This is a genomic window from Streptomyces sudanensis, from assembly GCF_023614315.1.
Classification (GTDB): Bacteria; Actinomycetota; Actinomycetes; order Streptomycetales; family Streptomycetaceae; genus Streptomyces; species Streptomyces sudanensis.
This window is the reverse complement of sequence record NZ_CP095474.1, coordinates 2,587,491-2,632,300: the sequence shown is the minus strand read 5'-3', so window position 1 is coordinate 2,632,300 and position 44,810 is coordinate 2,587,491. Positions and strand designations below refer to the sequence as shown.

The following is a 44,810-nucleotide window of genomic DNA, read 5'->3' as shown; positions in this document are numbered from 1 at the left end:
CNGGTGCCCGGGGGCCGGGCTCGGCGGCGGCGGGGACGGCGCCCGCGAGGACGGTCAGGGCCGCCGCCGCGAGGGCGGACGGCAGGGGGGTTCCGAGACGCACTGCGTGCCTCCTGGTCTGTGCGGCTGCGTCGGCTGTACCCCACCGATGCTGCGCGAGACCGCGATCACCCGCGCGCCGGATGGTCCATCAGGAGTGCGCCGCGCCGCCTTCCGGGCGCCCCGGCTCCGCCGACGGGCCGTCACCCCGCCCCGCCCGCGCCTCCGCGACCCTCGCCTCGAAGCCCCGCACCAGGCACCGCAGCCCGAATCCGAAGTGGTCGAACCCCGGCGAGAACGTGTCCTCGGACAATTGCGCCATCAGCGGGAACTCCCCGCTCCGCATGACCCGGGTGAGGATCGGTTCCTGGCTGCGCCAGAACTCCTCGTCGCTGACGCCGGTCTCCTTCGCCGCCTCCGCCGCCTCGATCTCCATCCGGGCGATGCCGAGGGTGAAGCTCTGCACGGCGATGATCACCGACAGGGTCTCGGGGTCGCTCAGCCCCATGCCCCGCAGCCCGGCCAGCGCCACCTCCAGCGCGCGCAGGGAACCCGGCCCGAGGACGCTGCGGCTCTGGTTGACCTTCAGCAGCCAGGGGTGGCGCCGGTACAGGGCGAGGTGGCCGCGCGCGAGTGCCTCGACGCCGTCGCGCCAGTCCTCCGGGGTCTCGGGCGTGGTGCCGGGCGGGAGGCCCTGGACCCGGTCGAGCATCAGGTCCAGCAGCTCGGCCTTGCCGGGGACGTACCGATACAGCGACATCGTGCCGACGCCCAGCTCGGTCGACAGGCGCCGCATCGACACGGCGCCGAGCCCCTCGGCGTCGGCCAGTTCGACGGCCACGGTGACGATCCGGTCCAGGGTCAGCCCGCGCTTCGGCCCCCGACTGGGTGCCTCCCCCGTCCCCCACAGGAGTTCCAGGCTGCGGCGGATGTCGCCGCTGCCGCTCGTGGTCGTGTCGCCTCCGCTGCCGGTCATGGCGCCAGCGTACGGGCCGGCGCCATCGGCCAAAAAAGTGAGTACGGCGTACGCTCTATCGGGTACGGTGTACTCGGTTTCAGTCCGGGACCGAGGGACCGAGGGACGGAGGGCTTGTGTGAGGACGACCTACGCGATCAGGGCCGAGGGCTTGCGTAAGGGCTACGGCGGCAGGCCTGCCCTGGACGGCTTCGACCTCGCCGTGCGACCCGGCGCGGTCCACGGTCTGCTGGGGCCCAACGGCGCGGGGAAGACCACCGCCGTGCGGGTCCTCGCCACCCTGCGGCGGTTCGACGGCGGGCGCGCCGAGGTGGCCGGGGTGGACGTGGCACGCCACCCCGGCCGCGTACGCGCGCTGATCGGCCTCACCGGCCAGTACGCCGCCGTGGACGAAATCCTGACGGGACGTCAGAACCTGGAGATGTTCGGCCGCCTCTTCCACCTCGGCGCCCGCGGAGCCCGGCGCCGCGCCGCCGAGCTGCTGGAGCGGTTCGGCCTGGCCGAGGCCGCCGACAGGGGCGTCGAGGAGTACAGCGGCGGCATGCGGCGCCGCCTCGACCTGGCCGCGTCGATGATCCTCGCGCCCCGCGTGCTGTTCCTCGACGAGCCGACGACCGGCCTCGACCCGCGCGGCCGGGGCGAGGTGTGGGAGGCCGTGCGGGACCTGGTCGCGGAGGGGACGACGGTACTGCTCACCACCCAGTACCTCGACGAGGCCGACCGGCTCGCCTCGCACGTCACCGTCATCGACCGGGGCCGGGCCATCGCCGACGACACGCCCGGGGCGCTCAAGGACCGCGTCGGCGGCGACCGCATCGAGGTCGTCGCCGCCGACCGGGCCGACCTGCCCCGGATCGCGGCGGCCGTGGCCCGCGTCGGCGAGGGCGAACCGTGCGTCGCGGACGCCGAACGGCGCGTCCACGCCCGGGTGCGCGACCGGGTCGCGGCGCTCACGGAGGTCGCGGGCGCCCTGCGCGACGACGGCGTGCGGATCGAGGACATCGGCCTGCGCAGGCCGACGCTGGACGACGTCTTCCTGCGCCTGACCGGTCAGACCGCACAGCGTACGGCGGACGCGCCCGCCGCCCGCGCCCCGGAAGGAGCGACCGCGTGACCGCCACCGCACCCCGCCCCCNNCCCGGACGGGGACGCCCCTACTGGGCGGTCGTGGACTGCTGGAACATCGTCCGCCGCACCCTCACCCACTACCGCCGCAAACCCTCCTACATCGCCTGGCAGCTGGGCTTCCCGATCGTCTCCGTCCTGCTGTACGGCTATGTCTTCGGCGGTGCGATGCGGACGCCCGGCGGCGGCGACGGCACGGCCGCGGAGTACCGGGAGTACCTGATGCCCGGCATGTTCGTGACGACGATGGCCTTCGGTTTCATGAACACCGCGACGGCCGTCGTGACGGACGCGCGGAAGGGCGTGACCGACCGGTTCCGCTCCATGCCGATGGCCCCGTCCGCGGTGGTCACGGGCCGGGGGGTGACCGATCTGCTGGTCGCCTGCGCGGAGTTGGCGATCCTGGCCGCGACGGCGCTGGCGATGGGCTGGCGCGCGGACGGCGGGGCGGCGGCGACCGCCGGGGCGTTCGCCCTCCTGCTGTGGCTGCGGTTCGCCCTCGTCTGGGTGGGGGTCTGGCTGGGGCTGCTGCTGCCGAGCCCGGAGGCGGCCGGCTCCCTGTTCGCCGTGGCGTTCCCCCTGACGATGATCTCCGGCATCTTCGTCCCGCCGTCGACGATGCCGGGCTGGCTGGGCGCGGTCGCCGCCTGGAACCCGCTCTCCTCCACCGCGTCGGCGGCCCGCGGGCTGTTCGGCAACGAGGTCGCCTCGGACGGCAGTTGGATCCAGGAGCACGCCCTGGTGATGGCGGTGGTGTGGCCGCTGGCGATCACGGCGGTCTGCCTCCCCCTGGCCGTGCGGCGCTTCCGGGGCCTGAGCCGATAGGCGGCCCGGGCCACCGGGCGGTCTTGGCCACCGGGCGGTCTTGACCACCGGGCGGTCTTGACCTCGATCGCGGTCGAGGTTCTACGGTCGCCGGTGACCGGAGCACGACGGAAACGACGGGAACGGGTGGAAGGCGGTCCGATGGAGTACTCGCACGACGACGCGGAGCTGGTGAACCAGCCGATCGGCTACTGGATGTGGGCCGCGAACAAGACGGTGATGGCGTACGTACGGGGCCGGCTCGCGGCGATCGGCGTCACCCAGCCGCAGTGGTGGGTCCTGCACCAGGCGCGGCACAGCGAGGACGGGGTCACCCGCGAGGAGGTGATGGACGCCCACCGGGCCCACCACGACGTGGGCGCCGGACTGGCCCCCGACATCGACCTCCTGGTCGAGCGGAACCTGCTCGTACAGGGCGGCGACGGGCGCCTGCGGATCACCGACGAGGGCCGCGAGCTGCACCGGCGCGCCGCCGAGACCCAGCGCGCGAGCCGGGCCCGCGTGCACGAGGGGATCGGGGACGAGGAGTACCTGACGGCGCTGAAGGTCCTCCAGCGCATGATCGTGAACGCGGGCGGGGACCTGCCGCAGGGGGTCTGAGGCAGGGGGTCTGAGGCAGGGGGTCTGAGACAGGGGATCTGAGGCCGGAAGGGCCGCCCGGCGGGCGCGCTTCGGCAGGAGAGGCGTGCCCGCCCGGCCGTGTGAGAGGTCCGGTTCGTCCGGCCGCCGGACACGCCCGTGCCCCCGCACCCGTCCGACGAGCGCGGGGGCACGGGTGTGCCGGGGTCCTCGTGGCCGGCCTACAGCTTTCCGACGACGTGGTCGACGCACGCCGTCAGCGCTTCGACGTCCGCCGGGTCGACCGCCGGGAACATGGCGACGCGGAGCTGGTTGCGGCCCAGCTTCCGGTACGGCTCGGTGTCCACGATGCCGTTGGCGCGCAGGATCCTGGCGACCGCGGCGGCGTCGACCTCGTCGGAGAAGTCGATCGTGCCGATGACCTGCGAGCGCTTGGCCGGGTCCGTCACGAACGGGGTGGCGTGCTCGGACGCCTCCGCCCAGCCGTACAGCGTCCGGGAGGACGTCGCCGTGCGGCGCACCGCCCAGTCGAGGCCGCCCTGGCCGTTGATCCACTTCAGCTGCTGGTCGAGCAGGAAGAGGGTGGCGAGCGCCGGGGTGTTGTACGTCTGGTTCTTGAGGGAGTTGTCGATCGCGGTCGGCAGCGAGAAGAACTCCGGCACGTGGCGGCCGGAGGCGTGGACCCGGGCGGCCCGCTCCAGGGCGGCCGGGGAGAACACGCCGATCCACAGGCCGCCGTCGGCGGCGAAGGACTTCTGCGGGGCGAAGTAGTACACGTCGGTCTCGGTGATGTCGACCGGCAGGCCGCCCGCGCCGGAGGTGGCGTCCACCAGGACCAGCGCGCCCTCGTCGGCGCCCTCGACGCGCCGGACGGGCGCGGCGACACCGGTGGAGGTCTCGTTGTGCGTGAGCGCGTACACGTCGACACCGGCCTCGGCCCGCGGCTCCGGGTGCGTGCCCGGCTCCGAGGAGACGACGACCGGCTCCTGGAGCCACGGCGCCCGCGCGGCGGCCTTGGCGAACTTGGACGAGAACTCCCCGAAGGACAGGTGCTGCGACCTGGACTCGATCAGGCCGTGCGTCGCGATGTCCCAGAAGGCGGTGGAGCCGCCGTTGCCGAGGACGACCTCGTACCCGTCGGGGAGGGAGAACAGGGCCCGCAGGCCCTCCCGGACCTCGCCGACCAGGTTCCTGACGGGGGCCTGGCGGTGGGAGGTGCCGAGGAGGGAGGTGCCGGTGGCGGCCAGGGCGTCCAGCGCCTCCGTGCGCACCTTGGAGGGGCCCGCGCCGAAACGGCCGTCGGCGGGCTTGATGTCATCGGGAATCCGGATCTCAGCCACGCGCCGAGCCTAGCCGCCTACGCCCCGTCGCCACCTCCTCCGTCCGCCGGCCGAGACGCCCCGCACGGCCCGTACGCCCCGCACGCCCCGCACGGGGCGTCTCGGCCGGAGCGGGGCGGGGCGGCGTGGCGCGGTGCGGCGTGGCGCGGTGCGCGGCGGTGTGGCGCGGCCGGGGCTGTCGGGGGCCTNNNANGCCGGGGGCGGGTGCCCGGTCCGGGCGTACACGGACGGCAGAGGTACGGCGTCAACCGAACGAAACCTCCAACCACCTTGCTGATGAACGCAGTTGACACCGGCAACGAGGGCCCCGCCCCTGCGCCACGGGGGAAGCGCACGAGCGGGACCGTTCACGGGCCGCCGAGAGGGCCTACGGCCCGCCGAGGACCGGCAGGGGGTTGTCCGGCCGGTCGAGCCACACGTACTCCCCGCCCTCGTCCACGGTGAGCCCGAACCGTTCGTGCCCCGACCCGCCGCTGCGCTCCCACCACCGGTAGGCGGCTTCCGCCTCGTCCCACAGGCGGCGGGAACCGGACTGCCACACGCGCGCCGGGTCACCGTCCCGGAACATCACGCACGCCCACGACCGGTCGCCGAGCGAGTAGAACCACACGGGCCGGGAGCCCCCGCGTTTCTCCGCCACCACCTGCACGCAGTCGCGCACCAGCACGGACAGCGCGAACGCCCGAGGGCTGAACCGTCCCCCCAGGAAGTCGCCTTCCGCGATCGCCGTGGAGGACTCGTCCCCCTCCGCCACACTGCCCCTGACGTACTCCCCGTGCACCACCGGGGCCGTGCGCTGTGCCCGTAGCTTCATGAACTCCACAGGCCCCGTGAACGGCCCCGACGCGCTCCGCCCGTCCCCGGACACCACCAGGCGGACCACCGCGTCGCCGTTGCCGAAGTGGGTCCCCCACGGGGCCACGACGACCCCTCGCGGGTGGCACTGCCGCACCCACGCGAACGGAACGGAACGCACTCCGCACGTGGCGATGACCCGGTCGTACGGTGCGTGGTCGGAGCACCCCTCGAACCCGTCGCCGTGGACGACCCTCACCGGCAGGCTGAAGCGCTCCAGCGCCGAACGGGCCGACGCCGCGACGTGCCCGTCGACCTCCACCGAGACGACGTTCTCAGGGCCGACCCGGTATCCGAGCAGGGCCGCGTTCCAGCCGGTTCCGGTGCCGATCTCCAGCACCCGGTGGCCGGGCTCGACGTCCAGCGCCGAAAGCATCCGGAACACGACACTCGGCATGGACGCCGAGGAAGTCGGAACGGTGCCCGGCTTCGTTCCGCCGTGTTCGCCGTCGTCCCACTGCGTGACCACCGGAACGTCCTGATCGGCGTAGTCGCACCACGCTTCGGGGTCGTCCGCCTTGTGGACGGCGACACTCCTTCCGGCCGCCATGTCGAAAGGCCACATGAGATCCGGCAGGAAAGCGGACCGGGGCACGGCGTCGTAGACGGGTGCCCAGTCCGGGGAAAGGGCGCCACCGGAAACGAGGGCACGCCCCAGCTCATCACGCCTGGAGCGTCCCCGGCATGTGTTCGGTTCCACTGCTCAGACGGCCTTCGGCGGATTGGGGACGCCGGGACCGCCGTCCGGGGTGGGCGGCTGGTGCGGGCCGGGGTAGGGCTCGCCCGGCAGCTTGTCCCCGCCACTGCTGTACGTCATCGCTTCCCTCTCCTTTTCGATGTGCCGACATGAGGACCGCCCCCATGCCGTCGTGCGTGAACCCGCCGAGGCCGCGGCGCTCCCGCTGTGCGCGGGGCGGCCGGTGCGGGGCCGAATCCGCCCCTGCCGGAATTCCCGCTCGGGGACGAGCTCCTGGTCGGATCGGAGACGAGCTCCTTGAACGGATGCGTCCGGCAGGGACGAAACCCCTAAGCGCGCGTCAATCCCTTTCGCCGCGTGCGCAGATGGATCACCAGGGCGCGGAGTTGCCGGCGCTCGCGCCCGGTCGCCGGCCGCACGGCGCTCCAACTCACCTCCCACGGCTCGCCGCCAGGGCGAACGAGGAAGAACCGGCTACCTCGAATGTCGTGCACCCGCGCAGGCATGTCGCGCCGGGTGTCGAACACGACGGACCCGATTTCCAGTTGGTACGGATTGGTGTCCGGCAGCCTGCGCACCCTCACCACCCCCCACGGTCGCAAGCCGGGGCGACGCGCCCGCCCAAGGCACCCGACCGGTACGCGGGTTCGAGGTCGTCCGGCCTTGCCTCCCACTCCTTGCCGCCGTTCAGCGGACGGAGTTGGTAGTACGGCCCGATGTGGCCCATGACACGCCCCGTACGCCCCGTACGGGCGTCCTGGACGGTGTCGTTGGGCTGTGGAACGTACGCACTTCCCGAGACCTGTTCGTGTGTCACTGCTCCGGTCACTCCCTCACCCGGTGCTGTCGGTTCTGCAACAGGACACAGCGAACCAGCAGGAGCCGGAGCCGACCACGGCAAAAAGGCCGCAGTCCCGCCGCATGCTGGCCGCACTGGCTACGCTGACCAGTGGAGACGCACCCGGGCGTGGGGGGAACGACCAGGATGACCAGCAAGCGGCAGAGGTTCGCGGAACGCCGGAAAGCATGCGGGCTCAGTCAGGAGAAACTTGCGGAAGCGGTCGGCGTCGATCGCTCTACCGTCCAGCGCTGGGAGAGTGGAAAGAACGATCCGCAGCCATGCCAGAGGCCGGAGATCGCCAAGGCCCTGAAAGTCACCTCAACAGAACTTGACGCTCTGCTGACCCCGAATGCTTTCGCCCCGCCCCGACAAGCACCTCGCGAATGGCTCGCCGTGGCCGAATCGAAAGGCGACGACGAGCTTGATGCCCTTGAATTGGCCAGGCGGGTTGCCGCAAGCGACGTGGGGAAGGAGACGTTGAATCGCCTGGAAAGCGCCTTTGATGAGTTGGCCGCGAAGTATCCGAAATCCCCCCCGCAGGATTTGTTGGAACGGGTGCGGAAACACTCCGTCTACATCGCGCACCTGATGAATGCCCGGATGACTCTTGCCGAACAGCGACGCCTTTACGTGGTCGGTGGCTGGTTTCAGCTTTTGGGCGCCACCCTTCATGTCGATCTCAACCAGGAGCACGCCGCTACGGCTAGATTGAAAACAGCGGCGACGCTCGCGCAGCATGCCGAACACCGCGAAATTGAGGCGTGGTGTTATGAGACGGACGCTTGGCGGGTTCTCACGGGCGGCGAGTACGGTCGCGCGCTGGAACTCTCCCGAATCGCGCAACAGCTGGCACCGGCCGGAAGTTCGGTCGCCATTCAAGCCACAGCGCAGGAGGGAAGGGCGAGAGCGCGTCTCGGGGAGAGGGCGGAGACCTACGCGGCCATAGAGCGCGTGCAGCAAATGTCAGCGACGCTTGTGCCACATAAAGACACCGAGCATCATTACCAGTACGACCCCGGTAAGTCGCTGGCGTACACGGCGACCACACTTGCGTGGGTCGGAGATCCCGCAGCGGAGACTTACGCACGGGAAGTCATTGCCCGACTGTCGCCGGTTGACGACATTGCAAAATGGCCGCGCCGAGTGGCGTCGGCGAATATTGACCTGGCATTGACTTTACTCGGCACCGGCCGCCTGGACGAGGCGTGCGACGCTGCACAGCGCGCAATAATGTCCGGCCGGGTAGTCCCGTCGAACCACTGGCGCGCACTGGAAGTGGTCAAGGCTGTGGAACGGCGGAAACTCCCCGAAGCATCCGACTTGAGAGAGGCTTATCAGGCGATGCGGAGATGTCCGAGCGGAAACTGAGAGTGCCAAGGCCCGGGAAATACTGCTGGTGCGGCTTCAGTGCTATCGGAAAATTCGCGTCACCGTGACCGCCTCCACCACCATCGCCTCCGCCGCTTCGCCGTGCACCTGTGGTCCACCCCGCCGCTCCGGTACGGAACCGCCCCCTGACGGCCCCCTCGTGCCCAGCCCGCGCGGCACCGCCCCCGGCCCCGCGGGGGTGCCGGTGAACGCGCCCCGGGAAGCCGCCCGCCGGGTTCCGGACGGAAGGGCGGAAGGGCCAGAAGACCGGAAGGCCGGAAGGCCGGAAGGCCGGAAGGCCGGAAGGCCGTCCCACCTCCTGAGACCGGGTACTCCCGCCATGGCCGTGAGCGGGTCGTGCTGCTTACCGTGAGGACCGGCCCGTTCGCGGAACAGTCCCTTCCGGACCCTTCCGGACCCCTCCGGACCCCTCCGGACCCCTCCGGACCCCTCCGGACCCCTCCGGACCCNTCCGGACCCCTCCGGAGGCCGGGCCGCGCACGACGCACCCGTACGAAGAACCAGAAGAAGAGGCTCCGGTGGACGACGCCCGTACCGCAGACACCTCGGCGGTCACCCTTCCCGAGACGGCCGCGGCCCACCCGGCCGGCCCGGCGGTCCCCGCGCGCTCGGCCGCCGGGCCGGTCGCGCTGGTGGTGGGCGGGGCGCTGTCCGTGCAGTTCGGCGCGGCCGTCGCCGTACTGCTCATCCCGCGCGCCGGTGCGCTCGGCGTGGTGTCGCTGCGGCTGGCGCTCGCCGCGCTGGTCCTGCTCGTGGTGTGCCGGCCCCGGCTGCGCGGCCACAGCCGGTCCGACTGGGGGACCGTCGTGGTGTTCGGCGTCGCGATGGCCGGCATGAACCTCACCTTCTACCAGGCCATCGACCGCATTCCGCTCGGCGCGGCCGTCACCCTGGAGGTCCTCGGTCCCCTCGCGCTGTCGGTCGCCGCGTCCCGGCGGGCCGTGAGCCTGCTGTGGGCGGGGCTCGCCCTGGCGGGCGTGGCGCTGCTGAGCGGCGGCGGCTTCGACCGGCTGGACCCGGTCGGCGCGGGCTTCGCGCTCGCGGCGGGTGCGATGTGGGCGGCGTACATCGTGTTCAGCGCCCGCGCCGGCCGGCGCTTCCCGCAGGCCGACGGCCTCGCGCTGGCCATGGCGGTGGGCGCGGTGCTCAGCCTGCCCCTGGGCATCGCGGAGGCGGGGGCGAGGCTGGCCGTGCCGTCGACGCTGGCGCTGGGGCTGGCGGTGGCGCTGCTGTCGTCGGTGCTGCCGTACACGCTGGAGCTGATCGCGCTGCGGCGGCTCCCGGCGGGGACGTTCGCGGTGCTGATGAGCCTGGAGCCGGCGGTGGCGGCGCTGGCCGGGTTCCTGGTGCTGCGGCAGGCCCTGTCGGTGACGGACGCGGCGGCGATCGCCCTGGTGATGGCGGCGAGCATCGGCGCGGTCCGCGTCCGCGCCGCCCGCTAGCCGCGGGTGTCCCGCCGGGCGTCCCGGCCCCGGCGCGCAGGGTCCCGCCCGGGGGTCACACCGCCCACGCCGGGTCCCGCCGCTCCAGGAAGGCCGCCATCCCCTCGCGGGCCTCCGCCGAGGCGAAGAGCGACGCCGAGCGCTGGACGAGGTCCTCCGCGTCCCGCTCGAAGGACTCCAGCACCCGGGCCGTCACCAGCCGCTTCGACGCGGCCAGCCCCCGAGGCGACCCCTTCCGCAGGGCGTCGAGCAGCGGCGCGAGCGCCTCGTCCACGTCCGGCGCGGCGGCCGTCACCAGCCCGATCCGCGCCGCCTCCGCCGCGCCGAAGCACTCGCCGGTCAGGTAGTACCGGGCCGCGGCCCGCTGGTCGAGGCGCGGCAGGAGCGTCAGCGACACCAGCGCGGGCGCCGCTCCGACGCGCACCTCCGTCAAGGCGAAGTCCGACTCCTCCGACACCACCACCAGGTCGCACGCCGCCACCAGCCCCACACCCCCGCCCGCACCCGCCCCGCGATCCGCGCCACGACGGGTTTGGGCAGCTCCACGATCCGCCGCAGCAGCGTCACGAAGGCGTACGGGCTCGGCGGGGACTTCAGATCGGCGCCGATACTGAAGGCGGAGCCGGTATGGGTGAGCACCACCGCCCGCACCGCCGGGTCCTTCGCGCAGTCGTCCAGCGCGTCCGTCAACTCCGCGACCAGCCGGGCGGAGAGGGCGTTGCGGGAGTCCGGGGCGTCCAGGGTGAGCGTGGCGACGGCGCGGTCGTGGGCGGTGGTGACCAGGGACATGGTGCTCGCCTCCGATGGGGTCGGTCCGGCGGAGTGGTCCGGCGGAATCGGTCGGTACGGCGCGGTGGTCACGGGGACCGGCGCGGGACGTAGTTCGAAATATTTCCCGCCTCATCGCCGCTATGCGGACCGCTCGCACCGGCCGGGGCCGTACCGCGCACCGCTCCCGGTTCCGGTGGCGGTCACCCGCCCGCGGAGGCGGGGCCGGGCGGCCAAGGGCCCGTTCCGGCCCCGTGGGGGCATACGGGTCCCCGCGGGCGCAATTCGCGTTCGGCGCGGGGCCGAGAGGTCCGCGCCTTTTTCTTTCCTCGGCCGTCACGGGAATCGGGAATTGCGGGGAGCGATTGCGGGGGACAAGGCCGGCGTACTGTCGGAGGCCGACATGATGCCTGGTCAGATGCCCTCATCCAGGATATAATGGGAGGTGAGAGCGTTCATTGGGCTGTCGCCGCGGCCGGTTCCGACCCGGCTGCCACGCTTGCGGTCGTTCTGGCCGTCTGGCACTCGTACGAGTTCTCCAGGGTCGTTTTCGGTCACCGCAAGAGCAGTTCCGTTGTCTGTGTGGTTTCACATCGCATGAAGGAGGTCGCCATGAGGATTTTCGAGTTCGTCATGTCGGCCGCAAGCGCCGTGGTTGGGTGGTCCCACGCGGTCGCGGCCGAGTGAACGGTCTCCCCGGAGGGGGCACCCCGCAGCGGGGTGCCCCCTCGTCGTACGTGCGGAAGCCCGAGGGCGCGGGCGGGCGGCGAACGGGCGCGGCACCCCGAGCGGGCGGGCGGCCCGGCCGACGCGCCCGCCGTCCGGACCGGGCCGCGACGGCCCCGCCCGGGGGTGCGGGGATCAGGAGACGATGTCCTCGTACCCGGTGATCTCCCGGGGGTCGCGGGGGCCCGGGCCGACGTAGCGGGCCGACGGGCGGACCAGGCGGCCCGTGCGCTTCTGCTCCAGGATGTGGGCCGACCAGCCGGCCGTGCGGGCGCAGGTGAACATGGACGTGAACAGGTGCGCCGGGACCTCCGCGAAGTCCAGGACGATCGCCGCCCAGAACTCCACGTTCGTCGCCAGGACGCGGTCCGGGCGGCGGTTGTGCAGCTCCTCCAGGGCGGCCCTCTCCAGGGCCTCCGCCACCTCGAAGCGCGGCGCGGCCAGCTCGCGGGCGGTGCGGCGCAGCACCCGGGCGCGCGGGTCCTCGGCGCGGTACACGCGGTGGCCGAACCCCATGAGCCGCTCGCCCCGGTCCAGGGCCCGCCGCACGTACGCGGCGGCGTCGCCGGTCCGCTCGATCTCCTCGATCATGCCGAGCACCCGTGACGGCGCGCCGCCGTGCAGCGGCCCTGACATGGCGCCGACCGCGCCGGACAGCGCCGCCGCCACGTCCGCGCCGGTCGACGCGATCACGCGTGCGGTGAACGTCGAGGCGTTCATGCCGTGCTCGGCGGCCGAGGTCCAGTACGCGTCGACGGCCTTCACGTGCCTCGGGTCCGGCTCGCCGCGCCAGCGGATCATGAACCGCTCGACCACCGACCGCGCCCGGTCGATCTCGCGCTGCGGCACCATCGGCAGCCCCTGCCCGCGCGCGCTCTGCGCCACGTACGACAGCGCCATGACCGCCGCCCGCGCCAGGTCGTCGCGGGCCTGCCCCTCGTCGATGTCCAGGAGCGGCCTCAGCCCCCAGGCGGGCGCGAGCATCGCCAGCGCGGCCTGCACGTCCACGCGGACGTCGCCGGAGTGGACCGGGAGGGGGAAGGGCTCGGCCGGGGGCAGGCCGGGGCTGAACGCGCCGTCGACGAGCAGGCCCCACACGTTCCCGAAGGACACGTGCCCCACCAGGTCCTCGATGTCGACGCCCCGGTACCGGAGGGCGCCGCCCTCCTTGTCCGGTTCGGCGATCTCCGTCTCGAACGCGACGACTCCCTCGAGCCCGGGTACGAAGTCGGACATCTGGCGGCTCCTCGTGGTGGCGTGTGCGGGGAGGTGACGGACGGGCGACCCGGCCGTCGGGTCTGCCGGGTTCCCCGATACGGGGAAGCGTGACACGGAGCGCGGTCCGGTGTCCCGCCCGGGCGGGCCGGAGTCGCGGTGCACGGGGGGACTGGGGCGGGCGCGGCGCTCTGAGGCAGGATGGACGCCGTGACCGACGCCCTGGACCCAGCCGTGGACCCCGCCCTCGACCCGGCGCCCATGCGCGAGCAGTACCACACCCGCGAGCTCACGGAGCACGACCTGGCCGCGCACCCCATGGAGCAGTTCGCCCGCTGGTTCGCCGACGCGGCCCGCCACGGCGAGATCCACGAGCCGAACGCGATGGTCGTGGCGACGGCCACCCCCGACGGCCGCCCCTCGGCGCGCACCGTGCTGCTGAAGCACTTCGACGCGCGGGGCTTCGTCTTCTTCACCAACTACGACTCCCGCAAGGGCGCCGAGCTGGCCGCCAACCCGCACGCCTCGCTCCTTTTCCCCTGGCACCCGATGGCCCGCCAGGTCGTCGTCACCGGCCGGGTCGCGCGCGTCGGCCGCGACGAGACGGCCGCGTACTTCCGGACCCGCCCGCACGGCTCCCGGCTCGGTGCCTGGGCCAGCGCGCAGTCGTCCGTCATCGGCTCCCGCGCCGAGCTGCTCGCCCGGTACGAGGAGCTGGCCGCCCGCTATCCCGAGGGCGAGGCGGTGCCCGTGCCGCCGCACTGGGGCGGGTTCCTGGTCGAGCCCGACACCGTGGAGTTCTGGCAGGGGCACGAGAACCGGCTCCACGACCGGCTCCGGTACGCGCGGCGCGCGGGGGACGGGAGCGGCGGGGGCTGGCGGGTGGAGCGGCTCGCCCCGTAGCGCGCCGGGCACGCGGGCTCCCCGGGACCGCCGCCCGCGCGAGTGGGTCGCCCGTAGCGCGCCGGGCACGCGGAAGCCCGCGGGCTCCGTTCCCTCCCCGGAGGGGGAGGGGTCGGCCGGATGTGCCGACGAGCCCGCGGGCCGGTGACCGCTCGGGTGTACGGCAGGCGGCCTGCCGTCATGTGACGACGGGCCTCAGCCCGCGGTCACCTCACGCATCCGAAAAGAAACCACTTCCGGATCACCTCCCTTCCCGTGTGCCCCCCACGCTAGGAACCGGTCCTGCATCGTTCAACTGAATTTCCCGAACACCGTGTGTCGTGTGTCACGTTCGAGTTGAATGGGCGGGCGCGTCGCGACACGGCACGCGCGGGGAACGTCCTGTGGGGGGTGCCGGGATGAGCGCGTCCAGGAGCGGAACGGCGCGGATGGACGGCGACCTGCTCAGCGCGCTGCTGGACGGGATGGACGCGGCGCTGTGCGCGTTCGACGCGGACGGCGCGGTCACGCACTGGAACGGCGGCGCCGAGCGGCTCCTCGGCTGGTCCGCCGCCGAGGCCGTCGGCCGCCGCGGCCTCGCCGGGTGGGCCGCGCGGCCCGCGGACGCCGCGGCGATCGAGGCCCGGCTGGCCGCCGCCGGGGACGGCCCCGACCGCGCCGTCCACGAGTTCCCGCTGCTCCGCAAGGACGGCGGCCGGGTGCTCGTCCGCGCCCAGACGTCCGCGGTGCGGGGCGCGGACGGGCGTCCGGCCGGGGCGTACTGCGCCTTCGGCGAGGTCCACGAGCAGCTCGACTTCGAACGGTCGCTGGCGCTCGGCGAGGCCCTGTTCGGGGAGGCGCCGTGCGGGCTCGTCGTCGTCGACGCCGACCTGCGCCCCGCCGTCGTGAACGCCCGGGCGTCCCAGGCGTTCGGCGTTCCCCGCGCCGACCTGCTCGGCCGGCCCCTCGCCGGCTTCCTGGCCCAGGGCGCCGAGCAGCTGGAGGCGGCCCTGGAGCACGTGCTGGCGGAGGGCGACCCCCGCGCGTCGGCCGAGCTGTGGACGACGGTCCGCACCGCGCGGGGGGAGCGGCGGCACTGCTGGCGCAGCGCCTTCCTGCGGCTCGCGTCGCCGCTGTCGCGGGAGCCCGCGCCGCTGGGCGTGGCGTGGCTGTTCGAGGACGTCACGGAGGCGCGCCTCGCCGGGCAGGACGCGGACCGGCTGCGGTTCCGGGCCAGCCAGCTGCACCGGGCGGGGACCGCCGCGGCCGAGTGCGAGGACCCGGCGGAGGCGGCGACCGTGTACCTGGACTTCGCGCTCGCCGGGTTCGCCGACGACGCCCTGCTCGACGTGGTCGGCGGCGACGGGGCGCGGCTGGTGCGGGTCGCGGCCACGCCCGTCCGGGCGCCCGGCCCGGTGGCGTTCGCCCCGGGCGCCGGGTTCCCCGTGCCGTACGCCCCCGGCCATCCGGCGCTGCGCGCCCTGGACCGAGCGGGCACGGTGCGGGCCAGCACCCGGCCCTCGGGGGCGGCGTCCGCGTGGCCGGCGGAGCGCCACTGGCCGGCCGGAGCGGCCCACGCCCTGTGCGCGGCCCTGCGCAGCCGGGGGCGGACGCTGGGCGTGGTGACGTTCCTCCGCTCGGAGAGCCGCCCGCCCTTCGAGCGGCAGGACGTGGCGTACGCGGAGAGCGTCGCCGTGCGGGTCGCCGCCTCCCTGGACCTGGCGGGTCCGACGGTGTGAGGCCCCCCGCGGGAGGCGCCGGGCCCGCGGGGGCTACCGGTGGTGGAAGATCCGGTCCGCGTGCTCCCGCATCACGCGGGCGTTCCACTCGTGGCCCCCGTCGACGTTGCCGGAGCGCAGCAGCGGGGGGTCGATGCCGCGGCGCACCAGCTCCCCGGCCGCCGCGGCCACGACGGCCTGCATGAGGGCGCCGGCCACGATGGTGGAGGCGGGCGCGAACGGCGCCCCGGCGCCCTCGTGCGTGAGCTCCGCGTCCCCGACGGCGATCTTGGAGTCGAGGACGATGTCGCAGTGGTCCCTCAGGAACGTCCCCGAGGAGTTCCGGGGGCGGGTTTCCTCCGCGTACGCCACGGAGGTGACGCCGACGACCTTCAGGCCGAGCGCGCGGGCACCGGCGGCCATCTCGACGGGCAGGGCGTTGCGCCCGGACAGCGAGACCACCACCAGCAGGTCCCCGGCGCGCACGGGCGACGAGGCGAGGACCGCGGCGGCGAGGCCCTCCACCCGCTCCAGGGCCGAGCCGAGCGTCGCGGGCGTCACGTCGACGCCGACCGCGCCGGGGACGGCGAGCAGGTTCATCAGGGCGAGGCCGCCCGCCCGGTACACGACGTCCTGCGCGGGCAGCGACGAGTGGCCGGCGCCGAAGGCGAAGAGCCGGCCGCCCGCCGCGACCGTGTCGGCGACGGCGGCGCCCGCGGCGGCGATGTGCGCGGCCTCCTCGTCCCGGACCCGCGCCAGGAGGCCGATCGCGGCGTCGAGGAACCGGCCGGCCGGTGTGCTGTCGCCCATGGCGCGGCCCTTTCGTCGGGTGTCGCGCATCACGGTGCGGCCCGGGCCGCGTACCTGTCAACGCGGTGCACGGCCGCCTCCCGCGGAAGGCACGGCCGCCCCCGGGATGCGCAACAATTGGGCCGGGGCCGCGCACACTGGTAGTCACGCATCGAGGGGCACGCATGTCCGGACTGATCGACACCACGGAGATGTATCTCCGTACCATCCTCGAGCTGGAGGAGGAGAGCGTGGTGCCCATGCGCGCACGCATCGCGGAGCGCCTCGACCAGAGCGGCCCCACGGTCAGTCAGACCGTCGCCCGGATGGAGCGTGACGGCCTGGTGACCGTCGCCGGCGACCGCCACCTGGAGCTGACGGAGGAGGGCCGCCGGCTGGCCACGCGCGTGATGCGCAAGCACCGGCTCGCGGAGTGCCTCCTCGTCGACGTGATCGGCCTGGAGTGGGAGCAGGTCCACGCCGAGGCGTGCCGCTGGGAGCACGTGATGAGCGAGGCCGTGGAGCGCCGCGTCCTGGAGCTGCTGCGCCACCCGACGGAGTCGCCGTACGGGAACCCGATCCCGGGCCTGGAGGAGCTGGGCGAGCAGGGGGAGGCCGACCCGTTCCTCGACGAGGAGATGGTGGCCCTGTCCGAGCTGGAGGCGGGCGCGGAGGGCAAGACGGTGGTGGTGCGCCGGATCGGCGAGCCCATCCAGACGGACGCCCAGCTGATGTACACGCTGCGCCGCGCCGGGGTGCGGCCCGGTGCCGTGGTGAGCGTGACCGACTCGCCCGGCGGCGTGCTGGTCGGCAGCGGCGGCGAGGCCGCCGAGCTGGGCGCCGACGTGGCGTCGCACGTCTTCGTCGCCAAGCGCTGAGGACATCCGGGGCGGGCATCGGGGCCGTCCGGCGCCCGCCCNCGCCCCGGGCCGCCGGGCGCCGGGGCTCCCGGTACGTTCCGCCGCCGGTCCGCGCCGTGCCGCCCGCGGTCCGGCGCCCGTACGGTACGGGGGNTTCCGCGCGGGAACGGCGGCGCCGCGGTCCGGTGCGCCCCGGTCGGGGCCCGGGGGGCCAACTGGGATCTGCCGATAAGAAACGGCGCGNCGCGCCGNNCGCGCCCGGGCGCGTACCCGCGCGGCGCGCCGCCCGCGCCCGGGCGCGTACCCGCACACGGAGAAGGTCCCGGCGCCTCGCGGCACCGGGACCCCGCCTCCCCTGTGTCGACCCGGAGCCCCGAGCTCTCAGGGTCGTTCCCGCCGGACCCCTTTTCCCCGAGTGGTCCGCCTCCCGCTGAACATCTCCCCCCGGCGACGGCCCTCAATCCCCGGCCGGGGTCACCCGAACGAGCGGTATTGCCGTCCACTCGCCTATTTTCGAATATGAGTTCGATACCCTGGGAGGGTCATCCGACGTGACAGAAGGGGGAGCCGGGGCACATGGTGCGGCGCATCGATCTGACCGGAGCCGACGGCGTGCGCCTCGCCGTCTGGGAGTTCGCCGATCCGCCCGAGGGGCCGGACGGCGGCACCGCCCCCGCGGGGAGCGTCCTGCTCCTGCACGGCCTGACGGGCCGCGCCTCCCACTGGGCGGACACGGCGCGCCGCCTCTCCGGGCGGTACCGGGTCGTCGCCCCGGACCAGCGCGGGCACGGCCACGGCGGCGGACCGGCCGCCGGCCCCCGCACGCGCGAGGCGTACGTGGCGGACGCCGCCGCCGTGATCGAGCGGCTCGGACTGGCGCCGGTCACCCTGGTCGGGCACGCCATGGGCGCCCTGACGGGTTGGCAGCTCGCCGCCGAGCGGCCGGACCTGGTCGGCGCGCTGGTCATCGGCGACATGCGGGCCTCCGCGCTGGGAGCGGCGTCGCAGCGGGAGTGGGAGGAGTGGGTCCGCACCTGGCCGCTCCCCTTCGCGACACGGGCTGACGCGCGGAAGTGGTTCGGCGAGGACGACCCGCGGATCGAGCGGCCGGACCCCGCGCGGGGCGCGTTCTTCGCGGAGGCGATGGACGAGTCGCCCGACGGGTGGCGGCCGGTGTTCTCGCCGGAGCGGATGCTCGAGGTCCGCTCGACCTGGGCGCACGACGCGCACTGGGACACGCTGGCGCGGGTGGCGTGCCCGACGCTGGTGGTCCGCGGCCTCGACGGCGAGCTGGGCCGCGCGGAGGCCCACGAGATGGTCCGCGTCCTGCCCCGGGGCCGGTACGCGGAGGTGCCGGACGCGGGCCACTACCTCCACTACGACCAGCCGGAGGCCTGGTGCGAGGTCCTCCGGTCCTTCCTCGACCGGACCGCCCCGACCGCCTGACCCGGCGGCCGGGCCGCCCGCGCCCGCCACCGCGCCCGCTTCGGCCCGCGCCCGCCCGCGCCCGCACGGGGGCCGCCGGGGCCGCGCCCGCCCGCGCCCGTCAGGCCTTGCTGACGGCCGCCAGGATCTCCGGGAGCCTGCGGGACGTGCGGCCCGCCGCCACGTGCAGTCCGCCCCACGTCAGCAGCGCCCCCCACGCCGCGCCCAGCGGCAGCAGCGGCCACGACCCGGCGGACGCCGTGTGCACCCACACCGCCGCCGCGATCAGCGGCACGCACAGCACCGCCGACAGCAGCATCCCGCCGAGCATCGACGCCCAGGCCAGCCCGCCCTGCCCGGGTGCCGCGTTCTTGTACGCGCTGTCCTGGGGGATCGAGTACGGGAAGAACGCCGACGCCCAGGCGCCCACCCCCAGCATCGCGCCCAGCAGCCCGTACGACAGGCCCAGGCCCTCCGCCAGCGCCCCCCAGTCGCCGAGGACCGCGACGGTCACCACCGTCACCAGCGTCGCGTACGGCAGCGTCACCAGCAGCAGCGCCAGCGCCCGCGCCCGCAGCTCGACGTAGGCGTCGCGCTTCGACGAGACGGTCGTCGCGACGATCCAGAACGCCGAGGTGTCCTGCCCGAACTGGTTGTACATCAGCGTCCCCAGCAGCCCCGCCGCGAAGCACGCCCAGTACACCGAGCCGGTCCCCTGCAGGGCGTTGAACACCGGGATGATCAGGCCCAGTGCGAGCGCCGTCACCCAGCCGGACTTGGCCTTCGGGTCCCGCCAGGCGTACCGCAGCGCCCGCTGCACCACCGCGCCCGTGCGCCCCTCCGGCAGCAACCGGGTCCAGCCGGTCCGGGAGCCGCCCCGGACCGCGTCCGCGCCCGTCGCCGCCGCGACTGTCGAGCCGTCCGGCGCCGTCATCAGCCTCGTCAGGCTCCGCCGCCACCACCACAGCAGCGCCGCCAGCGCCGCGGCCGACAGCAGCAGTTGGGCCGTGGCCGTCCCGTACGCGCCGCGGCCCGCCGCGTCGACCGCGCCGACCGCCGACGCCGGCGGCACCCACCGCACGACGTCCGCCGCCGGCTCCAGCCGCGCCAGTCCGCCCGCCTGGCCCAGCCGCTGCGCGCCGAAGTTCACGAACTGGATGCCGATCGCCACCACCAGGCCGCTCAGCAGCGCCAGGTCCCGCCCCTTGCGGGACGTCAGCAGCCGGATGTTGGCCGCCGCGACCGCACGGGCCAGCGCCAGGCACACCAGCAGCGCCAGCGGGACCGCCACCACCGCCACGGCCGCCGCGAACGCCCCGTGCGCCACCGAGATCCCCGCCCCCAGCACCAGGCACAGTGTGAACAGCGGGCCGGTGCCCACCAGCGACGCCACCAGCAGCGCCCACACCAGGGGCCCCGCCCGCAGCGGCAGCACCACCAGGCGCGTCGGGTCCAGTGTCTCGTCCCCGCTGGGGAAGAACAGCGGCATCACCGCCCAGCCGAGCGCGGCCAGCCCGGTCAGCAGCACCGCCGTCGTGGCCGCCTGCGGGTGCCCCCGCAGCAGCACCATGCCGAGCAGCTGGCCGGCGGCGAACAGCACGGTGAGGACGGCCGACACGACGAACACGGCGGTGCGGCCCGAGGACTGCCGCAGCCCGTTGCGCAGCAGCGACAGCTTGAGCCGCACGAACACCGACGTCAGCGTCCCCGTGCCCGCGGGACCCGCGGCCCCCGCGCCCGCAGTGCCCACCGCGCCGGACCCGTACGTCATCGGGCACCCCCCAGCCAGTCCAGGGAGGCGCCCGCGTCGCCGCCCGGCGCGCCGACCAGCTCCAGGAACGCCCGCTGGAGCGTCGGCGCGTCGCCGCGGACCTCCGCCAGCGGGCCGCACGCGCGGATCCGCCCGGCGGCCATCACCGCGACCCAGTCGCACAGGGACTCCACCAGTTCCATCACATGACTGGAGAACACCACCGTCGCCCCGGACGCCGTGTACCGCTCCAGCACCCCCCGGATCGTCTCCGCCGACACCGGGTCGACGCCCTCGAACGGCTCGTCCAGGAAGAGCACCTCGGGGTTGTGCAGCAGCGCCGCCGCGAGACCGATCTTCTTCCGCATGCCGGTCGAGTAGTCGACGACCAGCTTGTTCCGGGAAGTCGTCAGTCCCAGCACGTCGAGCAGCTGCGCCGCGCGCTTGTCGACCTCGGCGCCCGGCAGGCCCCGCAACCTCCCCGTGTACTCCAGGAGTTCGCCCCCCGACAGCCGCTCGAACAGCCGCAGCCCTTCGGGCAGCACGCCGATGCGGGACTTCACCGCCGCCGGGTCCCGCCACACGTCGTGCCCGGAGACCTCGACGCGCCCCTCGTCGGGGCGGAGCAGCCCGGTCACCATCGACAGCGTCGTCGTCTTGCCCGCCCCGTTCGGGCCGACCAGGCCGACGAACCTGCCGGCGGGCAGGACCAGGTCCACCCCCGCCACCGCGACCTGCTCGCCGAAGCGCTTCCACAGCCCTTCCACCCGTACGGCGGGCGGCCCTTCCACCCGTACGGCGGGCGGCGCCGCTCCCGGCTCCCCGCCCGCCCCGCCGACTCCCCGGTCCCGCTCCGGCACGGTCATCGCCGCCTTCCGCCACCTCGTCGATCACTTGTACGACACACCCTATAGAGCCCGCCGGGAGGAGCCCGGCCGCCGATTCCGGCCGTCCGCGCGGACCGGCGGCGCCCGCGGCCCCGGGAGGCCGAGGGGGCGGCGGACCGCTCCGGCAGCGCGGGTCGCACGGGTGTGCGGACGGGGCGGGCGGGCGGGGGACACCCGGAGACGCGGACGGGGCCGGTGCGGTATTCCTGGGGCGCACACCGCACAAGACGGCGCCTGTCGGTCATTCGGTACGACGGCGCCGCGTTCCGCATTCTCCGGACACCGCCGGGCAGCGATCGGGACGTTCGACCACCACCGGTACCGCAGGGGGTACGTCATGGCAGTGAGGCGACTCGCCGCCCGTCAGCCGAACGAACGGCTGCGGGCGCTCATCCGGGAGGCGGGGTGCTCCAACGCCGGGCTCGCCCGCCGCGTCAACACGGTCGGCGCGGAACGCGGGCTCGACCTGCGCTACGACAAGACGTCGGTGGCGCGCTGGCTGCGCGGGCAGCAGCCGCGCGGGCGGGCGCCGGGCGTCGTCGCCGAGGCGCTGGGCCGCAAGCTGGGCCGCCTGGTCACCGTCGAGGAGATCGGGATGGCGAACGGCGGGGACCCGGTGGGCGCGTTGGGGCTGGACTTCCCGCCGACCGTGGCCGCCGCCGTCGAGCGGGCCTGCGACCTGTGGCGCGGCGACGCGGACCGGCGGGACCTGCTGGCCGGTTCGCCGGCGGTGGTCTCCGCGCTCGTCGAGCCCAGCCGGGACTGGCTGATCACCGAGCCGGACGCGCAGGTGGCCCGGACGGCGGGCGCCAGGATCGGCCCGGCGGACGTGTGCGCCGTGCGGGAGACGACGGAGGCGCTGGCCGGCCTGGACCACCGGCTCGGCGGCGGGCACGTGCGCCCCGTGGTGGTCCACTACCTGAACGGCGTGGTCTCGGCGATGCTCCGCGGCTCGTACCGGGAGCAGGTGGGGCGGGGGCTCTTCGCGGCGGCGGCGCGACTGACGGAACTCGCCGGGTACATGGCGGTCGACACCGGCCGGCCGGGGCTCGCGCAGCGGTACTACGTCCAGGCGCTGCGGCTCGCGCAGGCCGCGGGCGACCGGGCCTACGGCGGGTACGTCCTGGCCGCGTCGATGAGCCACCTGGCGGCGCAGCTCGGGAACCCGCGCGAGACGGTCCAGTTGGCGCGCGCCGCGCAGGAGGGCTCCCGGGGGCGCGTCACCCCGCGTACGGAGGCGATGTTCCTGGCGGCCGAGGCGCGGGGCCACGCCCTGCTCGGGGACGAGCGCGCCTGCCGGGACGCGGCGGGCCGGGCCGTCGCCGCGCTGGACCGGTCCGATCCGGACTCGGGCGACGACCCGGAGTGGATCGCCCACTTCGACCACGCCTACCTCGCCGACGAACTGGCCCACTGCCACCGGGACCTGGGCCGGGCGGAGGAGGCGGCGCGGGCGGCGGGCGAGGCGCTGGACGGGCACCCGGCGACGCGGGTGCGGCGCCGGGCGATCGGCCTCGCCCTGCTGGCGGCGGCCCAGGTGCAGCAGCGGGAGGTCGAGCGGGCCTGCCACACCGCGGCCCGGTCGGCCGAACTGCTGGGCACGCTGCGGTCGTCGCGCGGCACGGAGTACCTGGAGGACCTGCGGGCGCGGCTGGAGCCGTTCCGGAGCGAGCCCGCCGTGCGGGAGACCGTGGCGCGGCTGGAACCCCAGGCCGGGTAACGGCCGCACCCGTGTGCGAGGGCGGTGTCCCACCCGGTAGCGTGAGCCGACGCTTCCGTAGGTTCACACGTAGGAGTCCCGGTGACGCAGAGCGGACACGGCCAGGAGGGCCAGTCGTGGGGCCAGGCCCCTGGCCAACCCTGGGGGCCGCCGCCCCCGCGGGCCGTGCCCGAGGAGGACTCCGCCACGCAGTACCTGCGGCCGGTCCCCCCGGCGCCGCGGACCGCCCCGGAGGAGGACTCCGCCACGCAGTACCTGCGGCCCGTCCCCCCGGCGCCGCTGCCGCCGGAGCGGGGGCAGGCGCCGGCGGAGAACCCGTCGGAGTCGACCCAGTTCCTGGGCACCGGCTTCGGCGCGCGGCAGGGGTACCCGCAGCAACCGCCCCGGCACCCGCAGGGGACACCGCCCCACCGTCAGCCGCAGGCCGACCCGGACGCGGAGGCCACGCAGTACATCGCGCCCGTGCCGGGGCACACCGGGCCCCCGGCGGAGTTCGACAACCTGTTCCGCGACGGCACGGCGGGCGCCACCCAGCGGATGCCGCGCGTCGAGCCGCCCGCCCCGCACCCGGGGCACGGCCACCCGCCGCAGCAGCCCCACGGCCACCGGCCGCCCCCGCCGTACGCGGACCCCCGCGACCACGACGACCACGACGGGTCCGGACGGCGCCGCTCCTCGAAGCTGGTGCTCGCCGCGGCCGTCGTCGTCGGGTGCGCCGTCGTGGGCCTCGGCGCGGGCGCCCTGATGAGCGGCGGCGACGAGGCGCCCGAGCCGGCCGGCGACAAGACCGGCGCGGTTTCCGCCCCGCCGTCCGCGCCGGCCCCGGCGGCGTCCTCCGCGCCGGCCCCGGACCCGGTGAAGAAGCAGGCGGAGGAGCTCGACAAGCTCCTCGCGGACAGCAACGACAGCCGCGAGGCGGTGATCCGCTCCGTCGAGAACATCAAGAAGTGCCAGGCCCTCGACAAGGCCGCCGCCGACCTGAAGGAGGCGGCCGGTCAGCGCCGGGAACTGGTCAACCGGCTGCGGGACGTCGAGATCGACAGGCTGCCGGACCACGCCGAGCTCTCGGCGTCGCTCACCAGGGCATGGGAGGCGTCCGCCACCGCCGACGACCACTACGCGGCCTGGGCCCGGCAGGTCAAGAGCCCCAAGAACTGCAAGGACGGCCGCGCCCGCAACACCGCCAGCACCGCGAAGGCGGCCGTGGCCAGTGGCGACGCGACCGCCGCGAAGCGTCAGGCCGCACGTCTGTGGAACGGCATCGCCGAGACGTACGGCCTGACCAAGCGGCAGCCCACCCAGCTGTAGGGGCGGGCCGCGGCCTTCAGGAGGAGCGGGCTTCGACGAGCGTCGGGCCGACGTCCACGAAGCCGGTGCGCTGGGCGACGAGACGCCCCTTGCGCACCACCTGGAAGGTCACCGCGTGGTTGACCAGCCGGGGGAAGCCGGGGGTGCCGAGCATGTCCTCGTACCGCCAGCGCAGCGTCGGGGTGAGGCCCCCGGTGTCCACCCGCAGACCGCGGTCCAGGGTGAGTGTGATCTTGCCGGGGGTCACCTTCTCCTGGCCGATGGCCTCCACGACCCGCTTGAGGACCGTGTACGCGATCCAGGTGGTCTGCACGCCCGCGTCGGCCGGGTCGATCCGGTTGTCGCCGAAGGCCTGCTCCTGGATCACCCGCCGCATCGGCTCCCAGCGCGGGTCGCCGGGGGCCGGGTACCAGCCGGTGACGTACGCCCCCTCGAACGGCCCGGAGGCGCCGCCCGTCCGGTCGACGAGCAGCTGGTCGACGCTGCCCAGCACGGACGAGATCCGGATGTCGCGGCCGTCCGGGGCGAGTCGGCGGAACGAGTCGAAGAAGTGCGCGGTCCGCTCGCCGAGCGTGGCGGTGACGCAGCCGCGCTCCTCGCCGGCCCGCTCCCGGGAGCGGTCGGCGACGGCCGCGTACTCCCCGGCGTCCTCGGCCGCCGGGATGTCGTACGCCTTGCTCTGCTTGCCGTGGGCGAGGCCCGAGTTGATCAGCGCGGGCAGGTAGTCGCCGGCGACCGTGTCGGGCCGGACCAGCGAGACCCGCTCGCAGGAGGCGGCGAGCTGCATGCCGTTCCCCGCGAGCAGGGCGACCTGCCCGCCGTTGACGGGATAGGAGAGGTAGCTGCTGAACTCCTCGTCGGACAGGCCGTAGCCGCCGATGTACGGGATGTTCGCCGCCTCCAGGGTCGCCATGAAGGCGCGGCCGTGCTGGCTGTACGAGCCGACGACGGCGGCCACGCCCTCCTTGACGGCCTTGCGGGCGCAGGTCGCGGCGCCCGTCGCGGTGTTGCCCTCGTTGCAGGTGATCACCCGCAGTTCGTGCCCGGCGAGGCCGCCCTGGCTGTTGGCCCAGCGCGCGTACGCCTCGGCCATCGCCGGCATGCCGGGCATGTTGGTCGCCTTGGTCTCCTGGGGAGCCCAGGTCATCACTGTGATGGGTTCCCTGGAGCCCCCCGTGGCTCCAGGGAGGCCGCCGCAGCCGGCGAGGAGGGACGTCGCGGCGAGAGCCGCTGCGGCCCTGAACGTGAGAGAGGTGGCAAAGCGTCGCCTGCCGTTACCGGTCATAGACACGCACACTTCCTGCCCATCGGTAACGCGGGAGTGAGGGTGGTTCAACGACCGGTGACGTGAAGGTGAATTGCAGGCGCCGCCTGGCGCGTACGGTGGAAGACGTACCGCTCGTACGCTCCACCCGCCCGGCGGTGCGCCCCCGGCCCGTCCGGGCCGGCCCCGGGCCGCGCCCGCGAGGTGAACGCGGACGAACCCTTCCCGTCCCGGCCGCCGCTCGTCCACCATGGGCGCCATGCCCCTGAACGACATGCCCTGGTGGCGCTGGCGCGCCAACGTGCGCTCGGCGCTGCACATGCTCTCCGACGTCCGCTTCCACGAGCAGTGCTGGCTGGCCGGCGCCGACGGCTACGGAGACGTCACGGACGCCGTCTACCGGCTGGTCGAGGACACCTGGCTGGACAACTGGTCCGCCGAGAAGTACGTCGGGACGATGTTCCGCGACCAGGCCGAGGCCCGGCTCGTCGACCTGGCCGTGCTGCGGGTCCTGCGGATCCTGCACCAGGTCGGCCCGGACGCGCCCGTCTCCGCGTACCTGGAGCACCCCGGCTGGCCCGAGGCCGTGCACGCCGCCCGCGACGCCCACGTGCGGCTCTCGGCGAACGACGGCGAGGACCCGGACGCACCGCCCCGGCCGCTGCACGCCCTGCGGGCGCTGACGGGCGCCGCGTAGGGGCGGGACCCGGCGGGGCGGACGCGCCCGGGACGCGCCCGCCCCGTGTGGCATGCTGCCGGGATGACCGACCAGTACGTCCTCACCCTCTCCTGTCCCGACAGGCCGGGCATCGTGCACGCCGTGTCGAGCTACCTCCTGGCCACGGGGTGCAACATCGAGGACAGCCAGCAGTTCGGCGACCGCGGCACGGGCCTGTTCTTCATGCGGGTGCACTTCTCCGCCGGGACGCCGGTGGCCGTCGACGGGCTGCGGGCCGGCTTCGCCGCGGTCGGCGACTCCTTCGGGATGGACTGGCGGATCCACCGCGCCGACGAGCGGATGCGGGTCGTGCTGATGGTGTCGAGGTTCGGCCACTGCCTCAACGACCTGCTGTTCCGCACCCGGATCGGCGCGCTGCCGGTGGACGTGGTGGCGGTGGTGTCCAACCACACGGACTTCGCGGAGCTCGCCGCCTCGTACGACGTCCCCTTCCACCACGTCCCGGTCACCCCGGACACCAGGGCGCAGGCCGAGGCCCGGCTGCTGGAGCTGGTGCGCGGCGAGAACGTCGAACTGGTGGTGCTCGCCCGGTACATGCAGGTCCTGTCGGACGGCCTGTGCGGGGCGCTCGGCGGGCGGATCATCAACATCCACCACTCGTTCCTGCCGAGCTTCAAGGGCGCGAAGCCCTACCACCAGGCGCACGAGCGCGGCGTGAAGCTGATCGGCGCGACGGCCCACTACGTGACGGCGGACCTCGACGAGGGCCCGATCATCGAGCAGGAGGTCGAGCGGGTGGGGCACGAGGTCACCCCCGAGCGCCTGGTGGCCCTGGGGCGCGACGTCGAGTGCCGGGCGCTGGCCCGCGCGGTCGGGTGGCACGCGGAGCACCGCGTCCTGCTGAACGGCGGCCGCACGGTCGTCTTCCGCTGAGGGCGGTCCGCCCGCCGGCCCCTACATGCGGCTCAGCGAGGCCGCCGCGTACAGGACCTCCCGGACGGCCTCCCGGTCGCCCTCCTGTCCCGCCGCCGCCTCCTCCGGCGTGACGCGCCCCGCCACCAGCCGGCAGAACTCCACGCCGTCCAGCGCCACCAGCGCCACCTCCTCCTCCGGCCCGGCCGCCGCCCGCGGGTCCAGGGCGACGTGCCACCGGCCGCCNCCCGCCCTGTCTCGTCCCGCCGCCGCGCCGGNNCCCGCGCGCCCGCCCCGGCGGTTTCGCGGGCCGGTTGCGCGGACCCGGCGCGGCGGCGGGACAGCGCGGCCGGCAGGAGGCGCACCGCCAGGCCGACCATCTCGCGCAGGTGCGCCCCCGAGGGCGGCTCGTACGGGTAGTCCACGGCCGACGCGATGTCCTCCGCGTGCACCCAGCACTCGAACGCCCGCTCCACCAGGGCGTCCCGCAGGGACAGGGACGACGGCCCGTACGGCACGGGCAGCTCCGCCGCCCCGGACCCCGCGGACGACACCGCCCGCACCAGCGCGTGCGCCTGGTCCCGCCACGGGGCCCGCACGCACCGTTCCTCCCCGTCCCGCGCCAGGGCGCGCCAGAGCACCTCCGTGCGCTCCACCGGCCCGTGCGGCGGCCGGCCCGCCAGGACCGGCTCCACCGGGTCGCCCAGGCCCAGGGCCGCCGCGACCAGGCCGTCCACCGCGAACAGGTGGCCGATGACGCCCGTGACGTCCGTGCGCCGGTCCGGCCGCCGCCCCTCCTCGAACCACCCCAGCCGCACCGGTGCGCGCCACTCCTCCCGGCCGATGTCCCGGAGCAGCGCGTCCAGCCGCGCCGTCTCCGCGTCGTACGGGCCGGCCCAGCAGGGCACGGGGACGCGGGCGGGGCGGCGGACCAGGCAGTTCTCCAGCACCCGCGACCGCAGCGCGGGGTCCAGGTCCAGGTCGCGCTCGCCGTGCAGCAGGCCGACCGCGTCGCGCAGCCGCAGCGCCTCGTCCGCGCAGGGGGCGCACTGGGCCAGGTGCGCCCCGACGGCGGCGCTCTCCTCGGCCGAGCACGCCGCCAGCGCCCACGCCCCGAGGAGCGAGCGGAGCGTCTCGTGCGGCGGGTCCGGCTCCGGCGGCGGGCCGGGCGGCGGGACCGGGTCGCCCGCCGNNCNGCCCGCNGCGGGCCCGGGCCCCGGTATCCGCGGGCCCCGGGACCCGGCGCCCGGCCCGGTCCGGGCGCCGCCGCGGCCACCGCCGTCCGCACTCCCCGTCACAGCGGCGGCCCCCAGGGGCCCGGGGCCGCCCCGTCCGGCGGACGGGTGCGCGCGGTGGCGAGCAGCTGGAGCCCCAGCCGCAGCCGGCGCCGCGCCTCCTCCTCGGTCACACCGAGGTGCGCGGCGGTCTGCCGGCAATCCCGGCGCTGGAAGTACGCCGACTCCAGCGCCGTGCGCAGCGACTCGGGCATCGCCGTGACGATGTAGTCGGCGCGGGCCGCCGCGGCCGCCCGCCGCACCCGCCGCTCCAGCTCCTCCGCCGAGCCCNCNCCGCCCTCGGCGAGCGCCCGCGCCCCGTCCCGCCGCAGCCGCCGCACCGCCCGCCGGCGGGCCAGCCGGGCGATCCAGGCCCGCAGCGAGCCGTCCGTCCGCGGGTCGTACGCGCCCGGGTTCTCCCACACGTGCTCGAACACCTCCCGGGTGACCAGGTCGGCGGCCCCTTGGTCCGCCAGCACGCGGCGGGCCGTGTGGTGGACGAGCGGGGCGAAGCGGTCGTACAACTCGCCGAGCGCGGCCGCCTCTCCTCGTGCCAGCCGCCGCTGCATCCCCTGGTCCCAGCGGGGCGGTGTGTCCTTGGACATCCTTCGAATGTAGTGCGGGGCCCCGGCGCCGCACTGTCCTTCGGGCAACTGCCGGCATCCGGGCCGGAAGGATGGTAAAGGGGCCGCCGCCCGGGGCCGGGCCGCCCGGGGCCGGGGCGCCCGCCGGGGCCGTTCCGACCCGACGCGGCGNGCGCGNCCGTCCGGCAGCCGGACGGTCACGCTCGGTGAGGGGCGCGGGGTGTGCGGGGCGGCGGCGCGCAAGGGGGCCGCCGACGGGCGGCGGGATCGCCGGCGGGGCCGCACCGGCCGTGTGCGGGCGGCGGCGTGGCGGTCGCGGGTCCGCGTTCGACTGGGCGAAAAGTGCGTCGCACAGTATGCACCAGCCGTACTCCTTCGCGCGGGAATATGCCCGAAGCGCTTGTTTCGGTGACGGAACGTCAACCATGCTGAGCGCCCAAGGTTCGCTGTGAGGCGCGAGGCGATGTGTCCGCCGGTTCGGATGGTGTGAGCGGTGCAGGTGCTTCAGGTTCAGTTGGAGGTCGGGCCGGATCCCGCGGAGGTGGGGCGGGCCCGCAGGTGGGCGAGGTCGCGGCTGGCCGGTTCGGGGATAGACGCCGACGAACCGCTCGCCGACACCCTCGTGCTCCTGATCTCGGAGCTCGTGACCAACGCCGTCGTGCACACCGGCTGTCCGGCCGTGCTGCGGCTGCTGTTCGGGCCGGGCGGCGCCGGCGCGGGCATCGTCCGGGTGGAGGTGGCGGACGACAGCGCCTCCCCGCCGCAGCAGCGCAGGGCGGACGGCGCCGACACCCACGGCCGGGGACTGGAGTTGATCGACGGACTCGCCGACCGGTGGGGCTGGCAGCCGGAGGGGCGCGGCAAGCGCATCTGGTGCGAGATGGACAGGAGCCCGGCGGTGCTCGCCCGGGCGGCGCACGAGCCGGAGGCGTACGAACCGCCCCGGACCGTGACCAACACCGTCTGACGACCGCTTCCCCGTACGCCGGTCGCCGCGGGGCGCCGGTCCGGTGCCGCCGGCGCCGGTGGTTCGCGGCGGTGCGCGGTGATCTGCGGCGAGGGGACGCCGAGGGCCGGTGACGGTCCTCGGCGCGTGCGGACCGGCCCCCGCCGGATGTCGCGGCGGGGGCCGGGAGGCGGGGNCCCGGGTCCGGCGGGGCCCTCGCCGCACCCGCCGGACCCGAAGGCCCCCACCCGTCCACGACCTCCCAGGCGGGGGGTGCCTAGGGAGTGGAGAACTCCCCACTGAGTTCCCTGTCGTGGAGCTTCGCCAGGTACCGCTCGGCGTCCAGGGCCGCCGCGCATCCGGTACCGGCCGCGGTGACGGCCTGGCGGTAGACGTGGTCGACGACGTCGCCCGCCGCGAACACCCCCGGCACGCTGGTGCGGGTCGACGGCGCGTCCACCCGTACGTACCCGGCCTCGTCCAGGGCGAGCCGGCCGGCGAAGAGCTCGGTGCGCGGGTCGTGGCCGATCGCGACGAACAGCCCCGTCACCGCCCGGTCCTCCGTCGCCCCGGTGGCCGTGTCCCGGAGCGTGACGCCGGTCAGGCCCGTGCCGGTGTCGCCGTGCAGGGCCACCACCTCGCGTTCGAAGGCGAAGGAGATCCTCGGGTCGGCGAAGGCCCGCCGCTGCATCGCCTTGGAGGCCCGCAGGGTGTCCCGCCGGTGGACCACCGTGACCGAACGGGCGTACCGACTCAGGAAGGTGGCCTCCTCCAGCGCGGTGTCGCCGCCGCCGACCACGGCGATGTCGTGGCCCCGGAAGAAGAACCCGTCGCAGGTGGCGCACCAGGAGACGCCCCGGCCGGACAGCTCGTCCTCCTTGTCCAGGCCGAGCTTGCGGTAGCCCGACCCGGTGGCGACGACGACGGTCCGCGCCAGGTGCTCGCGCCCCGAGCCGTCGGTGATCCTCTTGACGTCGCCCGCCAGGTCGACGTCGACCGCGTCCAGGTCGACCAGTTCGGCGCCGAACCGTTCCGCCTGGGCCGCCATGGCGTCCATCAGCTCCGGTCCCTGCACGCCCCGGGGGAAGCCGGGGTAGTTCTCCACCTCGGTGGTGGTGGCCAGCGAACCGCCGACGAAGGTGCTGCCGCGCAGGACCAGCGGGCGGAGGTCGGCCCGGGCGGTGTAGAGGGCGGCGGTGTAGCCGGCGGGGCCGGAGCCGATGACGACGACGTCGCGGATGTCGCCGCTCACCGGTCGGCCCGTCCCCCCGTACCGCCGGTCGGGCCGGTGTACAGCAGCAGGTTCCGGGAGTCCGTGCCCGCGTCCAGCACGCGGTCCTTGGTGGCGGCGGCGATGAGCGCCTCGTCCAGCTCGACCGGCGTGGCCTCGGGGTGGGCGGCCAGGTAGAGGGCCGCCGCGCCGGTGACCTCGGCGGTGGCCGCGGAAGTGCCGGTGAGCCTGACGTAGGAGCTGTTGCTCAGCGCGCCGGCGGTGGTGATGTCGGTGCCGGGCGCGAACAGGTGGACGCAGTAGCCGTAGTTGGACCAGGCCGGCCGCCGGTCGCTGCGGTCGGTGGCGGCGACGGTGATGGCGGTGGTCTGCCGGGCGGGGGTCGTCTCGCAGGACTCGATGCCGTTGCCCGAGCTGTCGCCGTTGCCCGCGGCGGCGGTGTACGCGATGCCCTTCTCGGTCATCTGGTAGAGCTGGAGGTCGAGCACCGAGCCCGGCTCGCCGGAGAAGCCCAGGTTGACGACGGAGGGGCCGTCGGCGTTGGCGGTGATCCAGTCGACCGCGGACATGATGTGCTCCAGCGTGCCGGTGCCGTCGCAGCCGAAGGCGCGCACCGACTTCACGGTGGCGCCCTTGGCGACACCGCTCCACAGTCCGGCGGCGGTGGCCGCGGAGGCGGTGCCGTGGCCGTTGCAGTCGCCGGCGCCGCCGGGGGCCTGCCTGATGGCGTCGTACACGCCCTGGGCCCGGCCTCCCATGAACTCCTGGTGGCCGACCCGCACACCGGTGTCGACGATGTAGGCGTCCACGCCCGCACCGGTGCTGGAGAACTTGTAGGTGTTGTTCAGGGGCAGGTCGCGCTGGTCCACGCGGTCCAGGCCCCACGAGGGCGGTGACGTCTGGACGCCGCCGCCGAGGGCCGCCACTCCCGTCGCCCCGGCGTCCAGCTTCCGGACGGCCTGCTGCTTCCCGGCGACGCGGTAGACGCGGTCGCTGGTGATCGAGTCGACGCGGGTGTCCTTGTAGTAGGAGGTCACCTGCTCCGGGGTGAGCGACACGGAGAACGCCTGGGAGGCGGCGTGGTACACCCGCCGCAGCGTGCCGCCGTTGGTGGCGATCACCTCGTTCGCCCGCCGGGTGACCGCCTCCTTGGTCGCCTCGGTGCTGTTGATCTCGATGACGTACACGCCGGTGGTGGAGGCGGAGGCGGACGAGGGCCGGTCGGCCGGGGCGGCCGAGGAGGCCGGGCCGGCGATCAGGACGGGAAGGGCCACGCCGGCCGCCACGGCCGCCGTCGCGCTCCTCAACAGGGACTTCTTCATGGGGGGATGGGCCTTTCGCCGGTGTTCTCACGAGGGGCCGCCGCGTGTCGCGGCGGCAGGGGACGGGGGGCTTGCGGGTGTGCCGCGGGTGCGCGGCGCGCCGGTGGTGCGTGCGGGGTGTTCGGCNGGGGATCCACGGGGGCGGCGCCCGGGGCGGACGTGCCGCCGCCGCGGGGAGCGGCGGCGGCACGGGTGGCCCTTACAGGTTGTTCAGCCAGTTCCGCAGCGAGGTCGGGCCGTCGAAGCCCACCATGCGGCTGCCGGCCTCCTTGCCGTTCTGGATGTTGAGCAGGGCCGGGATGCCGCGGACCGCGTACTTGTTGTACAGGTCCCGGTTCCTGTCGACGTCGACCTTCGCCCACACCCAGGCGCCGTTGTCGGCGGTGTTGTACTGCTGGAGGTACGGCTTCTGCTTCTGGCACCAGTAACACCAGCTGGCGGTGAAGTCGAGCACCACCGGCTTGGTGTACGACCACTGCATGACCTGCGCGTAGTTGGCCGAGGTGACGTCGACGACGTTGGGGATCGTCGCCGCGGCGGGTGCCTCGGCCGCCGGCGCCGCCGGGGCGGCGACGGCGGTGGCGGCGGTGCCGCCGAGGAGCATGGCGACGGCCGTGGCGGCCACAGCCAGTTTGCGATACATGATCGTTTTCCTTCCGTGGGGGTTGGGGATGGTCGTGCGCGTGCGGGGGNCGGGGNAGTGCGCCGGGTGTCGTTCAGCCCGCGGCGGTCTGCGTCGGCAGGCCGTGGGCCACCCAGTCCTCGATCCCCTCGCGGTACTTGCGCACGTCCGTGTAACCGAGCGACACCAGGCGCGCGCCGACGAGTTCGCTGTTGCGGCACGGCACGTTCGCGCAGTACACGACTATGGGGGCGGTGCGGTCCGGGAGTACGGTGGGCGCGAGTTCGTCGGTGAAGCGCGCCGCCTCCTCGTAGGGGAACCCCGGAATGTTCACCGCGCCGGGCAGGTGCTCGCGTTCGTAGTAGGCGGTCGGCATCGTGTCGACCACGACGACCTTCCCGGCGTCCATCTCGGCTTTCAGTTCGTCCCGTTCGATCAGGGGTAGCACGTCGGCCTCCGGTCCTCGTCCTGCCGTTCGGCCGGCAGGGGGGTCTTTGGGGCGGGGGTGCGGCGCCGGGCCTCCATCGCCCGGCCGGCCAGCGCGTAGAGGGCGAAGGCGGCCACGACGGCGTTGATGGCGGGGATCCCGGCGTCCAGGTACACGCCGGCCAGCGTCCCGGCGGCCCAGCAGACCAGCGACAGGGGCAGCCAGTTCGGGATGTCGGGCTCCCGGCCCGTGCGGCGGGCCCGTTCCAGGTCGGCGCGGTACCGGCGCACCACGTAGTACTCGGCGATGATGATCCCGGCCACCGGCGGGGCGAGCACCCCGATGGTCTCCAGGAAGCCGGTGAAGTCGTCGGCGATGCCGGCGGCGGACAGGACGGTCCCCACCGTGCCGATCACCAGGGTGACGCCCCGCCGGCCGACGCGGCGGCCGAAGAGGACGTCGACGCTGTTGACCGTGGCCAGCGCGGACGAGTACAGGTTCCAGTCGTTGATCTTGAGGATCGACGTGGCCAGGATCAGGGTGCCGAGGAGGCCGGAGGAGGTGGTGATGATGCCGACGATGTCGGCGGTGCGGGCTGCGTGCCCGAGCATCACCGCGGTGAGCCCGATCAGGTACTCGCCCAGCGTCACCCCGAGCAGGGTCTGCTTGACGACGTCGGAGGGGCGGCGGTTGAAGCGCGTCATGTCCGGGGTCATCAGCGCGCCCAGGATGAACGCGCCTGCCACCAGCGTGGTGCCCTCGGCCAGGGTGAGGACCGGGCCGGGGGGCGCCCCGGTCAGCAGCTCGTCCAGCGGGTGGCCGACCAGCGTCTCGGCCACCGACCAGCCGGCCAGGATCAGGAACGCCGGCACGGTCAGGTAGGCCGTCCACGCCATGACCTTGAAGCCGTGGACCGAGATGGCGGTGACCGCCGCGCCGCCCGCCACCGCCCAGGCCCATTCGGGGACTCCGCCGGCGAGGTCGTGCATGCCCCGGGCGAAGACGCCGTTCTGGACGCCGAACCAGCCGGCGAGGCTGAGTGCCACCAGCATGCCGACGGCGGCGGAGCCCTTGCGGCCGAAGCCCGACCAGCGGGCCAGCACCGAGGTGGACACGCCCTCCTTCACCCCGGCGACGCCCATCAGGATGGTGACGACCTCCAGCATCACCGAGCCGACGGTGATGGCGATCACCGCGTCGGTGAACGTCATGCCGTAGCCCAGTACGGCCCCCACCATGAACTGCTGGAAGGAGGAGACCTGCCCGAAGCGCTGCACCGCCACGGAGAACCAGGAGTGGCGGGCCTCCTCGGGCACCGGGGTCAGCGAGTAGTCGTCCAGGGCCTCGTTCCCGGCGGACCGGGCGGCTGCCCCGGCGTCCTCCGGCGGGGCGGCGCCTCCTCGTCCGGCGTCAGCCGACCCCATGGGCCACCTCCCGCACGGGGGCGGCCGGTTCCTCCGCCGCGGGGACGTCCCCCGCCGCCTCGCGGACGACCAGGAAGCCCTGTCCGTCCACCGGCCGCCAGCTCAGCTCGTGGCGGAAGAAGCGCTCCAGGAAGGCGACCCGCTGGTGGTAGACGAAGAACGACGGCCCGTGGCCCGCGATGCCCCCGGAGTCGACGAAGAGCGGCAGTTCGGCGAGGAAGTAGCGGACGGCGCCGCGCAGTTGCTCCTCGGTCGGCACGGTGCCCGGCGGCAGCTTCCGGTCCAGCACCCAGTGCGAGGCGTCCAGGCAGGCCGCGCGGAAGTCCCCGTCCTCGTGGAAGCGGCGGTGCGCCTCGTCGAGCAGCTCCGTGTAGCGGGCCGTGCCGTGCAGCCGGTCCATGCCCAGGACCAGGTCCTCGGGGTGCTCCACGCCCTCCGCGCGCAGGGCGGTGCAGATCTTGTTGTGCACGTACTGCCCCTGGCGCTGGGCCTTGTGGCGGGCGCGGGCCGGGTCGTACCCCAGTGCCTCCAGGGTGTATGCGGCCGCCGCGTCGGGCACGAAGAAGTGGACGCCGGGAAAGCGCGTCAGGGCCCAGTCGGCCAGCCGCCGCAGTCGCGGTGTGCTGAAGTAGCTGTTGAAAGGGCTGACTCCGATGCACACGTGAACGGCTTCCGGCAATAGGCCGCGACATCGCTCGGTAAGTGGTTCAATCTCAAACATATTCGCTCTCAAGTAGTGGTGTGGATGAGCCCCCCTCGCACGGTCGGGCCGGCGGCCCATGAGGCGATGAGTGGAATGGTGACGGCCCGCCGCGGGGTTGAGTAATGCCGGGCGGTTATGCCATCGGCGCAATTCCCGCCAGTGCGGCGCAGCGTGTTCGCCGGTGGACCATCGGTGACTTTCGGGAACATGAAAACCGCAAATCGAACGCGTTGAGTCCCAGCCCTGGCAAAGGTTCCGGGAAGCGGCTTAACTATTGACATGGACCTGCAATTCCGCCACTTACGTCAGCTGTGCGTCGTCTCCGAGACCGGAAGCCTCAACAAGGCCGCGACGGTCCTGGGGCTCCCCCAGCCCGCTCTGAGCCGTCAGATCCGGAGGCTGGAGGAGCTGTTCGGCGGGACGCTGTTCGAACGTGACCAGCACGGCACCCGCCCCACCCCCCTGGGCAGCGCCGTCCTGGACCACGCGGAGTCCATCCTCCGCTCCTTCGACGACTTCGGTGAGCAGGTGCGCGACTACCGCATGCTGCGCCGCCGGACGCTGCGGATCGGCGGAACGGCGTGCAACGTGTTCTACGAACCCCTCCTCCGCTCCCTGCGGCGGCTGCCGTCCGAGGAGCGGGTGCAGATCGTCACCGCGCCCTCCGGCCGCGAGCTGATGGGCCTGCTGCGGGAGGGGGAGATCGACATCGCCCTGCGGGACCACCAGGCCGTGAGGGGCCCCCTCCCCTCCGACGAGGGCCCGATCGCGCACGTCCCCTGGGCCGAGAGCCCGGTACTGCTCGCGGTGGCCGCCGGCCGCCCCCCGGCCGTCGCCGAACGGCTCACCATGGCGGACCTGGCGTGCGAGGACTGGATCTCGTGCACCGGCCCCGACGCCTGCGACGAGTGGCTCCGCCGGATCTGCGCCCCCCACGGGTTCACCCCGCGCATCACCCACGACATCGCGGTGGCCGGCCCCCGCTGCCCGGTGATCCGCCACCAGGGCTGCGTCGCCCTGACCCAGGCGTACCGCCCCGTCCAACCGGGCGTGGTGCGCCGCCCGGTGGCCGACCTGGACCTGCGGGTGACCCACCTGGTGGCCTACCGCAGGGAGAGCTGGGTCGCCGCCCGGATGCCGAAGCTGGTCTCGCTGCTCTCCGCCGCGCACCGCGAGCTGTCACTCGCCGGATCGCCATGAACGTGGAGGTCCAGGACCTGCGGGTGCTGCGGGCCGTGGCCGACACGGGGAGCCTGGCCGGCGCGGCCCGCGCGCTCGGCGTCAGCCAGGCCGGCGTCACCCGCCGCATCCAGCACCTGGAGCGGGCGACCGGGCTCGTCGTGCTCCGCCGCGACCACCAGGGGGCCCGCCTCACCGCCGCCGGCCGGCTGCTGCTGCTCTGCGCCGACGAACTGCTCCCGAAGATCGACCGCCTCCTGGCCGCCGGCCGGCACGAGGACCCCGCCGCCACCGCCGGNCCGCCGACGGAGCGCCTGCGCATCGGCACGGTCCCGACCCCCGTCCTCCCCCTGGTGGCCGCCCACGCCCGGGCCCTGCTCCCGCGATCCGCCGTCGAGCCGTGCACCCTCCTCGACGCGTACCGCGAGCCGGCCGCCGACCCGCGGACCGCGGCCTTCGGCGCCGCCCTGCCGGACCTCTTCCGCACGCACCGCCTCGACCTGGCCGTGGTGCGGCACTCCTCCGTGCTGGACGGGCCCCTCCCCGGCCCTTTGGAGTCCGCCGTGCTCGCCGAGGAGGACATGCTGATCGGCACCGCGACCGACCACCGGCTGGCCGGGCGCCCCTCGCTCTCCCTCGCCGACCTGACCGGTGAACTGTGCCTGCTCGTCGGAGGCCGCCGCCACGCCGACCTGCGCCGCCACTTCACGGCGGCCGTGCGGCACGCCGGTGTGGACGTCGAACTGCGCCGGACGTCCGACGAGGCCGAGGCGGCGGCGCTGGTCTGCGGGGTCCGCGGCGTGCTGCCCGCCTACCCGCTCCCCGCGCCGGCGGTCGGAGTGGCCTACACCCCGCTGTCCGACGCCGGCACCCGCCACCGCCTCCTGCTGGTCTGGCCGTCGGACGGCGGCGCCGCGGCCTGGGCGCCCGGACTGGCGGAGGCGGTCCGGGAGGCGTACCGGAGCGGGAGGAGGACGTGAGCCGGGAAATTCGCCGGGACGCCGGGGACGCGAGCGTCCGCCGTGCGCTGTTCGAAGCCGGCGGGCGGCGGGCGGCGCACCGCGGGCGGAGACGGGACTCGTATCCGTGTGAACTACTCTGCCGGCCTCCGCCCCGCCTTTCGGGCACTCCGCCGAATACGGAAGGAACCCCGGGGAACGGTGCGAAGCCCGGACCCCCGTCGGTCGGCGCGCTTTCCTGCCGGTACCGGGAATACCGGCATCCGTCGGCCACGACGGGAATGCCCCCCGCCCGCCGCCGGGCGGTGCGCGGTCAATGCGGCCCGAACCCCGTCATGCCTTTCCGGCAACGGGCCGTGCCTTTTCTCCGTATCCCGCCTCGGATTTCAGGGAAGACGGCTCCGCCGTCCGGAAAGTCGGGATGCGGGAGGACGGGGAAAGGGGAGGCGAGTGGCCGGCGGGGCCCGGACGGCGGGCCGGGGCGGTGGGCCTGGGTGGTGGGGTTCGGTCGGTGTGGTTCGGACGGCGGGATCCGGGTGGTGGGGTTCGGTCGGTGTGGTTCGGACGGCGGGATCCGGGTGGTGGGGTTCGGTCGGTGTGGTTCGGACGGCGGGCCGAGGCGGTGGGGTTCGGTCGGTGTGGTTCGGACGGCGGGCCGAGGCGGTGGGGTTCGGTCGGCGTGGTTCGGACGGCGGGCTCGGGTAGCCGGGTTCGGACGGCGGCGCCCGAAACGGCGGAGGCGGAGGCTCTCCCGGCGCCGGTGCCCGAAACGGCGGGGGCGGGGGCTCTCCCGGCACCGGTGCCTCTTGCGGTTCCGGCGGCTCCGGGCCCTTGGCCGCTGGTTGTCGGCTGCGGCCCTTCGGCCGGCGGCTGTGAGTCGTCGGCCCTTCCGGTCGCCGGTCGCCGGACGGCGGACGGCGGGGACTGCGGGTTCCGGCTGCCGGGCCACGGCCCTCCGGCCCCCGGGGCCTCCGGCTGCCGGACCCCGAACCCGGTCCGGGCCCCGGAGCACGGGGCGCCGGTCCGCGCCGGTCCGGGGTGCGCTGCCCCGTACGGGAACGCCGCTTGCCCGCCCCTCCCGTACGGGAACGCNGCCCACCCCGCCCCGTACGGGAACGCCGTCCATCCCCACCCTGTATCGGTGCCGAACTCGTACGGGCACGCCGCCCCCGTACGGGTACGAGGTCGTCGCGCGGGGGCCGGCGGGGCGCGCCCACGCGGGTTCGGCCGGCCGTCAGCGCGGCAGGCTGACCGGCTGGAAAGCGCCGGGCGGAAGGACGTCCGGGGGCCCTTCGGGGCGGTCCGCCGACTCGGCGCCCGCCTCCCCGGCCGCTCGAAGGGCCTCGGGGTTCCCCTCCGGGCCGTGGCCGCCGTGCACCCCGTAGGGGGCCGGGGGCTGCGGGGTCGCCGCTATGGCGCGGGCCACGCGCCGTGCCTCCGCCGCCAGCTCCCGCAGCAGGCCGCCGAGCGGCCGGGCGAAGCCCACGAAGTACAGGCCCGGCGCCTCCGCCGCCGCACGCGCCCCCCGTGCGCGCGGGCGGCCGTCCGCGTCCAGTACGCCCAGGTGGCCCACCAGGCCCTCCAGCGCACCCTGGTAACCGGTCGCCGCTATCACCGCGTCCGGGTGCACCACCGAGCCGTCCGCCAGCGCGACCCCGCCGTCCTCCCCGAAGCCGGTCACCGCGGCCACCGGCTCCACCCGTCCGCGCCGCACCGCGTCGACCAGCCCCGTGTCGTGCACCGGCACCGAGCCGTCCCGCCGCAGCCGCGCGTACGGGCCGGTGCCCGGGCGCGGCAGCCCGTACGCCGACAAGTCCGGCACCGTCACCCGCTGCACCGCCCGCAACAGCCGGTCCGCCGCCCACACCGGCCACCGCCGCAGCAGGACCGCGGTCCTCTGCGCGGACCAGCCGGCGACCGAACGGCGCACCACGTGCGGCGCGGTGCGGACGGCCAGCCGCACCCGTGCCGCACCGCCCTCCGCCAGGTCGACGGCTATCTCCGCGCCGCTGTTCCCGGCGCCGACCACCAGCACGTCCTTGTCCGCGTACGGGGCGGGGGAGCGGTACGCGGCGGCGTGCCGCAGGTCGCCGGCCCACTCCTCGCGGCCCGGCCAGGCGGGGAGCACCGGGACGTGCGCGGCGCCCGTCGCGACGACGACCGCGCGCGTGGTCAGGCGCCGCCCGCCGGAGGCGTGCAGCACCCAGCCGCCGCCCCCGTCCCCGTCACCCCCGTCCGGTGCCGCCCGCTCTATGCGGACCACCTCGACGCCGGTCACGACCTCCAGGCCGTGCCTCCGCGCGTACTCCTCCAGGTACCGCACCATGTCGTCGCGCGACACCCAGCGCCCGAACGACCGGGGCATCGGCAGGCCGGGCAGGGCGGACATGCGGCGCGTCGTGTGCAACCGCAACCGGTCGTAGTGGCGGCGCCAGGACGCGGCGACGGCGGGGGACTTCTCCAGGACGACCGCCCGCACCCCGCGCCCGCGCAGCGCCGCCGCCGCCGCGAGCCCGCCGGGGCCGCCGCCGACGACGTAGACGGGCGGCCCGAGCACGGGGGCCGGGGGCGTGNNGGNCNNNNACNCATCGTAAGGGCATGGACGCCGAGCGTAACGGTCGCCGCGCCCGCCGTACCCCGGCCCCGGCGGAAAACCGCTCCCGGCGGGGGCGCCCCCGCGCCCCCGCGGCCCCGGCCCCTACAGGCCCCGCTCCCCGGCGGCCCCGCGCGGGCACCGGTGGCGGACCGGGAGGAGAGCCGGCGGCGGGCCCCGGCGCGAACGGCCGGACCCTCCCGAACGGCCCCGGGAGGGACGCGGAAGCGGCGCGGGCGAGCCCGGCCCGGCCCGGTCGCCCGTATCCGTTCGTACCTCCCGGCCCACCCGGTCCGCCCGTGCCTTCTCGGTCCGCCGGGTCCGCCCGTACCCGCCCGGTCCGCCGGGTCCCGCCCGCCCCGCGCTGCGACGGCCTGCCGCCCGCCACCTGCCGTCCGTGTCCGACCGTGTCCGTCAGCGTCCGTCGGCGTCCGCCGGCACCCGTCCGGGTCCGGGCCGCGCCGGGGGGTCAGGGCCAGAGCAGGCCGCGGGACCACGGGGCGGCGGATGACGCATGGTCGTAGCGCAGGCGGACGTGGCGGCGGCGCGCGTCCCCCTGGAAGAACTCCGCCTCCCGGGGGGCCAGGCGGTAGACCGTCCAGGTCGGGGCCTCGGCCGCCGGGTCGGACCCGGCCCGCTCCCAGGCCCGTGCGCTCGCCTCCGCGAGCTCCCGCGGGGAGGCGAGCGGTGCGCTCTGGCGGCCGGTCAGCGCCGCCGCGAGGGCGCCTGTCGAGCGGGCACGGAGATCGGCCCGCGCCTCCTCGGGCGTGCCCGGGGCGACGGGACCGCGCAGGCGGACCTGGCGGCCCCGCAGCGGCCAGTAGAAGTGCAGCGCCGCGTACGGGCGGGCGGCGAGCTGGCGCCCCTTGGCGCTGGTGGAGTGCGTGGCGAAGCGCCAGCCGTGCCCGTCGGCGCCGTGCAGCATCACCGTCCGCACGTCGGGGCGGCCGTCCGCGCCGACGGTGGCGAGCTGCATGGTGTGCGGCTCGGGCTGGCCCGCCTCCGCCGCGTCCAGGAACCAGGCGTGGAACAGGTCCAGCGGATCGTCCGGGGCGGTCAGCGGATCGAAGGCGGGCAGGTCGGTGTCCCACACCCGCAGGGCGTGGAGCGCCGCCTCGAAGGCGGCGTGCGTGGCGTGGGGGCCGGAGGTGCCGTGCGTCATGAGGACATCATGGGCCCGGCGCGGAGGGGCGGAGGGGGTACGGGGTGCCCCGGGGTACGGGGTGCCCGCGGCCGTCCGTCGCGGGGCGCGCCTCCGGAGTGACAGGACGTGCCGTGACCGGAGCGCCGGGCGGTCGGGCGGGGCCGTACGGGAGGTGCCGGGGCGCGGGNNNGGGNTCGTGCGGGAGGTGCCGTACGCGCCCCTACTTCGCCGGCTTCTTGCCGGTGATGCCTAGGTGGACCAGGACCGCGAGGTTCGGCCGGAGCTCGGCCTGCTTGACGCCCCAGGTCTGGAAGCCCTTCTGGTGCGACGCCACCGACGCCAGCATCGTCACCAGCGCCCCGGCCATCGCGGCGGGGTTCACGTCCTTGTCGACCCGGCCCTTGGCCTGGAGTTCCTTCACCGCGTCCGTGAGGGAGCCGGTGACCGAACCGAGGATCCGCATGCGGATCTTGTAGAACCGCTTGTCGCCCTCGGCGGCTCCCAGGTCGACGACGCGCAGGATCGCGTCGTGCCGCCGCCAGAAGTCGAGGAAGCCCTCGACGAGCTCCTCCGACGCCTGTTTCGCCGCCTTGCCGACCCAGGACCGGCCCGATACCAATTCGGTCAATCCTGCGCCATCCTTCGCCATTTCCTCGGCGATCTCCAGGACGGCGCCCTCGACGTCCGGGAAATACTGATAGAACGTCGCAGGTGAAGTGCCCGCCTTCCGGGCCACGTCGATGACTTTGACGTCCCGGTACGGCGAGGAGCTGAGCATCTCGCTGAGGCAGTCGAGCAGCTTCTGCCGCGTCGCCTGGCCGCGCCGGCCGGCCACGCGGCCGTCGACGGTGCGTACTTGTCCTGTCATGTCGTCAGCTTACCGACGGGTGTTCGGCGCGCGATTCGGCCGACTGCAAATGGGTGCGGAGCCGTGCGCGGACTGTTCCCGACGGGTTTTCCGGGAAGGCCTGGCGGGCGCCGGGGGAGGTCCCGAGGGAAGACCCCGGGAAGACCCGGGGAAGACCCGGAGAGGGATCTCGGGGAGGCCGGAGAGGGATCTCGTGGAGGCCCGGGAGAGGGCCCCGGGAGGACCTCGGGAAGGCCTCCAGGGGGACCCTGGAGAGAGTCCGGAGAAGGCGCCGGGAGAAGGCGGCATCGCGGATTCGCCGGCCGGCCCCGGGGCGGAACGCCGCGTTCCCGGCCGCGCCTTCCGCCCGTCTCCGTGCCTCTTCTGCTGCGGAATGATTATCAACAGGCTGTGGAAAACCCCGGTGGACAACTTCCCGGCGGGCTCCCTCCCCCTGCGCGCGCCCCGCACCCGCATTAGCGTGGCCGTGACGGGCACACATGATCCGTAGTGCGCCCGTGCACAGGGAAGGAACCACGCCCATGGCAGCGACCGCGGAACGTGCGCCGGGAGGCGCCCCGGAGGAGAAGCCGGAGGGCACGCCCTGCTGGGCGGACGTGCTGCTGCCGGACCTGGAGGCGGGCAAGCGCTTCTACGGCGAGCTGTTCGGCTGGACCTTCGCCGACGAGGGCGAGACCTACGGCCCCTACGCCACCGCCCTCAACGACGGCCGGCGCGTCGCCGGGCTCGCCCCCAAGCGGGACGGCCGCATGCCCACCGCCTGGGGGGTCTACCTGGCCACCGTCGACGCCGTCGCCCTCGCCGCCCGCGTGCGGGAGGCCGGCGGGCAGGTCATCACCGAGCCCATGCGCGTCGGCGCCGCCGGCATCACCGCGCTCGTGGCGGACCCCGGCGGGGCCGTCTTCGGCCTCTGGCAGGCCGAGGAGCACGCGGGCTTCGAGAAGGAGGGCCTGCCCGGCTCGTACTGCTGGACCGAGGTGTACACCCGGGCCCGCGACAAGGACGCCGTCGACGCCTTCTACGACGCCCTCTTCGGCTACCGCACGCGCGACCTCGACGACCCGTCCGTCGACTTCCGCGTCTGGTCCCCGGCCGGCGCGGGCGAACCCACCGACGCCGACGCGATCGGCGGGCGCAGCGTGATCGGGGAGGCGTTCCCCGCGGAGATGCCGGCCCACTTCCTGGTGTACTTCGCCGTCGCCGACTGCGACGAGGCGGTGGCCGCCGCCGTCCGCCTCGGCGGCCGCGTCACCGAGGACCCGTTCGACACGCCGTACGGCCGGATCGCGCTCCTCGCCGACGACCAGGGCGCGGCCTTCGCCGTACTGGCCGACCCCAGGGCGGCCTGAACCGCCGGCCCGCCACCGCGGGCGTCCGGGGCGGCGGGCGGGCGGCCGTGGAGCGCCGCGACCGCCGCCCCGCCGCCTTTGGCACGCCTGTCCCCTTACGGGTGAGACACCCCGATCCGCCCCCGGGTTCGCCACCATCGCCCCGGACATGAAGAATCAGGGGGCACAGGGCCGTACCCTCATGGCCCTGACGGGGAGGTGGCAGGCAAGTGGAGCAGCTGACGCAGCACGACCCGAGACGGATCGGCCCGTTCGAGGTGCTGGGCCGGCTCGGCGCCGGCGGCATGGGCCTGGTCTATCTCGCGCGGTCGGCGTCCGGCCGCCGCGTGGCGATCAAGACCGTGCGGACCGAGCTCGCCGAGGACCAGCTGTTCCGCGTTCGCTTCACCCGGGAGGTCGAGGCCGCGCGGGCCGTGTCTGGCTTCTACACGGCCGCCGTCGTCGACGCCGACCCGCGGGCCCCCGTGCCGTGGCTGGCCACCGCCTACGTTCCCGCGCCCTCCCTCGAGGAGATAGTGAACGAGTGCGGGCCGCTGCCCGCGCCCGCCGTGCGCTGGCTGGCCGCCGGCGTCGCCGAGGCCCTCCACTCCATCCACGGCGCCGGCCTCGTCCACCGCGACCTGAAGCCGTCCAACGTCCTCGTCGTCGAGGACGGGCCGCGCGTCATCGACTTCGGCATCGCCTCCGGCGTCTCCAACACCCGGCTGACGATGACCAACGTCGCCGTCGGGACGCCCGCCTACATGTCGCCCGAGCAGGCGCGCGACTCGCGCAGCGTCACCGGGGCGAGCGACGTCTTCTCGCTCGGCTCCACCCTGGTGTTCGCCGCGACCGGGCACGCGCCGTTCCACGGCGCCAACCCCGTCGAGACCGTCTTCATGCTGCTCCGCGAGGGCCCCGACCTGGAGGGGCTGCCCGAGGAGCTGCGCCCGCTGATCGAGTCCTGCATGCAGACGGACCCGGCGCTCCGCCCCACCCCGGCGGACCTCCAGGCGCAGCTCGCCCCGCACCTCTTCGCCGGCGACGACGACGGCGGCACGGCCTCCGCGTGGCTGCCCGCGCAGGCCACCGCCATGATCGAGCACCGGCGCGGCGGCCGTCCCACCGCGCCCCCGCCCCCGCCGGNNCTNCATCCCCCTCTCCCGCTGCCACCCCCACCCCACCTTGCAACACC

General features: G+C 74.8%; 36 protein-coding genes and 6 pseudogenes. 19 read left to right on the top strand and 23 right to left on the bottom strand.

The annotated features are described in order from the left end of the window. Positions 1–190: 190 nt before the first annotated feature. On the bottom strand, positions 191–1,015 hold the full coding sequence (locus MW084_RS12175) for a TetR/AcrR family transcriptional regulator (RefSeq protein ID WP_010473334.1): 825 nt from the start codon (positions 1,013–1,015) through the stop codon (positions 191–193). 118 nt (positions 1,016–1,133) lie between these two features. Here MW084_RS12175 and MW084_RS12170 point away from each other — a divergent pair, with 118 nt between their 5' ends. From MW084_RS12170 to MW084_RS12160, 3 genes are all read left to right on the top strand, one after another. Continuing rightward, positions 1,134–2,129 (top strand): daunorubicin resistance protein DrrA family ABC transporter ATP-binding protein, encoded by a 996-nt coding sequence (locus tag MW084_RS12170; protein WP_010473336.1) that lies wholly within the window; start codon positions 1,134–1,136, stop codon positions 2,127–2,129. Between the two features lie 23 nt (positions 2,130–2,152). After that, on the top strand, positions 2,153–2,965 hold an 813-nt coding region (locus MW084_RS12165; protein ID WP_275563588.1), incomplete at its 5' end, for an ABC transporter permease. Positions 2,966–3,106: 141 nt separating this feature from the next. Next, positions 3,107–3,565: a MarR family winged helix-turn-helix transcriptional regulator gene (locus MW084_RS12160; protein ID WP_010473340.1), complete on the top strand. Its 459-nt coding sequence runs from the start codon at positions 3,107–3,109 to the stop codon at positions 3,563–3,565. Positions 3,566–3,765: 200 nt separating this feature from the next. On the opposite strand, the gene serC is transcribed toward MW084_RS12160, so the two are convergent. The 3 genes from serC to MW084_RS12145 form a co-directional block, all read right to left on the bottom strand. Next, positions 3,766–4,884, bottom strand: coding sequence for a phosphoserine transaminase (serC, locus tag MW084_RS12155; protein ID WP_010473342.1), 1,119 nt, complete (start codon positions 4,882–4,884; stop codon positions 3,766–3,768). A gap of 367 nt (positions 4,885–5,251) precedes the next feature. Then, positions 5,252–6,289: an rRNA adenine N-6-methyltransferase family protein gene (locus MW084_RS12150; protein ID WP_010473344.1), complete on the bottom strand. Its 1,038-nt coding sequence runs from the start codon at positions 6,287–6,289 to the stop codon at positions 5,252–5,254. 476 nt (positions 6,290–6,765) lie between these two features. After that, positions 6,766–7,014 carry a hypothetical protein gene (locus MW084_RS12145; RefSeq protein ID WP_078571952.1) on the bottom strand — a complete coding sequence of 83 codons (249 nt, stop codon included), beginning with the start codon at positions 7,012–7,014 and terminating at the stop codon, positions 6,766–6,768. A 407-nt stretch (positions 7,015–7,421) separates the two neighbouring features. Here MW084_RS12145 and MW084_RS12140 point away from each other — a divergent pair, with 407 nt between their 5' ends. After that, on the top strand, positions 7,422–8,645 hold the full coding sequence (locus MW084_RS12140; protein ID WP_010473347.1) for a helix-turn-helix domain-containing protein: 1,224 nt from the start codon (positions 7,422–7,424) through the stop codon (positions 8,643–8,645). Between the two features lie 539 nt (positions 8,646–9,184). Beyond that, positions 9,185–10,108, top strand: coding sequence for an EamA family transporter (locus MW084_RS12135; RefSeq protein ID WP_010473348.1), 924 nt, complete (start codon positions 9,185–9,187; stop codon positions 10,106–10,108). A gap of 55 nt (positions 10,109–10,163) precedes the next feature. Here the strand turns inward: MW084_RS12135 and MW084_RS12130 are convergent. Both MW084_RS12130 and MW084_RS12125 read right to left on the bottom strand, forming a co-directional pair. Continuing rightward, positions 10,164–10,897, bottom strand: a pseudogene (locus MW084_RS12130) (enoyl-CoA hydratase family protein). Positions 10,898–11,737: 840 nt separating this feature from the next. Further along, positions 11,738–12,838 (bottom strand): citrate synthase 2, encoded by a 1,101-nt coding sequence (locus MW084_RS12125; RefSeq protein ID WP_010473354.1) that lies wholly within the window; start codon positions 12,836–12,838, stop codon positions 11,738–11,740. Between the two features lie 180 nt (positions 12,839–13,018). Here MW084_RS12125 and pdxH point away from each other — a divergent pair, with 180 nt between their 5' ends. Together pdxH and MW084_RS12115 are read left to right on the top strand one after the other, a co-directional pair. Then, positions 13,019–13,720, top strand: a complete 702-nt coding sequence (pdxH, locus tag MW084_RS12120) for a pyridoxamine 5'-phosphate oxidase (protein WP_050986828.1) — start codon at positions 13,019–13,021, stop codon at positions 13,718–13,720. A gap of 398 nt (positions 13,721–14,118) precedes the next feature. Next, the gene (locus tag MW084_RS12115) at positions 14,119–15,438 is read left to right on the top strand and encodes a PAS domain-containing protein (RefSeq protein WP_029553707.1); all 1,320 of its coding nucleotides are present in this window, start codon (positions 14,119–14,121) and stop codon (positions 15,436–15,438) included. A gap of 33 nt (positions 15,439–15,471) precedes the next feature. Here MW084_RS12115 and MW084_RS12110 read toward each other — a convergent pair whose 3' ends face one another. Beyond that, on the bottom strand, positions 15,472–16,227 hold the full coding sequence (locus tag MW084_RS12110) for an SIS domain-containing protein (RefSeq protein ID WP_010473361.1): 756 nt from the start codon (positions 16,225–16,227) through the stop codon (positions 15,472–15,474). A gap of 164 nt (positions 16,228–16,391) precedes the next feature. On the opposite strand from MW084_RS12110, the gene MW084_RS12105 reads away from it, so the two are divergent. Both MW084_RS12105 and MW084_RS12100 read left to right on the top strand, forming a co-directional pair. Then, positions 16,392–17,084 carry an iron-dependent transcriptional repressor DtxR gene (locus MW084_RS12105; protein ID WP_010473364.1) on the top strand — a complete coding sequence of 231 codons (693 nt, stop codon included), beginning with the start codon at positions 16,392–16,394 and terminating at the stop codon, positions 17,082–17,084. Between the two features lie 558 nt (positions 17,085–17,642). After that, positions 17,643–18,512 (top strand): alpha/beta fold hydrolase, encoded by an 870-nt coding sequence (locus tag MW084_RS12100; RefSeq protein WP_010473366.1) that lies wholly within the window; start codon positions 17,643–17,645, stop codon positions 18,510–18,512. 100 nt (positions 18,513–18,612) lie between these two features. On the opposite strand, the gene MW084_RS12095 is transcribed toward MW084_RS12100, so the two are convergent. Together MW084_RS12095 and MW084_RS12090 are read right to left on the bottom strand one after the other, a co-directional pair. Beyond that, positions 18,613–20,262 (bottom strand): transporter, encoded by a 1,650-nt coding sequence (locus MW084_RS12095; protein WP_275563587.1) that lies wholly within the window; start codon positions 20,260–20,262, stop codon positions 18,613–18,615. Beyond that, positions 20,259–21,107 (bottom strand): ABC transporter ATP-binding protein, encoded by an 849-nt coding sequence (locus MW084_RS12090; RefSeq protein ID WP_010473162.1) that lies wholly within the window; start codon positions 21,105–21,107, stop codon positions 20,259–20,261. The genes MW084_RS12095 and MW084_RS12090 overlap by 4 nt, the downstream gene beginning before the upstream one ends. Before the next feature lie 358 nt (positions 21,108–21,465). Between MW084_RS12090 and MW084_RS12085 the strand changes: the two genes are divergently transcribed. Together MW084_RS12085 and MW084_RS12080 are read left to right on the top strand one after the other, a co-directional pair. Continuing rightward, a complete protein-coding gene (locus MW084_RS12085) occupies positions 21,466–22,848 on the top strand; it encodes an NsdA family TPR-like regulatory protein (RefSeq protein ID WP_029553690.1) in 1,383 nt (460 codons plus the stop codon). Between the two features lie 81 nt (positions 22,849–22,929). Continuing rightward, positions 22,930–24,156 (top strand): hypothetical protein, encoded by a 1,227-nt coding sequence (locus MW084_RS12080; protein WP_050986818.1) that lies wholly within the window; start codon positions 22,930–22,932, stop codon positions 24,154–24,156. Positions 24,157–24,172: 16 nt separating this feature from the next. On the opposite strand, the gene MW084_RS12075 is transcribed toward MW084_RS12080, so the two are convergent. After that, on the bottom strand, positions 24,173–25,441 hold the full coding sequence (locus MW084_RS12075) for an ABC transporter substrate-binding protein (RefSeq protein ID WP_029553691.1): 1,269 nt from the start codon (positions 25,439–25,441) through the stop codon (positions 24,173–24,175). A 238-nt stretch (positions 25,442–25,679) separates the two neighbouring features. Between MW084_RS12075 and MW084_RS12070 the strand changes: the two genes are divergently transcribed. After that, entirely contained in the window at positions 25,680–26,117 is a 438-nt protein-coding gene (locus MW084_RS12070) for an SCO4402 family protein (protein ID WP_010473166.1), read from the top strand. Positions 26,118–26,180: 63 nt separating this feature from the next. Further along, entirely contained in the window at positions 26,181–27,032 is an 852-nt protein-coding gene (gene purU, locus MW084_RS12065) for a formyltetrahydrofolate deformylase (RefSeq protein ID WP_010473167.1), read from the top strand. Positions 27,033–27,053: 21 nt separating this feature from the next. Here purU and MW084_RS12060 read toward each other — a convergent pair. The 4 genes and pseudogenes from MW084_RS12060 to MW084_RS12045 all read right to left on the bottom strand — a co-directional run. Further along, positions 27,054–27,257, bottom strand: a pseudogene (locus MW084_RS12060) (MDMPI N domain containing protein); the annotation flags it as partial. A gap of 34 nt (positions 27,258–27,291) precedes the next feature. Continuing rightward, positions 27,292–28,203, bottom strand: a pseudogene (locus MW084_RS12055) (maleylpyruvate isomerase N-terminal domain-containing protein); the annotation flags it as partial. 102 nt (positions 28,204–28,305) lie between these two features. Then, positions 28,306–28,576, bottom strand: a pseudogene (locus tag MW084_RS12050) (RNA polymerase); the annotation flags it as partial. Between the two features lie 3 nt (positions 28,577–28,579). Further along, on the bottom strand, positions 28,580–28,890 hold a 311-nt coding region (locus tag MW084_RS12045), incomplete at its 3' end, for a sigma factor (RefSeq protein WP_275563586.1). Between the two features lie 472 nt (positions 28,891–29,362). Between MW084_RS12045 and MW084_RS12040 the strand changes: the two genes are divergently transcribed. Then, entirely contained in the window at positions 29,363–29,836 is a 474-nt protein-coding gene (locus MW084_RS12040; protein ID WP_029553694.1) for an ATP-binding protein, read from the top strand. A 256-nt stretch (positions 29,837–30,092) separates the two neighbouring features. Here the strand turns inward: MW084_RS12040 and trxB are convergent, their stop codons facing one another. The 6 genes from trxB to MW084_RS12010 all read right to left on the bottom strand — a co-directional run bounded on the left by trxB (position 30,093) and on the right by MW084_RS12010 (position 35,562). Beyond that, positions 30,093–31,067, bottom strand: coding sequence for a thioredoxin-disulfide reductase (gene trxB / locus MW084_RS12035; RefSeq protein WP_010473175.1), 975 nt, complete (start codon positions 31,065–31,067; stop codon positions 30,093–30,095). Further along, positions 31,064–32,368, bottom strand: a complete 1,305-nt coding sequence (locus tag MW084_RS12030; protein WP_158684349.1) for a S8 family peptidase — start codon at positions 32,366–32,368, stop codon at positions 31,064–31,066. The genes trxB and MW084_RS12030 overlap by 4 nt, the downstream gene beginning before the upstream one ends. Positions 32,369–32,567: 199 nt before the next feature. Then, complete coding sequence (locus tag MW084_RS12025; RefSeq protein ID WP_010473179.1) at positions 32,568–33,011, bottom strand: thioredoxin family protein; 444 nt, start codon at positions 33,009–33,011, stop codon at positions 32,568–32,570. A 73-nt stretch (positions 33,012–33,084) separates the two neighbouring features. Further along, positions 33,085–33,438: a rhodanese-like domain-containing protein gene (locus MW084_RS12020; RefSeq protein WP_010473180.1), complete on the bottom strand. Its 354-nt coding sequence runs from the start codon at positions 33,436–33,438 to the stop codon at positions 33,085–33,087. Further along, positions 33,426–34,841, bottom strand: coding sequence for a purine-cytosine permease family protein (locus MW084_RS12015; RefSeq protein WP_010473182.1), 1,416 nt, complete (start codon positions 34,839–34,841; stop codon positions 33,426–33,428). Before MW084_RS12015 ends, MW084_RS12020 begins: the two co-directional genes overlap by 13 nt. Beyond that, positions 34,828–35,562, bottom strand: a complete 735-nt coding sequence (locus tag MW084_RS12010) for a tRNA-dependent cyclodipeptide synthase (RefSeq protein ID WP_050986820.1) — start codon at positions 35,560–35,562, stop codon at positions 34,828–34,830. The genes MW084_RS12015 and MW084_RS12010 overlap by 14 nt, the downstream gene beginning before the upstream one ends. Positions 35,563–35,823: 261 nt before the next feature. On the opposite strand from MW084_RS12010, the gene MW084_RS12005 reads away from it, so the two are divergent. The 3 genes and pseudogenes from MW084_RS12005 to MW084_RS12000 all read left to right on the top strand — a co-directional run. Then, positions 35,824–36,744 (top strand): LysR family transcriptional regulator, encoded by a 921-nt coding sequence (locus MW084_RS12005; RefSeq protein WP_010473187.1) that lies wholly within the window; start codon positions 35,824–35,826, stop codon positions 36,742–36,744. After that, positions 36,741–37,021, top strand: a pseudogene (locus MW084_RS24575) (helix-turn-helix domain-containing protein); the annotation flags it as partial. The gene MW084_RS12005 and the pseudogene MW084_RS24575, both read left to right, overlap by 4 nt. 1 nt (position 37,022) lies before the next feature. Continuing rightward, positions 37,023–37,703 (top strand): LysR substrate-binding domain-containing protein (locus MW084_RS12000; protein ID WP_275563585.1); only part of this gene is annotated, 681 nt, incomplete at its 5' end. 1,213 nt (positions 37,704–38,916) lie between these two features. Here MW084_RS12000 and MW084_RS11995 read toward each other — a convergent pair. The 3 genes from MW084_RS11995 to MW084_RS11985 form a co-directional block, all read right to left on the bottom strand. After that, entirely contained in the window at positions 38,917–40,239 is a 1,323-nt protein-coding gene (locus MW084_RS11995) for a flavin-containing monooxygenase (protein ID WP_010473190.1), read from the bottom strand. Between the two features lie 505 nt (positions 40,240–40,744). Continuing rightward, positions 40,745–41,437: a pyridoxine/pyridoxamine 5'-phosphate oxidase gene (locus tag MW084_RS11990; protein ID WP_010473192.1), complete on the bottom strand. Its 693-nt coding sequence runs from the start codon at positions 41,435–41,437 to the stop codon at positions 40,745–40,747. A 202-nt stretch (positions 41,438–41,639) separates the two neighbouring features. Further along, positions 41,640–42,287: a TetR family transcriptional regulator gene (locus MW084_RS11985; RefSeq protein ID WP_010473194.1), complete on the bottom strand. Its 648-nt coding sequence runs from the start codon at positions 42,285–42,287 to the stop codon at positions 41,640–41,642. Between the two features lie 521 nt (positions 42,288–42,808). Here MW084_RS11985 and MW084_RS11980 point away from each other — a divergent pair. Together MW084_RS11980 and MW084_RS11975 are read left to right on the top strand one after the other, a co-directional pair. Further along, positions 42,809–43,636 carry a VOC family protein gene (locus MW084_RS11980; RefSeq protein ID WP_010473198.1) on the top strand — a complete coding sequence of 276 codons (828 nt, stop codon included), beginning with the start codon at positions 42,809–42,811 and terminating at the stop codon, positions 43,634–43,636. A 209-nt stretch (positions 43,637–43,845) separates the two neighbouring features. Beyond that, a pseudogene (locus MW084_RS11975) lies at positions 43,846–44,761 on the top strand (serine/threonine-protein kinase); the annotation flags it as partial. Positions 44,762–44,810: the final 49 nt, after the last annotated feature.

Excerpts from the sequence above, each read along its gene's own strand:
- MW084_RS11980 (WP_010473198.1), top strand. The coding sequence starts at position 42,809 with ATGGCAGCGACCGCGGAACGTGCGCCGGGAGGCGCCCCGGAGGAGAAG.
- pdxH (WP_050986828.1), top strand. The coding sequence starts at position 13,019 with ATGGACGCCGTGACCGACGCCCTGGACCCAGCCGTGGACCCCGCCCTC.
- MW084_RS12085 (WP_029553690.1), top strand. The coding sequence starts at position 21,466 with ATGGCAGTGAGGCGACTCGCCGCCCGTCAGCCGAACGAACGGCTGCGG.
- MW084_RS12105 (WP_010473364.1), top strand. The coding sequence starts at position 16,392 with ATGTCCGGACTGATCGACACCACGGAGATGTATCTCCGTACCATCCTC.
- MW084_RS12030 (WP_158684349.1), bottom strand. The coding sequence starts at position 32,368 with ATGAAGAAGTCCCTGTTGAGGAGCGCGACGGCGGCCGTGGCGGCCGGC.
- MW084_RS11985 (WP_010473194.1), bottom strand. The coding sequence starts at position 42,287 with ATGACAGGACAAGTACGCACCGTCGACGGCCGCGTGGCCGGCCGGCGC.
- MW084_RS12005 (WP_010473187.1), top strand. The coding sequence starts at position 35,824 with ATGGACCTGCAATTCCGCCACTTACGTCAGCTGTGCGTCGTCTCCGAG.
- MW084_RS12175 (WP_010473334.1), bottom strand. The coding sequence starts at position 1,015 with ATGACCGGCAGCGGAGGCGACACGACCACGAGCGGCAGCGGCGACATC.
- MW084_RS12125 (WP_010473354.1), bottom strand. The coding sequence starts at position 12,838 with ATGTCCGACTTCGTACCCGGGCTCGAGGGAGTCGTCGCGTTCGAGACG.
- MW084_RS12010 (WP_050986820.1), bottom strand. The coding sequence starts at position 35,562 with ATGTTTGAGATTGAACCACTTACCGAGCGATGTCGCGGCCTATTGCCG.
- purU (WP_010473167.1), top strand. The coding sequence starts at position 26,181 with ATGACCGACCAGTACGTCCTCACCCTCTCCTGTCCCGACAGGCCGGGC.
- MW084_RS12095 (WP_275563587.1), bottom strand. The coding sequence starts at position 20,262 with ATGACGTACGGGTCCGGCGCGGTGGGCACTGCGGGCGCGGGGGCCGCG.
- MW084_RS11990 (WP_010473192.1), bottom strand. The coding sequence starts at position 41,437 with ATGACGCACGGCACCTCCGGCCCCCACGCCACGCACGCCGCCTTCGAG.
- MW084_RS12090 (WP_010473162.1), bottom strand. The coding sequence starts at position 21,107 with ATGACCGTGCCGGAGCGGGACCGGGGAGTCGGCGGGGCGGGCGGGGAG.
- MW084_RS12025 (WP_010473179.1), bottom strand. The coding sequence starts at position 33,011 with ATGTATCGCAAACTGGCTGTGGCCGCCACGGCCGTCGCCATGCTCCTC.
- MW084_RS12100 (WP_010473366.1), top strand. The coding sequence starts at position 17,643 with ATGGTGCGGCGCATCGATCTGACCGGAGCCGACGGCGTGCGCCTCGCC.
- MW084_RS12110 (WP_010473361.1), bottom strand. The coding sequence starts at position 16,227 with ATGGGCGACAGCACACCGGCCGGCCGGTTCCTCGACGCCGCGATCGGC.
- MW084_RS12150 (WP_010473344.1), bottom strand. The coding sequence starts at position 6,289 with ATGGCGGCCGGAAGGAGTGTCGCCGTCCACAAGGCGGACGACCCCGAA.
- MW084_RS12115 (WP_029553707.1), top strand. The coding sequence starts at position 14,119 with ATGAGCGCGTCCAGGAGCGGAACGGCGCGGATGGACGGCGACCTGCTC.
- MW084_RS12160 (WP_010473340.1), top strand. The coding sequence starts at position 3,107 with ATGGAGTACTCGCACGACGACGCGGAGCTGGTGAACCAGCCGATCGGC.
- MW084_RS12140 (WP_010473347.1), top strand. The coding sequence starts at position 7,422 with ATGACCAGCAAGCGGCAGAGGTTCGCGGAACGCCGGAAAGCATGCGGG.
- MW084_RS12070 (WP_010473166.1), top strand. The coding sequence starts at position 25,680 with ATGCCCCTGAACGACATGCCCTGGTGGCGCTGGCGCGCCAACGTGCGC.
- MW084_RS12075 (WP_029553691.1), bottom strand. The coding sequence starts at position 25,441 with ATGACCGGTAACGGCAGGCGACGCTTTGCCACCTCTCTCACGTTCAGG.
- MW084_RS12015 (WP_010473182.1), bottom strand. The coding sequence starts at position 34,841 with ATGGGGTCGGCTGACGCCGGACGAGGAGGCGCCGCCCCGCCGGAGGAC.